The organism is Neobacillus piezotolerans, from assembly GCF_003362805.1.
Classification (GTDB): domain Bacteria; phylum Bacillota; class Bacilli; order Bacillales; family Cytobacillaceae; genus Bacillus_D; species Bacillus_D piezotolerans.
Window position 1 is genome coordinate 113005 of the sequence record NZ_QNQT01000009.1, and the last position, 56713, is coordinate 169717.

The following is a 56713-nucleotide window of genomic DNA, read 5'->3' on the forward strand; positions in this document are numbered from 1 at the left end:
AGCATTTTGGGCATGGAATCGAGGAAAACACCGAGGATGATGAATTGCTTGATTTCCTTCTATCCTTCAATGATTTCGAGGACCTGATCCAGCTTTCCAAGCGTGGCGGACTTGATGGGATAGCGACAAGGCTGTTCCATTTTGAAAATAAATATTATCTTTATACCGAGTTTCCTGAAGAAGAATTCAATGAAGATCAAGTCGATGATTTGCTTAGCATCCTTCTTGAATATGGAAATGAAAGCCAGGTTACCATCCATCGCCTGGAGGAATACGGAAAGGAAATCCTTTCACATGATGTCTTTTCCGAGCTCAGGAAACATTTTTAATAAAGAAGCCGATTTCAATCATTCACGATTTTGAAATCGGCTTTTTGTTTCTTAAAGAACAATGGCAAAAGGCTTATTTTCTGTAAAAATGGCTTTTTATATGTCATGATGGAGGGGAAACTTTATCATTCTGGCACGGAAGCCTGGAAACGGGAAAAATGGCTGTCCGCACTTTTGGCGTATTGGGATAATGGCAGGTGAACTTGTTGAAGAACACAGTGAGGGTTTTATTTTTTTTATTGATTTTGGGAGGAGTCATTTTCCTCTTCCGGGAAAACCTAGAGTCGGATTTATTCCGAATTTTCAGCTTGCTGATTACGTTTTCCGTATTTTTTATCGGGCTCGTCATCTTCCTTGAAAACCGGCATCCAACCCAGACGATTACCTGGCTTGTTGTGCTTGGAAGTTTTCCGCTGCTTGGATTTATTTTTTATATTTTATTCGGCCGCAATTATAAAAAAGAGCGGATTTTCCGGAAAAAGTATTTCCTTGATAAGCAGACGTTTTTGAACATCGAGGGTGACGGAAGCGAGCTGCCGCGAAACTTTGAAGGGAAACATAAACTTGTCACGCTGGCCCAAAGGCTTGGAAATAGCCCGGTTTCGTTTTCGACTGAAACAAAAACACTGACGAATGGGTCGGAAACGTTCGAATATATTCTCCGCGAATTAAAGAAAGCAAAACATCATATCCACCTCGAATACTACATTGTCAGAGATGACGGGATCGGAAGGGAAATAAAAACAATCCTGGCGAACAAAGCGCGCGAAGGGGTAAAGGTCCGGTTTCTGTATGATGCGGTCGGATCGTGGCAGCTATCCAAAAAGTACATTACGGACTTAAGGAAAGCGGGAGTGGAGGCGGTGCCATTCGGGCCAGTGAAACTTCCTTTCCTGAATAATAAATTTAACTTCCGAACCCATAGGAAAATTATCGTGATTGATGGAACTACAGGATTTGTCGGTGGCTTGAATATCGGGGATGAATATCTGGGAAGGGTCAAGAAAATCGGTTTTTGGCGCGATACCCACCTGATGCTGAAGGGTGAAGCTGTCCGTTCGCTTCAGCTTATTTTCCTGCAGGATTGGTATTATGCTGCCAATGACAGCCTTTTGACCGAGGAGTACTTGCCGCAGCCGCAGCCCGGGAGGTATCAGGGCGGTGTGCACCTGGTCGCGGGGGGCCCGGATAATGAATGGACGGCAATTAAAAACATCTTTTTCGCGATGATTACCTCGGCTGAACAGTCAGTCTGGATTGCGTCTCCGTACTTCATTCCAGATGAGGACATTTTCTCCGCGATCAAGGTGGCGGCGTTAAGTGGCATCGATGTGAGGCTGCTGGTTCCAAACAAGCCGGACAAACGGATTGTTTTCCATGCGTCACGGTCGTACTTTCCCGACCTGCTTGAGGCCGGAGTAAAAATATATGAGTACCAGCAAGGGTTCATGCACAGTAAAATCGTCATTGTTGATGGGCAGCTCGCCTCTATTGGAACGTCCAATATGGATATGCGAAGTTTCCACCTTAACTTCGAGGTGAATGCGTTCCTTTACCGCACCGAAAGCACCAGGAAACTCGTGAATGAATATGTAAATGACTTAAAACATTCCCAAAAGCTTGAGCTGGAAAGCTTTCAGAAACGCCATATTGGCTATCGTCTGCTTGAATCCACCTCGCGTCTCATGTCCCCGCTCCTTTAAATCGAACCGGCCTTGACTCCCAGGCCGGTTTTTTTGCGAGAAAAGTACAACCGAAAATAATATTGTAAGCAAGTTGAATTTCGATGATAAAAATTTGGAATAAGTGAAGGAGTTCCACTCCCTTTGCGAGAATGTATCTCTATGAAAAGGGTGAGTTTTTTAAAAGCTCCTCAATCATAAGAAATGGAGGAAATTGCATGTGTTGACCGCCAAAACGAAAAATGGCGCCAAAGTTTGCCTTGCGGACGGTTATAGCCGGCAAACGCTGCAAACCTGGAGGAGCAGCGAAGAATTCTTTTGCCCGGTTTGCGGGGGAAAGATGATGCTTAAACTTGGCGAGAGGAAAATTTTTCACTTCGCCCACCTGAAGGACGCCTGTGAAGAAAGCAGTTTCGAGCGGGAATCCGAATCCCACTTGTCCGGAAAGCTGGCTCTGTTTGATTGGCTGAAGACCCAGGGAATCCAGCCCGCGATGGAATACTACGACCCCGTTATCCGACAGCGCCCCGACATAGCCTTCCACTTTAATGGCTTCCGTTACGCCATTGAATTTCAGTGCAGCGCCATTCCCGAAGATTTATTCATGAAAAGGACAAATACGTACCTCTCAGCCGGTTACATTCCGCTATGGATTCCCGAGGGAAGCCATCTTTCCCGGAAACAGGAAAACACAGTCGCGTTATCCGGATTTGAATACCTTTTTCTGCGAACTTCGCCGGGAAACCCCGGATACATCCCTTATTTTTGCTCCAGCCAAGGTTTATTCCACATCGTCCAATCCATTTTCCCTTATTCACCTTCAAAAGCATTCGCCCGGATCGAAACGAAGAAATTGAATGGCCTAACTATAGACAGGCTTATTGACCCAGGGCCGCCGGCTTTGGCCGTTCTCCCTTTTTGGCATGACAAGCTCGCCCGCAGCAAGCTTTCCATCGGAGCAAATCCTAAAACCCCGTACATGCGCTTTTTAAAGGAACTTTACAGGGCCGGCATGAATATTTTTCTTCTTCCACCCGAAATCGGCCTTCCGGGTACTAAAGCGGCGGCTATCTCGACGTATCCAGTCATATGGCAGTCATATGTTGTTCTTGATGTTCTTTTAGGAAAGGGAGAGGGAAGTGTTGTGACAGAAAGTGAGGCAGCCGCGTGCCTTTCCTTGCGGGCAGGGAAGGGGGACATCCGGACAAGGCCCGTTCCACTGGCGGCTGGATTCTCACTGCAAGAGGCGGCGGCAGAATACTTGTCCTTGCTTTCATTGGCAGGAGTGCTTGTCCAAAAGGGGGACGGTGTATACGAAATCAGGAGGAAACTGGACTTTCCCAAAACAGCATCCGAACAGATTGAAAACGAGTCTGCTTTCCGTAAAGCTTTTCCGGCATCGCGATGATTAAATTAATTTTCCTTGTTAAATGACATTTTCACGTGGAAAAGGGAACGATAAATTGAAAAGGTTTTTGTGAAAATGGCAGGAATTTTCAAACAGAAGGAGAATAGTATTAAAGTATTGCTTCGTAAAACGAAATGTCGAATGGAGGATGAACATGGCGAACGAAACTGCAGTAAAAAAATTGCCTGCGAGAAGCGAGGTGCCTGTAGAAGATACATGGCGCCTGGAAGATATTTTTGCAACAGATGATGAGTGGGAGAAGGAATTCCAGGAAGTAAAGGAACTGATCCCGGGGATTGGCAGCCACCGCGGGAAGCTGGGCGAAAGCGCCGACAGCCTGTACATCTGCCTTCAGGAACAAGACCGGCTGCTTGAGCGGATTGGAAAGTTGTATACATATTCCCACATGAAATATGACCAGGATACAGGGAATTCCTTTTATCAGGGGCTTGACGGCAGGATGAAGGCACTTTATTCCCAGGCCGCCAGCCAGCTCGCCTTTATCGTGCCGGAAATCCTTTCGATTGATGAGCAGAAGATTAAAGGATTTTTGGAGGAAAAGCCGGAGCTTAAACTTTATGAGCACGCCCTTGATGAAATCAACCTGCAACGGCCGCACGTTTTGTCAGCCGAGCAGGAGGCCCTGCTCGCCGAAGCTGGCGAAGTTATGGCCGCTTCCTCAACCACATTTGGGATGCTGAATAACGCCGACCTTGAGTTCCCTTCCATCAAGGATGAAAACGGAGAGGAAGTCGAGGTTACCCACGGCCGTTATTCCAGGTTCCTGGAGAGCTCGGATCCAAGGGTTCGCCACGATGCGTTCAAGGCAGTCTATGACAAGTATGGCAAGTTCAAAAATACATTTGCCAGCACACTGGGCGGCCAGGTGAAAAAAGACAACTTCAACGCCCGCGTCCGGAACTACAAATCAGCCCGCGCGGCTGCGCTCGCGGGAAACAACATTCCGGAGAGCGTTTATGACAACCTTGTCAATACGATCAACGATAACCTTGGTTTGCTGCACCGTTACGTAAAGCTGCGCAAGAAGGTGCTTGGCGTTAATGAGCTTCATATGTACGACCTGTATGCACCGCTAATTAAGGATGTCAAAATGGAAGTAACGTATGACGAAGCGCGTGAGCTTGTCCTGAAAGGCCTTGCGCCGCTTGGAGAAGAATATCAGGGCATCCTGAAGGAAGGCTTTGAAAACCGCTGGGTGGATGTGCATGAAAACAAAGGGAAAAGGAGCGGGGCGTACTCTTCCGGCGCGTACGGCACGAATCCGTACATCCTGATGAACTGGCAAAACAATGTGAACAATCTGTTCACGCTTGCCCATGAGTTCGGCCATTCTGTCCATAGCTATTACACACGGAAAACGCAGCCATATCCATACGGCAGCTATAGCATTTTCGTCGCGGAAGTCGCATCGACGTGCAATGAAGCATTGCTGAATGACTATTTGCTCAAAACAATTGACGATGAGCAGAAGCGCCTGTACTTGCTCAACCATTTCCTTGAAGGTTTCAGGGCGACTGTATTCCGCCAGACGATGTTCGCGGAGTTCGAGCACCAAATCCATGTAAAGGGGCAGAATAACGAGCCACTTACGGCGGATTCGCTCACTAAGGATTATTATGAGCTGAACAAGAAGTACTTTGGGGGCAAGGACATCACCATCGATGAGGAAATCGGGTTGGAATGGTCAAGGATCCCTCATTTCTACTACAACTATTATGTATACCAATATGCAACAGGCTACAGCGCCGCTACCGCGCTAAGCAGGCAAATCCTTGAGGAAGGGCAGCCGGCGGTCAGCCGCTACATCGACTTCCTGAAGTCCGGAAGCTCCGATTACCCAATCGAGGTGCTCAAAAAAGCAGGCGTCGACATGACCAGCCCGGAACCAGTCGAGAACGCATGCAAAGCCTTCGAACAGGCGCTAAACGAAATCGAACAAATCCTAAGTTAATATTTGGGCCAGGCACACTTTCCTTTCGGAAGGCGCCTGGCCCTTTTTTTCTATTTAGGATCAGAACCCTTTGAAGCGATTTCGCTGGTTGAGTGAAGTGCAAATAAGAAAAATCGATAGGAATAACAACGGGGAACTGAAAAGGAGAGGAAATAGTTTCATTAAACCAAGTAGGTTCAAAAAGAAAGAAAAAATCAGCAGCAGGGCCAGGATGGGAAAGTGGATACTTTTCATTTCACGCCTCCGGTACAATCAGTCTTTGCAACCAGTATATTTTTTGGGAATTGTTTTCATGAATTCAGATTCATCTTCCCTGTGAATTAGCTTACAACGCCCCCACTTACTATGATCTATGTAGGAATCGAAAAAATATATGACAATAATGTGAAAAAACGCACAAACTAGTTGAAAAGTCATCTTGAATCGTGGTATATTCTATACGTGAAGTTGTTCACAACAAACATATACCCCTTTGTTTGATATCGTGAAAAATTTCTCCCATCCCCTTTGTTCGTAATTATAGAAAAATGCCCCGCCGGAACGGGGCATTTTTCATTTTTACGGAATAATCTTAAACCGCTTTTACAACTCGGCTAAAATACCTCCAAAACCAAACAGAAACATTACCTATCACTACAACTCTTCTATTTCCAAATAATTTTAATATAAGAATTTGTCGATTTTTTTAGCTTGAACAAAATGCAAAAGCCGCCCCGGATATTTCCGGAGCGGCTTAATGATTAATTGATGTATCTCCAAAAGGTCCCGTATTTGCATGGGATCTGTTCGACCTTTTGCTTAAGCAGGAGTTTTTTCATCTCCCGGTTCACCTGGGGGATGGAGAGGTCATAAACGACCGCGATTTCCTTGGATGCCACGAGCTGGAAAAATTTCAGGAAAGCCTCAAGCGAAGGAGGCGCTGATTGCTTCGGTTCCGTCGGAAGCATTTCCTGGAGAACCTGGACATACACTTCATACGGATAGTAGCCGGCAATTTTGATTCCCTCTTCTTCCGCATTCTCGTTGAAAAAAACGAGTGTCGGGATTTCATCCACTTCCATCTCGGCAGTTATTTTCAAATCCTGCTGAAACGCCCTCGCGGCGGTTTCTGAATGGATATCGGTGATGAATTCCTCGACATCGAGTCCGACCGCCCTCGCGCAATTCTTGAGCACTTCAAAGTTCGAGATGTTCTGTTTTTCCAAAAAGAGCATTTCCTGCAGGCGCCTTAGGAAGCGGGTGCCGCGTTTCCTTCCCTGCAATTCCGCCGCTTTTACGGCAATTGAGGCGATGTAAGGGGAGATGACAGGGTTCTCTTCCCAAAGAGTCGCATCGCATGACATGCCCGATCGGCTGGCTGTCTTTTCCCACATTTCCGCGATATTTTCAAACCGCTTCTTTTTTCCCATATTCAGCATGGTAAGCTTGCCGCTTAATACCGGCTTCATTGAAAAATAGCGCCCATATTCAATCTGGAGCTTTTTCATGATCGGCTCGAGCGCCCAGCATTCCGGACAAAGCGGGTCAATGAAAATGTAAATTTCGATCGGTTTTTTCTCCGGGCCGTGGCAATGATGCGCAAACAGCCTTTTTTCCTGCTCCATCATTCCTCTTCACCCGTTATTTCGCCGTCTTCCGGCGTATTGATCATGTGCTGGGCGGTCAGGTGCAGCCTTGCGAAAAATTCGTCCCGGAGCGGCCCCTCAAGACCGACAATATCCATCGCCTGGCTCATGCAGGAAAGCCATGCCCTCGCCCTGGAAGGCGTGATTGGAAAAGGAAGATGCCTCGCTCGCATCATCGGGTGGCCATGCTCCTCTGTATAGAGGGGAGGGCCGCCAAGATATTGGGTAAGAAATTGCTTTTGTTTTCTGGCAATTTCGGAAAGATCATCTGGAAAAAGAGGAGAAAGTTCAGGATGCTGTCCAACCAGTCCATAAAACGCATCGACAATGCGATGCAATGTGTCTTTCCCGAGGGCCTCATAAGGCGTAGGCAAATTCCCGGTCATGTTGACAACTCCTTTGAGTGTGTTTGTTTTATTTTAGCAATGCACTATTTATATCTCAAATAAATCGCCTTGTAAAAGGAAACGCCTCCAGCCGGGAATAACCAACCGCCATCGTGGATATTTTACTCAAAAAATCGCCTGCCATACTATTCGGCATCCCCTTGGGGGGAAGTCCGTCCCAACTGGAGCTTCCGCCCGTAAAAACGATGGATCTTGCTAAGGGTTTTCCTTTCCGGAATGCCCAGCTTTTCCAGCAATGATCGGAATGCCTCAAGCCCTTCATGGAAATCCAAAACCTCATATTCCAGTTCGAAATCCTCTGTATCAAGATAGCTGCTTTGGTCGAGCACAATAAGGCCATTGTTAAAATTGGTCTCTGCCCTCTGGGTGGCAAGCGTTCCAAAATAGACAAGTTCCTCGAATTCGATTCCCATTTTCTCGACCTCACCCGCGACTACGCCAATGGGCAGCGGGCCATTGCCGATCGCGGTTTCAGCGTCTTTTGCTGTTAGCTTCTGGTCCGTCTCAAGCAGGCCGACATACTGGGGCTGCTTCAAGGTAAGGATATACGAACCGCCCTTTTCCCGGATGCGGAGGGCCGCTCCTTGTTCCTTCAGGGAAAACGACGGGGTATCAAAATAGTGGTTCACCTGGCGCCGGAACTTCTCCGGCCCGAGGCTGAACTCCTTTGCGACACGATCAAATTCTTCTTTTTTTAAAAGGTTCTTAAATTCAATTTCAAGGTTCTGCTCCAATGATGCACCAACTTCCGGTTTTTTCTGATGGATCCATTATCCCATTGATTCGTTTCACGTTGCAATTTTTGGGGGAAGTGGCTCCTATATGCTAAAATAGGTAAGTGAATGCTGGAGGTTGATTTGATGAAAAAGAAACTAATTGTAATAGGGTCGAACATAGAGGATGGCAGGCTTGTTTTAAAAACACGGGAACCGGTTGCCGGGTTGGCGCCAAAGGGCCAAATGCTTGTAGACTCTGACAATCTTTCATTTGTGTACTTGATGGAGAAGGATGATGAATATACTTATGTGCTAATGCCCGTAGCAGTGTGGGAAGACTTGAAAAAGGGGCTTGATAAAAGCCTGCCGGTGTATTTGGAAGATGGCGGATCCACAGTGGAGCTTTACGGCATCTATGAAGAACTCAGCTACCTCGCCGAAAACATCAAAGGCAACGGCAACTATGGTGAAGCCATGGTTTCGAAAGTTGAAAGCATTTTCTGAAAAATACATAATAAAGTTAGATTTGTTTAGCTGTGGCGCCCAGTACCTAAAGCAAAGTTGGCCTGAAGAAGGGAATCATCATCTTTCCCGATTTAAAAAGGCAATCCTGGGGCTGGAAAAAACGCCTATGCTTCTCCAATTGGCCGGGGGTGTACAAATACAATGAAGAATTGGGATCAATTTCTCGCGCCTTATAAACAGGCGGTTGAAGAATTGAAAGTAAAACTAAAAGGGATGAGGGGCCAGTTTGAACTGGATTCCAGTCCATCCCCGATTGAATTTGTAACAGGAAGGGTTAAGCCGATTCCTAGTATTTTGGACAAAGCCCAGCAAAAAGGAATCCCGCTTGACAGGCTTGAGGAAGAAATGCAGGATATCGCCGGGCTAAGGCTCATGTGCCAGTTTGTCGATGATATCAGGAAAGTCGTCAAGCTGCTGAGGATCCGGAATGATTTCGAAATCGTGGAAGAGCGCGATTACATTTCGCATAAAAAAACAAGCGGATACCGATCGTACCATGTTGTAATCCGTTACCCAGTCCAAACGATCCACGGAGAGAAGAAGATTCTCGCCGAAATCCAAATCAGGACGCTGGCAATGAATTTCTGGGCAACGATCGAGCATTCGCTTAACTACAAATATAAGGGCCAGTTCCCGGAAACAATCAACACACGCCTGCAGCGCGCCGCCGAAGCCGCTTTCCGCCTGGATGAGGAGATGTCGACAATCAGGCATGAAATCCAGGAAGCACAGGCCTTTTTTACAAGAAAGAAGGAAACGAAACAGAACCGTGACAACGACGCGCATTGAGCGGCACGTGAGAACAAGCGAAGGAGCGTGGCCAATGAAATTTTCGATTACAACAAAAGGTGACCAGAAATCGAATACGCTGATGCACAAGATGAGGACGTACCTCCTGGATTTTGATCTTGTTTATGACGAGGACCGCCCGGATATCGTCATTTCGATTGGCGGGGACGGGACGCTGCTGTATGCGTTCCACAGGTACAGCAGCCGGCTTGATAAGACGGCGTTTGTAGGCGTCCATACAGGCCACCTCGGCTTTTATGCTGATTGGGTACCGGAAGAAATCGAAAAGCTGGTGATCGCGATTGCGAAAACGCCTTACCAGGTTATTGAATACCCGCTTCTTGAAGTCATTATCCGTTACCAGCATGCGGGGAAGGAATCACGTTACCTTGCACTTAACGAGTCAACCGTTAAGGGGCTCGAGGGAACCCTTGTCATGGACGTCGATATCCGTGGCCAGCATTTCGAACGATTCCGCGGCGATGGGCTGTGCGTCTCGACTCCATCTGGAAGCACCGCGTACAACAAGGCGCTGGGCGGGGCGATCATTCATCCATCGATCGAGGCGATTCAACTCGCGGAAATGGCGTCAATCAACAACCGTGTATTCAGGACGGTAGGCTCGCCGCTAATCCTTCCAGCGCATCACACCTGTATGCTGAAGCCGGTCAACCGGAACGACTTCCAGGTGACCATCGACCATTTGACTATGCTGCATAAGGACGTGAAATCCATTCAGTTCAGGGTGCCGGAGGAAAAAGTCCGATTTGCCCGGTTCAGGCCATTCCCTTTCTGGAAAAGGGTCCATGATTCCTTCATTTCAGATTCTGATTGACTTTTGGCGGACTTTTTCAGTATTAAATTTTCTAGGAACGGACGAAAGAAAAAGAGGGTATCAACATGGCATCAAGTCGTTTTAAATTGAAATGGGAAGCCGGCAAGAGCGATACCGGAAAAATACTCCGGGAATTCCTTAAGGAGAAGGAAATCAGCTCAACCGCGCTGACCGATATAAAATTCAAAGGCGGGAGCATCGGGGTCAATGGCCGGGAAGTAACCGTCCGCTATGTCCTCTCGGAAGGAGACCTCGTCTCGGTGGCTTTTCCGCAAGAGAAACCCGCGGATGCAGTGAGAGCGGAGGATATTCCGCTCAATATTGTTTACGAGGATGACTATTTGATTGTAGTAAACAAACCGGCCGCGATGAACACCATCCCGTCTCGCGAGCATCCATCGGGAAGCCTCGCCAATGGGCTTATCGGTTATTATGAAAAAATCGGCCTTCAGGCAACCTCCCACGTCGTCACCCGCCTGGATCGGGACACATCAGGCCTGGTGCTGGTCGCCAAACACCGCCATGTCCACCATTTGTTAAGCAAACAGCAAAAAAGCGGCGGGGTAAAGCGGGAATACGAGGCGTTTGCCGAAGGGGAGTTCACGGAGCGATTGGGCAGGGTCGAACAGCCAATCGGCCGAAAATCGGACAGCATCATCGAGCGGGAGGTTCGGGCTGATGGACAGTATGCGTGCACCAACTACCATGTGATTGGTACATATGGAAATTTGTTTTCCCATGTCAGGCTCCGCCTGGAAACGGGAAGGACCCATCAAATTCGGGTCCATATGGCCTGGATTGGCCATCCTTTGATTGGGGATGATTTGTATGGAGGGGATGTTACCCTCATTCCCCGCCAGGCGCTGCATTGCCGGAAAGTCAGCTTCTGCCATCCTTTCCTTGGGAAGGAAATGTCTTTCGAGGCGCCACTCCCGGCGGATATGGCCGCTCTATTGGATTTGAATTTGCTATAACCACGTCACTTACGGAAACGTTCGGAATTTTTCTTCAACATACGGCATCGAGGACGGGACGGATACGAGTTCCATTTCGGGGTATCGAAGAGCGGTGCCTACCGCCAAAGACGGCGCCTGTATCAATATTGTAGGTATTATTCACGATCCTTGGCTCCGTGACAGGAGTGTGCCCATAGACGATGATTGGAGACCCGGGGTGTTTCAGTGACCAATCCCTTCTGACTGGTGTACCGTCCGGATTCATCTTGCCTGTGATATCCCCGTAGAGGACGAAGGTTTTTACCTTGGAAGAATTCCTTCCGATATAATCCCTCCTGATCCCCGCATGGGCAATGACAAGGTTGCCGCGATCATGCACCTGATAGAGGGGAGCCCGCTCATATAGATCGACAAATTGTTTTTTTACAAACCGTTTTCCGGCCTCGCCGAGGGCTTCGTACTCCGCCACTGTCGTTTCAAGGCCATGCGAAATTTGCACTTTATTGCCGAGGAAATATCTGTATAGCTTATTGCAATGGTTCCCCGGAGAATAAAAGGCCAGCTCCCTTTTTACGACCAGTTCCCAAACGATATTGATTGTCCTCAAGGATTCAGGCCCGCGGTCGGTCAAATCTCCCAGAAAGGCAAGTTTCCTGCCATTCGTGTGCATTGGCACGCCCTGTTCCCATCCATAGCCGAGCTCGATTGTGAGGTTCTCAAATTCACTATAGCAACCATGAATATCACCAATGATATCAAGTTTCATTTTGGGCCTCCAAGAATGTTAATTTTCAAAAGCGACCAAGAAAAAGACGTGGGAAGGCTTGGGACAGTCTTTAAACCACACTCTTTTTTTACCCTGCTCCCATTTATTTTAGCTTAATTTGGTTCATCAAATCCTTAAATGGGCAAAATAAGCATGCCTTGTTTTACACTATAGCTGTGGTATATATGACACTTGTCATGTACAACGCTTTTCATTTAAAATGAAATAGTGTACAATTAGTACCAACTACTAATAACTTGTATCAAACAGGGGGGATCTCGATAATGGGTTTTTCTTTAAAAGGTAAAACATATGTTGTCATGGGAGTTGCAAATAAACGGAGCATTGCCTGGGGGATTGCAAGGTCGCTCCATACAGCAGGCGCGCGCCTTATTTTTACATACGCGGGCGAACGTTTGGGCGATTCAGTCCGTGAATTGGCCGGCTCGCTTGAAGCGGAAGGCACAATCGTGCTTCCTTGTGACATCTCTTCCGATGAAGAAATCAAAGAGTGCTTCTCCAAAATTAAAGAAGCAGTCGGCACCATCCATGGAGTAGCGCACTGCATCGCATTTGCCAATAAGGAAGAGCTGAGCGGCGAATACCTGAACACAACACGTGACGGCTTCCTGCTTGCACACAACATCTCTTCGTATTCACTGACCGCGGTCGTTAAAGAAGCACGCGGCTTGATGACGGAAGGCGGCAGCATTGTCACCATGACGTATCTTGGCGGCGAGCGCGCAATCCAGAACTACAATGTTATGGGAGTTGCAAAAGCTTCACTTGACGCAAGCGTCCGTTACCTTGCGGCAGACCTTGGCAAGGATAACATCCGTGTCAATTCCATCTCTGCCGGTCCAATCCGCACGCTTTCCGCGAAAGGTGTCAGCGATTTCAACGACATTCTTAAGGTTATTGAGGAAAAAGCTCCGCTCCGCCGCGCCACAACGACCGAAGAAGTCGGCGATACAGCGGTATTCCTGTTCAGTGACATGTCCCGTGGAATCACTGGGGAAAACATCCATGTTGACTCCGGATATCACATTCTTTAATAAACTCTTATCCCGCTTTCCAAGGAAGGCGGGTTTTTTTGCCAAAATTCCTTCCGTCCGGTTCCGTCACTTGTTCATAATGAGTTGCCCTGCCATCCAGCAAGACCGTCACTCCTTTAAAATAAGTCGCTTAACCACTTCTTCAGCACATGCATATTAATAATAAATATAGATTGCCTAAAAAGTGAAATGAGGGAAGAGGATGGATAAACAAAAAAATGCCCCAAAACCGACACTCTACATCGATCAGCCTGATGCGAACGTCGGCCCGCCCATGCAGGAATATTTTATATGGAGAAAGAAAAAGGATGCAGCCCTGGCGAACAAAGACAGCAGTGAATTGATTGTTGGAAAAGAAGAGGAAATGAAAGAAAATTCCCCACAAAGTAAGATGGACTTACAGGGTAGCGGCACTGTTAAAACGGAACCCATTGTTGATCCTGTTAAAGAAACCGAACCTCCCGAAGATAGTAGAGGGATGGAAATTGAAATGGCAGCCGAACAGCAGACCATAAAAGAGGAAGGCGGTACAGAGAATGAAGTACCTGTCATGGCTCTAAAAACCGGCTACGGCGATGTGGAAGCGGGATCCCTACAGGAAGAATCAGCCTATGGATCACCGAATAGAAGGGACTCATCAAAACAGTCCGCACTGGTCCAATACTTTCTTCAACAAATGAAGGAAAAAGAAATCGAGACGGCTAAACCTGTCGTAAACATGGCAGGGAAATCCACGGATATAATACCCGAACCAACGGAACGGCAGGAAATCGATGAAAACACAAAAAATATATGGCGTACGATTACGACACTTGCCCGTTACCCAAAATTTCTTGAACAGCCTCTTGTAACCGCTGTGGTGAAGGGCGAGCAGCTCACCTTCCAAATTGACAGCAAAAGGGGAGAAAAACTCCGGGTCAGGATTGGAGATAAAATGAAAATCATCAAGATTGGGGAAATTTCCGAAATCAAAATTCACTAAGAATGCAAAAAGGAGCTCCTTACCGGCAGGAGGCTTCTTTTCTTTTGTCCGGGGAATTTTATCCCTGCCAGGCATGAAATAATTTATTGGAAAAATAGTTCGTCTGATTGCATATGTATGGAACGGGAGGCAGAGACAAAGAAAATACGTGGAAAAACCTCGCAAAAGGCGAGGTCAAGGGAATTTAGAGAGGAACAAAAAAAGACTGTTTCATCCTAAGTGAAACAGTCTGGATGGATTAAAGCAAGTTTTGGGGGAATATGCAGGAAACGCCGCAGAAGCAGTTTAGGTCGACCGTAATGCATACGCCGGAGCGGACGAGAGCTTTAGCATTATTCAGGTTCTCTACACAGCCAAAGCCGCTGTTATGTTTTGCGTCTTCACAAAGGGTGAAATCAGTATTTCCCCCTTCTTTCTTAATACCCAGAATTTCCAAAGTGGCGCAGCATGTTTCCGGATCCACATCCACTACCCGGAATACGCAGCCGCAAACGACTTCAAAAGGTGTGTGATGGGAATGGGTATCCCTTCTTACTCCAACCGCTTGGAATGGTGAGCACGTGCTCTTGCAGATAAGGATGACCGGGATTGTATCAGCACCCGAAGTGTTGACGCCGCCAACTAGCTCTTGAATTGCTCTGCTGCAGCCAAATTCGCATTCATCTGTAATCGGGTTTATCTTATCTTGGGCTTCCACGATTGCGAGCAAAGTATCACATACGCAGTTGCTCGTGAAGAATTCAGAACCACAACTCATGGATTCTCCTCCTTTTTAGGTAAATAGTATTTGCATTATCAGACTATGTTTGAAAACAGAGGGTGGGATGGGTAAACCGCCCATTTTTAGTTATTTTCATCAGAATACAAGCCCTCTTTTTTAAAAGAGACAGGAGTTGAGCAAATGGAAAATTTATCAATTGGGCTGTTTGCGTTACTCGGCCTCGCTTCTTTCAGGCTGACCCGGGTCATCGTATATGACAAAATCGCCGAGTTTATCAGGGCCCCTTTTCTCGATGAAATAATCGAAAACGGGGAAGTATACATCGCACCGAAGGGAAAGGGAATTCGAAAATGGATCGGTGAATTGATCAGCTGCTACTGGTGTACAGGCGTTTGGGTCAGCGGCTGCCTGCTTGGCTCCTATTTTTTCTTTCCGAAAATCGGCATTCCGATTATCCTCGTTTTCGCGGTAGCCGGAGTAGCCGGAATCATTGAAACAATAATCGGGCGGCTTCTGGGCGACTGAAGTGAACATGCTCTTCCCCTCCTCATATACTAAAGGGCAGGGACTCGAAAGAAAGGAGCATGGAAATGGAGAAAAAGTATAAACGGCCAATTTACAAAGTCAGGCCCGAGACACTCCCCCAGGCCCAGCATGACACAAAGCCCGAAGCACCAAAGAAGAAAAAGGGCTGCGGCTGCGGCGGGCACAAGAAACGCATAAATAACGACTGAAAGCTGCCTTCCCGGAGACAGCTTTTTTATTTTTGGGGCCATAAGAGAGGTAAGTTCTGATAATTAGCTGCGTGGATTTTAGTGGAGCGCACGGAGCTAGGCGCTGGCTGGACAAGCAGGCGCCTCCCATCCATACACACTGCCCAACAAACAGATTTTCAACATAAGAGGCATAAAATCACCAGCCCTGCAGAAAATAAAAAACAAATGGAAACATGCAGGAAGGGTTGGAGTATGAAGAAAACGTTAGTAGTGACAACAGCAATTTTCACAATTCTGGCGGGTACCGGCTGCCAGGGCAGGGATGACACGGCCAGGTCAAGGCTGGCACTTATGAAAACAACCAATCCCGAGCCTGTACAAACACAGCACAGCAACTCCAATGTATCGGAGGAGGCTGTCAAAAAGGCTGTCGCCAAGATGCCCGAACTCTATGATGTTGCCGTCGTAAAAGGAAAAAAGGATATCCTGGTCGCATACAAGGTTCGGCATATGCACCGGTTCAGGATGAAGGCTATTGAGAAAAAGGTGACAAAAAAGCTGGAGAAAAAATATCCGGATGCGAACTTTATGGTTTCAAGTGACTATAAAATTTTCCTGGAAGCGACAAGGCTCAGAGATGAGGTGAAGCGGGGCAAAATGTCCGGTAAGGAAGCGGAGGGCCGCCTTCAGCAAATTATCAAACTGCAACAGGAGAAAACATAAGGAGGCATGGACAATGGGCGGCTCAAATCAAAAGACTGTTGAGCAGGAAAAATATGAACAGCTTCAGAAAAAGCATGAATTGAAGCGGCCTGTGGCAAAGAACTGCCTGAGGGCCTTTTGGGTTGGCGGCGTGATTTGCCTCGTGGGGCAGGCGCTCAGCTACTTTTACATTTACTTTTTTAATTTTACGGAACAAACAGCGGGGAATCCGACTGTCGCGACGCTGGTGTTTATATCCATGCTGCTGACAGGCTTCGGCGTTTACGACCATCTAGGGCAATACTCCGGTGCCGGGAGCGCAGTTCCTGTTACGGGTTTCGGGAACGCGGTCATATCGGCGGCTATCGAACACAGGACGGAAGGGTTCGTCCTCGGGGTGGGCGGAAATATGTTCAAGCTGGCCGGTTCGGTCATTCTTTTTGGGGTGTTTTCGGCGTTTGTCGTCGCCCTTATTAAAACATTGCTGATCATGTGGGGGGTTATATAATGCTGAAGGGCAGCCAGACATGGATATTCGACAGCCGGCCGGAAATCCTGTCCACCGGCGTAACGGGCGGCCCGTTTGAGGCGGCGGGAAATCTTGCGGGCGATTTTGACATCCTCCATGATGATTTATGGATGGGGGAGGAGACGTATGAGAAGGCGCATAGCCTGCTTATTGAAAAGGCGGTCGATACGGCTTTAAAAAAGGGAGGCGTCACCGGAAAGGACATCCAATTTTTTTTGGCGGGCGACCTGATCAACCAGATCACCCCGACAAGCTTCGCGGCGAGAAAGGCGGAAATTCCCTACTTTGGTTTGTTTGGCGCGTGTTCAACGTCAATGGAAGGACTGGCGCTGTCCGCTTTTATACTGAATTACGGCGGCGCGGAGTATATCCTGACCGGTGCGTCAAGCCATAATGCGGCAGTAGAAAAGCAATTCAGGTATCCGACCGAATACGGCGGGCAGAAGCCGCCGACGGCCCAGTGGACCGCGACGGGAGCCGGAGTGGCCCTTTTGCAAAAAAACAGTGGGTTGGGAACCCTTCCTTACATAACGTCGGCGACAATTGGTAAGGTAATCGACATGGGGCTGACCGACCCGTTCAATATGGGAGGAGCCATGGCCCCCGCGGCTGTGGATACCATTTCGGCTCATTTCAGCGATACAGGAAGGGACCCGTCGTATTACGACCTAATTGTAACAGGCGACCTGGCGAAAGTCGGAAACAGCGCTGCCTATGAACTTCTTTCCAATAAGGGGCTGAAAATTGAAAAAGGCCAATTCCGCGATTGCGGGATGATGCTTTTCAAAGAGGACCAGCCCGTCCAGGCTGGCGCGAGCGGGGCAGGCTGCTCAGCCATCGTCCTTTATGGCCACCTGCTGAATGAATTGAAAAAAGGGACGTACAGGCGAATCCTTGCCGTAGCTACCGGGGCGCTCCTATCCCCCCTTACTTTCCAGCAGGGTGAAACAATTCCTTGTATCGCGCATGCGGTGTCAATTGAAATGGACGGGAGGCAATAAGATGCTGGCAATGTTTTTTTGGGCGTTTGTAATCGGTGGATTAATCTGCGTGGCCGGCCAGCTGCTCCTTGATATCGGCAAACTGACGCCGGGCCATATGCTAAGCCTCATGGTTGTTATCGGCGCGGTTCTTGATGGCTTTGGCCTTTATGAACCGTTCATGGATTTCGCGGGGGCGGGAGCTACCGTACCGATTACTAGTTTTGGGAACTCGCTTGTCCACGGGGCTCTCCAGGAGGCGGAACAGCATGGACTTGTGGGTGTCCTGACGGGGATGTTCGAGGTAACCAGCTCGGGTATATCAGCCGCAATCATTTTCGGGTTTATCGGGGCGCTTATTTTCAAGCCGAAAGGATGAAGATCTTTATAGTTTGGACTTTATTTCAAACTAAGAGGGCAGCTTAAAAATTCTCTCATCGGTTGGTTTCCAAAGTTGGCCAACCCCTAGGTAGCCGGGAGAAAATTTTTTCAAAAGGAATCAAAAGGCAGATGGGATGAGGCCTATACACTTTGTCTGTGCTTCACATACTGTAGTAGTGAAAATAGAAAAGTGAGGTGACTATCTATGTGCTGGGGATTCGGTGGCTGCGGATATGGCTACGGCTACGGCGGCGGATATGGTTTCGGAACAAGTTTTGCGCTAATCCTAGTATTGTTTATTCTTTTGGTTATTATTGGCGCAACTATCATTTAAGGTAGTGGGATTGGCCCGGTTGGAAATCCAGCCGGGCTTTTCTTTTTCAGTGGAGACCCTCCAGCTTGAAACGGCTAATTTTCGATAATGAGGATTGCAGTCACATTATTTATTCTCCCTCATACTATAAAGTAGCCTATGGAGGAGCGTGATGACCGATATGGATAACGGCTTTTTCAAGAACATTGAAAAAAAGACCGGCGTAAATATGAAGGATATCTTTGATCTTGCCGCGTCTCTACAAAATGCGAATTTTAAAGACGAAAACACCGTCCGGGGCGTGATTCAGCGGGTGTCCCAGATTGCGCGCAAGCCAGTGACGAAGGATGTCGAAGACAAACTTGTCCAGTCAATCATCAACGATGGCAAATCGCTTGATTTTAACACGATCGCGAATATGCTGAACAAAAAATAACAAAAGTCCGGCCGTTTCAACACTTGGCCGGACTTTTGCTTTGAATGGTGAAAACCGTGCAGCCTTTTGGCGGTTATTCCGCACTGCCTTCAGCTTGAGCTTCCTTTTCATAGGCGATGACCACAAGGTTCTTGTTCGCCTGGCCGCTCAAGGATTGTTCAAATGATTTAATCTTGTTTACCAATTGCTCCGGCAAGTTCGCCGCGGCATAAGTTTTTTCTTCCATCGCTCTCACCTCTCCTTTATCATTGACAGTACAAGAAACGAATATTCAGCGTGAGGAGGATGGGGATGGATATCGATATCAGGAGGCCAAAATACGCGGATGCTCCGGAATTGCACCTTCTTTTTCGGACAGTCATTTCCGATACATACATTAAAGAAGGCATTGGCGAACTCGTGGACGATATGGAGGATGAGATACAAACGAAGGAAGCATACTTGAAAAAGGACTTTTCGAGCAATGGCGAAGAACGGCATTTTTTGGTCGCAAGCAAGGGGGGAAGGATCGTCGGAACCATTGAGTTTGGCCCCGCGAGCAGCCTCATCCTTGAATGCACCCATGGAGCATTAAGCGGCCTAATGGAGGTTGGGACGGTATTTGTCCATCCCGAATTCCAGCAAAGAGGGATTGGCAGCTTGCTCCTGTCGTCGATTTTTCGAGAGCTTGGGAACAGGGGAATTGACGAATGCTGCCTAGACAGCGGGTATCGGACCGCCCAGAAAATCTGGAAGAAGAGATTCGGCGAGCCGGAGTACGTCCTGAAGGATTTTTGGGGCAAAGGGTTTGACCATATGATTTGGAAAATCCATATCAGGTAATCGGAATGAAGAAGGGCACCCTGCCAAAACGGCCGGGGTGCCCTGTTTTTTGTTAAAAATCAACTCGAACAATCGTTACCTCTTTAAATCTTTCCTTACAGGCGTGAGGAAACGGGTCGGGTTTGCCGCGCGGTTGCGGCGCATCGACGGCACGGAAATGTAGAGCCGTTCCATCGCCCTTGTGATGGCGACATAAAACAGCCGACGCTCTTCCTCGATCGGGGCAGGGTCTCCGTTCCGCAGGCTTTCAAGTGCATAATCATGCGGCAATCCGCCGTCAACGGCTCCAAGAATATAAACGGTTTTATATTCAAGCCCTTTTGCCCGGTGGATGGTGCTAAGCGTGATCGCGCTTGGGAAGTGCTTGCCAAGATTCTTGATTTCCCTGTTCATAGCGGCCATATGGGAAGCATGCTCGAGCAATGCGGGAATCGTATCGAACGATTTCGCGGCGACCTTTAAATCTTTTACATCATCAGAGCCTTTTTCAAGCTTGTTCCCTTCACTGCCGCGTTTTTTTAAATAATCAAGGAATCCAAGTTCTTTTTCAATTTTCTCGATTGCCGCATAAGGTGCGAGGCTCCGCATTGTTTTTAGCGCGCTGACAGCCGATTGCAGCTTTTTCTGTTGGAAGGCGTGGGCTGTTTTGACTTTTCCGAGCGCTTCGAGGGCGGTGCAGTCGTCAAGGATTGTTGCCGCCTTAATATCCGAAAGGACTTCCTGTTTTAAAAATAGTGCCGGAAGGATTGCTGCGACGGCCTGTATGTCATCTTCATCAACAGCGAGGCTCAGGAATCCGAGGACAGTTTTAACAGTACGGCGCTCATAAAATGACTCGGCGTCCTGTTCAATCCGGAAGGGCAGGTTCGACGAGGCAAGCCGCTCGAACACAGCTCGCGAGCCTGCATGCGTCCGGTAAAGAATTGCGAAATCGCCGGGGTCGGCGCCTGCGGCAATCTTTTCCTGAAGGTCACTAACGACCATCGTCGCCTCTTCCTCTTCATCGTAAGGGAAGAACACAACAGGGGGAATGCCTGCAGATGAACGTGCAGCCATTTCCTTCCTGCGCCTTTTTTTGTTAAAAGAAATAATCCGGTTCGCGGCGGAAACGATTTCGTTGGAAGAACGGTAATTCTGGCTCAGCAAAACAGTCCTCGCCCCAGGAAAGTCATGTTCAAAATTAAGCAGGAACTCGGGCGAGCTCCCGCGGAATGAATAAATCGTCTGGTCGTCATCGCCGACGGCGCAGACATTTTTTGTTTTAGCCGAAAGCATCTTGATCAATTCGTACTGGACCTTGTTTATATCCTGGAACTCATCAATCAGGAAATAACGGAACCGGTCCTGGTACATTTCCAGAATGCCAGGCGAGGACCGGAACAGTTCATGGCAGCCCGTCAGCATATCGTCAAAATCGAATAGCCCCTGGCGCTGCTTATACGCTTCATAGCGCTCGTAGAGAAGGAGCGCGGTTTCCTCCCATTCGGTATCGGGCCTGGCCTCCGAGGGCGACATGAGGGAATTTTTCCAAAAACCGATTTGCTGGAGGGCGAGGTCAAAAGGAAAATCCTTTTCGGACAGGCCGAGTTCCCTGGCAGCGTCCTTGATGATTCGTTCGCGCTGCCACTCCTTTTTCAACAGCTTGTCCCCATTCCATCTGGCGCGGTCCGCATGCATAAGAATCCGGTAGAAAATACTGTGGAAAGTGCCGGAAACAAGCTTTGAAAGGAGTTCGCTTTTCATGTTCGGATAGCGAAGGAGGCGGGATTTCATTTCCTGCGCAGCTTTGGTCGTAAAGGTAACAAGCATGATGTCGGAAGGCGAAATCCCCCGCACATCAAGCATGTAGGCGGTCCTGGCCGTGAGCACGCGCGTTTTCCCGCTGCCGGCGCCGGCAAGGACAAGGATCGGCCCTTCCGTTTCAGTCACCGCGGCCGCCTGGTTGCCATCGAGTTTAAATCCTTCCGCCTCAAGCAGCTTTAAATAATCGTGCGGGTCTTCAGGTGCCGGAAGCATCGCTGTTGCAGCGCCTCCGCCAATGGCCAGCGCTTGGGCTGCCTGGAACGATTCCCCCACCGGTTTCGCATTCGGCACCCGGAATCCTCCAATAACACGTGTATCCTTGTTTCCATCCGTGGGCCCGGGGCATTCTTTTCCAGGATCATTAAGATGGAAAAAGTGCGGTTCATGCTCAATCCCCAAATAAAGGCGTACGGGTTCGAAGCAGGCTGGGCATGAGAGTTGCCCATTCCTGCCGGCAAGATATATTTTTTGATAGCGTTCCCTGCTCAATGTTTGTAAATGAACGGTCCCGTTTTGAAAGTTTGCTGATTTCATCCTACTATCCCCATATCTGACAGATGTAACACGAACTCTATGATAACAAACATTCACAGTTCCCGAAAGTTTCGATTGTCCCGTTTATTGCTGATTCGGCTAAAGGTGGATGGTTTGAAGCGTTCGAGTTTCGGGTAAAGGAGAGTCGATCTAGATCATGAAGAAACGAGGCGTGGCAATGAAGAAGACCGTCGTTTACAGCCTGGTACTGCTGATGGGTACGGCAATCCTCAGCATTTTGTTTGAATATTACAGGTTGGGATTTATTCTAGGATTTATTTTCATGGCTGCATCCGCCACGGCAGGTCTCATGCACTCCGCGGCAAACCAGGACTTTATGGCGGAAGATATTACCGGTGACTTTCATCTTTAAAACATACAAAAAGCTCTTGCCAGTTTCAGGCAGGAGCTTTTCGGTTTATAAGGATTTCACCATCGTTTTATGCGGGATTCCGGCATCGAGGAATTCATCGGAAACAACTTCGTAGCCGAGGCCGGCATAGAACGGAATCGCGTGGACCTGGGCGTTCAGCTTCAGCTTTTTTGCCCCTTGTTCCTTTGCATAATCCTCGATTTTGTTCATGATGGCTTTACCCGCTCCAGTGCCGCGTGTCTCTTTCAGGACACAGATTCGCTCCACTTTCCCGTATCCGTCGGCAAAGCGGAAGCGGCCCGCGCCCTGAGGCTCCGTCCCATTGTAGAGGACAAAGTGGGCGCAATCATCCTCGTACTGGTCAATCTCTTCTTCTTCCGGCACCTGCTGCTCGTCAACAAATACCGTCCTTCTGACTGAAAAGGCATCCTGTATCTCCTTCTCAGTTGTTGCTAACACAACACCCATAAATTACTCTGCTTCCTTTCCAAGACGGAATGTTTCATAAACCGTCCACTGCCCGTTATCCAGCTGGTATAGGAAGTGGAAACGGTCAATTTCTTCTTCGTGTTCAATGCCTTGCATCTTTAACGTACCATATACATCGAAATGTTCATCGTCGGACAGCTTCTGCCCAACGGTAATATGCGGGACGAATTTGTAGGTTTGTCCGGTGCTGTCAATAATATCATTGAGCTCTTTATGGAGGTCTGTAATCTTGTCATCCGGCTCGACCTTCAGGTAGATGACATTGTTTACTGGATGAAAGGAGCTAATCTTGGATGTCCTGATTTTAAAAGGTTCATGCTGTTGTGCTGCATCACGAAGCTTTCTTGCTAGTGTTTCAGCTTCTTCTTCGGTTGTTTCAAACGCGTTTACAAGCGTGAGGTGCGGGGCGATCAGCGCATAATGCGGATCGTACCGTTTTCGGTAAGAATTCACCCAGTCTTGAAGCTGTTTTGATGGAAAAAGCGCAACTCCGAATCTCATACGACCTACCTCCAAGATTCCAAATTTGCTGTATGGAATCATACAGCATATGGTTTTTTAATCCTTCAAAATATTATAGCAAATTTATTTCAGAAAATATATTCTGGACATAACCAATTTACAAAATAGCCATAAAGTCTGTCGAATTAAGGGATATTAGTACTGTAATAACATAGAAAATAAGGAAAAAAGCTTTAGTAGAAAAGGTTATTCTTAGAAAGAAGGCGATGCCTTTTCCTGAAGGTTCTTAAAACAGTGCTTTAAGAGCCTTCCACAGGTCGGGCTGCCAATAGGTCCATGTGTGGCCGCCTTCAAATTCCGTGTATTCGCAGCTTGTTGATTTTTTTGACAGAAGGGAGTGCAGTTCCCTGTTTGGCGAAAGGAAATCCGCGATTTTTCCATTTGCCAGCTCTGCCGCATCTTCCTCGTCTCCAATTGAATGATACACATGAAGGGGCGGGTTCCCGCTATATTTTTTCACCGCATCAAGAATGGCCTTATTCACAAAGGGGGACTGGGCGATCACTTTCCCGAATGTATGCGGATACGTAAGCGCCGCATGCAGGGAAACCGACGCGGCGAGGGAATCACCGGCAAGCGCGCGGGTCGATCCCATCTGGTATGTCGGATATTCCCGGTCAAGCCACGGAACGAGTTCGTGGGCGAGGAAGCGGAGGTAAGCTCCATGCTTTTCCCCATCAGGGTGGTACTTGCTGCGCCTGTCCTCTATATCTTTATAAGGGATGCCGACAATCAGCAGGTTTTCAATCTCCTTTTTCGCCAGAAGCTCATCCGCGAGCGTCCCAATCCGGCCAAGTCTGAAGTAATCATGGCCATCCTGGGCGATCAGAATCGAATATTTATAAAGAGGCGAGAAAGTTGCGGGAAGATGAATCAATAATTCAACTGCCTCACCCAGGGCAGCGCTTTCAAATTGAGCTTCCTGGATAGTTCCGCGCGGATATTCCATCACTATTTCCTCCGGCTCATTAGTTTATTACGGAAATTTTACCATAAAAAGCTTTGTGTAGAGTAATGGATTGAGTTTTGTTAGACGTTAATGGCCGGTGTTTCCAATTAAGGAGTAGGTTTTTTCGGTAAGGGGTCAAACCGAACTTCAGGATAAACGGGTAAAACCTGACGGTAAGATAGTAAATTACGATTTTGCCTATTGAAATAATTTTCCACCGTGATTATAATAAATCCAACCTAACCGAATACAGGCGTTGAAGAGGGAAAGTAAAATGATGTTGTTTTTCACAGAGAGCTTCGGGTGCTGAAAAGAAGCAAAAATACTCATTTGAAAAATGGCCTCTGAGCCCCGTACCAAAAGCGCGGAATCGCGCGAGTAGGCTGCGGCGAGTGCGGGCCCTCGTTATCAAAGCCACGGTATACGAGCAGTCTTTCTGCTCCGTACTTGCAGAGACTGGCTGCGCGAGCGGCCGGTGAATTAAGGTGGAACCACGGGATAATAGCCTCGTCCTTATCTATTTTTTAGATGAGGGCGGGGCTTTTTTGTTTTTTTAAAAAGGAGGAGTTTAACATGGCAGTTTTTATTGGAGGGGCGTGGCCATATGCGAACGGGTCGCTGCATCTTGGGCACATCGCGAGCCTGCTTCCAGGCGACATATTGGCCAGGTATTACCGGCAAAAAGGGGAAAGGGTGCTCTATGTTTCAGGTAGCGACTGCAACGGGACGCCAATCGCGATAAGGGCGAAACAGGAGGGCATCTCACCGGATGAAGTTGCGGATCGCTACCACAAGGAGTTTCAGGAAACGTTTAAGAAACTTGGCTTTTCCTACGATTCCTACACCAGGACGGACTCACGGCATCACCACGAAACCGTCCAGCAGCTTTTCCAGAAGCTATTGGAGAACGGCCATATTTATAAAAAGGAAATCGAGCAAACGTACTGTGAAACGTGCTCACAGTTTTTGCCCGACCGCTATGTCGAAGGGAAGTGCCCGCATTGCGGAGAGCACTCCCGCGGCGACCAGTGCGACCATTGCTCGGCGATTTTGGATCCGCTCGATTTGGTGGATAGGAAGTGCAAACTATGCGGAAACCCGCCTTCTGTCAGGAGCACCGAACATTTTTATTTTTCCCTGGCGGATTTTCAGGAGCGGCTTGCCGAATATGTGGCTGCGGCGAAAAAGTCATCGGCCTGGCGGGCGAATGCCATCCAGTTAAGCGAGCGGTATTTGCGGGAGGGGCTGCAGGACAGGGCAGTATCAAGGGATATGGACAGGGGCATCAGCATTCCTGTTAAAGGATACGAGGCGAAGAAAATTTACGTCTGGATTGAAGCGGTGTCCGGCTATTATTCAGCGGGGAAATTGTGGGCGGAACAATCTGGCGCCGGCGGTTCGGAGTTTTGGAATGAAGGGACGAAGGCGTACTATGTGCATGGTAAGGACAATATTCCGTTCCATAGCATCATCTGGCCGGCCATCCTGATGGGCACGGAAATTCCCGCCTTGCCAACCCATATTGTTTCGAATGAATACCTTACACTTGAAAAGAAAAAGATTTCCACTAGCCGCAACTGGGCGGTCTGGGTTCCGGAAATCACCGAAAATTACCATCCTGATTCGCTCCGTTATTTTCTCACCATCAACGCTCCCGAAAGCCGGGATACGGATTTTTCGTGGCGGGAGTTCATATACAGCCACAATGCCGAGCTGCTCGGCGGGTATGGGAATCTCGTGAACCGGACATTGAAGTTTATTGAAAAATATTATGGCGGGGGCGTTCCGGAAGCGGAGCTGGACCTGGCGATTGAGCGGGAAGTTACTCGAGTTTACAAGTCTGCGGGGAGGCATATTGAAGAGGGCCATTTTAAAAGGCCATTAGAGGAAATCTTCGAGTTTGTGAGGTTTGGGAACAAATACTTCGATGACCAAAAGCCGTGGAAGCAAGTTGTGGAAGACAAGGATGGTTGTGACCGGACGCTGTTTAACTGTGTTGTTATGCTTATGAATCTTGCGCGGCTTCTTGAACCGTTCCTTCCTTATTCAAGCGGGAAGCTGAACGCGATGCTTGGCGTTGAGAAAGGTCCGTGGGAACCGGTTTTGGCCTTTTCCGGGAGGATAGGGAATGTGGAGCCTCTATTTGAAAGAATCGACCTTAATAAAATTGAGGAAGAGGTGGAGAAGTTGAAAGACAGCGCGAAGTAGGGGGATTTTTCCGCGGGTAACCATGAAACTTCAGGATAAATAGGCTAACATCCGGGTGACAAGCAAACTTCAGGATAAATCGGAAAAATCTCAGGATAAAATTGAAAAACCTCAGGGTAAAATTGAAAAATCTCACGGAAAACCAGAAAATTTCAATGAATCGATAGCAGTGCGCTAGGAAACAGCTAGCAAAATCCGCGAGAAAGGGTGGCTGAGCGATTCAGCCACCTGTTTTTTTATTCTGCGAGAACGTCCTGGTACTCCTCTTTCCGTTCCAACACTTTTTTGGCAAAAGAACATGCGGGGATGATCAGCTTCTGTTCTTCCTTCGCAAAATCCCCAATCCGGTAGACAAGCTTTTTGCCAAGCCCCCGCCCATTCTGATCTTCATCCACGAGTGTGTGGGTGACGGTAATAATTTCTTTGCCATCCTCGCCGGTGCCCCCTGGAACATACTGAATCCGTCCAATTACTTTGCCGTTTTCCTCAATATAAAACTCATTGTTTCCATGCTTTATTTCCGTCATCTAATCAGCTCCCATTCATTTCAAATATCCTCCTCATACATTTTCCCCAAAAAATAGCGATTAATCGATAGGTAAAAATATTAATCACCATGTACAATAGGTAGTAAAAAGGGACAGGGGCTAAAAATGAAGATTAAAAAATTGGAAAATGGCGAACGGCTGCCAATGGAATTGTTGCTTCTGGCAGATCCTTCGGAGGAGCTTGTAAAAGGGTATACATGCAAAGGAATGTCTTATGTTGCGCAACAGGACGGTGAAACGGTTGGGGTTTATGTCCTCATGCCAACCGGAGCCGGAACAGTGGAACTGATGAATATCGCCGTTCCCGAACATTTGCATGGCAGGGGAATTGGAAAGGCGCTCGTGCTCGATGCCATTCGTACGGCAAAATCGTTGGGGTATACACGGATTGAGGTCGGGACCGGCAATTCGAGCATCGGGCAGCTGGCGCTCTATCAAAAATGCGGTTTCCGGATCGAGCGAATTGACAGGGATTTTTTTATTAAAAATTATAAGGAAGAGATTTTCGAAAACGGCATCCGCTGCATGGATATGGTACGCCTGTCCCAGAGGCTATAAAAAGGAAGAAAAGAACCATTCACGGGAATGGTTCTTTTTGCTGTTATATTAGCTTACACGCTTTGGCTTGTCTGGCCTTGCCGAGAGGATGTTTTCCAGCTTGAACGTGCGCATTTTGTTCCGGAGCAGGCAAAACGCATAGACATCGTTTCCCTTCACGCCACGAATAATCATTTTGCGCTGGGAAATCTCATTTTTCTTTGACAGGTAAATGACTTCAAGAGGCATATTTTCTTCCATTGAACGGAGAAGCATTCCATTCATCTCAGCACCTTCTTTCTATTCCTATTATACGCGAACGTTTGTTCTTTATTCATTGTTTTTGCCTGGAAATTAGCGATTTTTTTAATCTGGGACGGATTCTGGTTAGTGGTATCGTGTTTGAAACATGTAATAGCCGGAAGTATTTTAGGTTGGGGATAAGGGGTTTTTATTTAGTGAAGAATTCCCCAAGATTTAAACAATTTTTAAAGGCGAATTTTTATAAAGTCGTATGGTAAGGGGGTTTGGCTGTTGTGAAATGAATATTTTGTGCATATTTTGTCTTATTTTGTAACCGCCTGCTTTTCGTGTGGGCGGTTTTTTTTTTTGCAATAAGAAGGGGGTCCTGTAGGATCCATATAGGGAAAAAATTCAGTCCTTTCATCCTATTGCGTTTAACGACCCCCATAAGGAGAATGGTGGTATACGTATTTTTATTCAGAATATATATTTTTCTATACATATTTAGGAGGGATGTTCCTTTGAAAAGGAGAAGTGTGGTTTCAGGAGTGCTCGCTGTGGGAATGCTTGCGGCGATGCCATGGTCCGCGGCGATGGCGAGTCCGGTGAAGTGGGTGAATGTGAATGTCAACGAGGAGCAGGATGGCAGCCTGTTCAATAGTGAAAACTATGACTTTATGAAGTTTTCACAGATTGGCAAAAAGCTTGAGGAGATCAGCAAGCAGTCAAATCGGGTGAAGGTGGAGGTAAAAGGAACTTCTTCCAAGGGGTATCCGCTTTATGTGGTGACGATCGCCGATCCGGATGCGCAGGGGAAGTTCGGGAAAATCCAGTCTGTGAGAAAGCAGATGTTCAAGAATCCTCAAAAGGCGCAGGATTTTATCGAAGCGAATCCTGATTTCAAGGTTCCGGTGATGATTAACGGATCCATCCACGGAACCGAGTTTGTGGGAAGTGACGCGGTCATGCAGCTGATCGAGCGGTTTGCGACAGGGAATGACGGAGCGACAAAGGAAATTTTGAAAAACAATATTCTTATCTTCAACGTCGTCCAGAATCCAGATGGGCGTGTCGATGCGACTCGTTTCAACGGCGAGGGAATCGACTTGAACCGGGATTTCATCACCCAGTCCCAGCCGGAAACACGGGAAACTGTGGCGCTTTTGAAAGAGTGGAACCCGATGGTGTTCCTTGATACGCATGGCTATGTGAAAAACTACGGGCCGAACCTGCAAGGGCTGATTGAGCCGTGTACGCCTCCGCATAATCCGAACTATGAGTATGACTTGTACAATAAGTGGGCTTTTGCGCAGGCGGAAGCGATGGAAGCGGAAATCATGGGCAACAAGTCCGCTTATGAAGGGAAGCTTTATCAGGATATGAAGGGAACGTATATCCCGCAGCGGAATGATGCTGCCGGCTGGGATGACTATCCGCCAATTTTCACGCCGATGTACGCGATGTACCATGGCGCCTACGGGCACACGCTTGAAGCCCCGACAAACAACGAGGACGGGGTGCGCTGGATGTATGATGCGATTATGGGGGCCTTGAAGTTCGCGACTGATAATAAGGAAGCGATGATTAAGGATCAGATCGAGATTTTCAAGCGCGGCATTAATTTTGATCATCCGACCCATAAGGAAGGGCATTTCCCTCAGGCATATATTTTACCAGTGGATGAAAAGGATCCGACTGTCGTTGAGAAGGCTGTCAATCATTTGATTAACAACGACATCGAGGTCGTGCAGTCATCCAAGCCATTTACCGCGGGCGGCAAGTCCTACGGGAAAGGGACGTATATTGTAAAAATGGACCAGGCGAAAGCCGGACTCGCCAATACAATGCTTTGGGATGGGGAAGACATCTCGAATGATACCCCGGCGATGTATGACATCTCGGCTTGGAGCCTGCCGGAACTTTGGGGCTTTGAAGCAAATCCGGTTCATGAAACTGTCGATGTTGTCGCTTCAAAGGTGAACAATGTCAGCGGCCAGGGGGCTGTTTCCGGCAAAGGGCCTTTCCTCATCCCGAATAGCTCCGTTAAAGCGGTGCAACTGGTAAATGACCTGTTGGCAAAAGGCGTTTCTGTAAAGCGTGACGGTTCGGGGAACTTCTACGCTGAAGCGGCTGCGAATGAAATTTTTGCGGCGGTGAAGGAGAGCGGACTGCAAATTGGCACAGCCAAAGTTCCGGCTGGCGCCGAGTCTGTTAAAAACCTGAAGGTCGCGATTTTGAAGGATGGCGGTATGGGCAAAGCCCAGTCACACGCGGGAACAAAGCTTGCTCTTAAGCGCCTCGGATTTAATGTAACAGAAGTGACACCTGTTGATGTTGCGGTGAATGGGCTTGGCGGGTTTGATGTGTTTGTATACAGCGGGACGGAAAGTCTCATTTCCACGAATCTGAGCGCGGCCAACAAGGAATTCGGTTTCCAGAACGCTGGCCAGCTGGATGCGTTTAAGGCGAACTTGAATAGCTTCCTTGGCAATGGCGGTAAGTACATCGCTGTCGGTGCGGGTGCATCAAGGGCGACGAAGACATTGGGGCTTACGGATAATGTTGTTAACACGGGCGGCGGCAATAGCAACGGCATCGTGAAGGTTGATTATAACGGAACCGGGCTCGGTGCCGGATATGGCCAGGACGACATCGGCTTCGTTTACCGCCCGGCATGGTACACGGTCGTTGGCAACGACACGGTTGCCGCGGCGTTTGACAACAGCCAGGATTATTTCCTTGCCGGCCACTGGAGAGGGCGCCCGGACGTGGCTTCCCAGCCGGTGATTGTAAAAGAAGACAGCAAGGATGTAACATTGATTGGGCTTGAAGCCGGTTTCCGCGACCATACGGATTACCTATTCAGGCTTCTGTCGAACGCGATTTTTACGAAATAAGAATGTCCAAAGGTGTCACCTTATAAATAAACATGAGAACGCATTGAATTCACTGCAGAATTCAATGCGTTTTTTTGTGTGGAAAAGATTAATTGGAATATTTGGGGAATTTTCCACTGTTTTTATTTTTGTCAAGCATGCTGAGTACCCAAATGAAATATTAAAAAAATCGGAACTAGGACTTTGTACGGAGTCCCTCTAGAGTGTATTTCTTCCTATATTTCTTCATATCTTTTTTACATTTGAATTTTTATTCAAAACAGCCTTTATAAAAGACCTATTTTAACTTTTGGCCCCCATTATAAACTTCTCGGAAATTTTCCTTTTCTTTTCTTTTAACTAGTTATTTTTTCATTCTTTTCTTTGTTTTTTTTTAAAAAGCGGACCTTTATACCTGGGGGTGTAAAGAAAGTAACATAATTTTAATGTTTATCTCCCACTTTGTCCCCGAATCTCAACTGTGGTGAAATTCGAGGGGCAGGAAATAATCCGTTATTCACTTTTAACTGATAAAAAATTAGGTTTCAATTAAGAGGTGGACAAAAATCGCCAAAATTCAGCAAATTTATCATTTACCAAAATGTCGGAATAAGTGGAGGAATTATGGAAGAAACAATCAGCTTAAAACAATTGATACAGACGTTAAAGAAACATCTTGTCCTGATTTTATCACTGGCCATTTTGGCTGTTGGGATAACTGGGGTTGTAAGTTACTTCTTTTTAACTCCAGTGTATCAGTCATCTACACAAATCCTTGTAAACCAGGCAAAAGATGAGAAGGCGAGTTACAGTACCGCGGATGTTCAAACCAATCTTCAGCTCATTAATACATACAATGTGATTATTAAAAGTCCGGCGATTCTCGATCTGGTAATAAGGGATCTAGATTTGGAGTTATCCTTTCAGGAGTTGAATGAAAAAATCCGGGTGGCGAGCGAAAAAGATTCCCAAGTTGTAACAATTTCCGTGCAGGATGAGGATCCTGAAATGTCAGCAAAGATTGCCAATACGACCGCCGCGGTTTTCCAACAGGAAATCGCAGCAATCATGAATGTCGATAATGTCAGCATTTTGGCCACAGCACAAGCGTCAGAAGGGCAGGCACCGGTTAAACCGAGGCCTCTCTTGAATATGATGGTCGCACTTCTAGCCGGCTTGATGGCAGGAGTTGGTTTGGCATTTCTGATTGAGTATTTTGACAATACCATTAAGACTGAAAAAGATGTTGAAAGGGTTCTGGGCCTGCCTGTCCTTGGCATCATTCCTGTGATTGAAGATACAAAATTGCAGGCGAAAAATGCGCCACGCCCAGTAAAGACCTTGGAAACGAGGGGTGAAACTGTTGGTTCTTAAGAAGAAAAGGGAAAACAGCCTTTCGAATAGGAGGAAACTTGTCGCATCACTTGATCCAAAATCCATCGTTTCGGAGCAGTACCGGACTATCAGGACAAATATTCAGTTTTCCTCGGTAGACGAAGAGATTCAGGCGCTTATGGTGACTTCCGCCGGGCCAGGCGAAGGAAAATCCACAACAGCGGCAAATCTCGCGGTTGTTATGGCCCAACAGGAAAAGAAGGTGCTTCTTGTCGATGCGGATCTCCGAAAACCGACGGTACACTATACGTTTGATTTAGTAAATCAGTTTGGACTAACAAGTGTATTAGCCAAAAGCAAATCTTTGGAACAGGTGATACGGTCAACCGATATCCCTTTTCTATCTGTTTTAACAAGCGGTCCAATTCCTCCGAATCCAGCTGAACTTCTAGGTTCAAAATCAATGAAGGAAATGCTGGAGGAAGCAAAAAAACAGTTTGATGTGATTATTTTTGATACGCCGCCAACACTCGCGGTGACAGATGCCCAAATACTTGCGAACCTTTGTGACGGTGTTCTCCTCGTCCTATACAGTGGAAAATCCGAGATTGAACAGGCAACGAAAACAAAAGACTTGTTAATTGCCGCAAATGGAAAGATACTTGGCGTCGTTCTTAACCAGAAAAAAATAAAGAAAGACAACTATTCTTATTATTATGGGACTTAGTCGATAGTTTGGTTGAGTTGAAAGGAGGGATTTTTACGATGATTGATATTCATTGTCATATTCTTCCCGGCGTTGATGATGGGGCAAAAACGGTGGAGGAAAGCGTGGAAATGGCGCGGGAAGCTGTAAAGGAAGGCATCCATGCAATCATCGCAACGCCCCATCATAATCGTTTTTACGAAAATCCAAAAGAGGCTGTCATTCAGAAGGCAGCAGAATTGAACAGCCGGCTAAAGGAGGAAAATGTCCCTCTTTCCATCTTGCCGGGGCAGGAGCCGGCTATCAGCGGGGACTTTCTCAAAGACTATCATAAAGGAAATATCCTTACGTTGAATAACACCCATTATGCTTTTGTGGAACTTCCGTCTGGCCATGTGCCGAGATACACCTCACAGATATTGTACGAGCTGCAAAATTTCGGGGTCATTCCAATAATTGTTCATCCCGAACGGAATCAAGGAATTATCGAGCGCCCGGCCATCCTGAATGAGCTTATTAGAAATGGCGCATTAGCGCAGCTTACTGCCTCCAGCCTTTGTGGGGTGTTCGGAAAGAATATAAAGAATTTTTCCAGGCAGTTAATTGAAGCCAACCTTGTCCATTTTATCGCTTCGGATGCGCATAATACCAACAGGCGGACTTTTCATATGCTGAGGGCTTTTGAAGAAATTGAAACGAGATACGGTCCCGATTTTGCCCTCTTCTTTAGGGAGAATGCCGAACGGCTGATTGAAGGAAAAAACGTCCATAAAGACGAGCCGCAAAAGGTAAAAAGGAAAAAACTGCTCGGCATATTCTGAAGAGCGTATTGCCATTGGCATTTCTTCATTTATAAATCTTAGTTAATCAATTGGTTTAGTCAATTTTGTGAATCCCCCAAAATTCACTTTGCCGCTTTTTTGACCCTTTTGTTGGAAGTAACGATATCGTGGGCAATGCTTAGCTTTTAGGATCTTTTGAAAAGGAGGATTTTGATGAGTTACCAAAAACGTTTTCTGTTGTTGGCAGTTCTGGACTCGGTACTGGTGCTGGCCGCCGCGGTTATCAGCTATATCCAATTTCATCCGCTACTGAGATCCGTCCCTGATAAGGAGCTCTTGCTAAATTCTCTTATCCTGCTAATTAGCTATTATATTTTCGCAAATAGTTTCCTTTTGTATAACAAATCCTGGGAATATGCAAGTGTGATGGAGCTGAAAAGCATTTTCAAGGCTGTCACGCTTACGATCATTGCCACTGCGGCTTTCCAGTTGTTCACCTCATTGAATTTTTATCCAAGGATGCTGCTTTCGGTATGGATGATGACAATGTTTTTTGTAGGAGGCTCGCGGTTTTCATGGCGGTTGTATTTGGATCATTGCCTTAAGCCGAAACAGGACATGAAAAAGGTCCTTATCATAGGCGCCGGCCAGGCGGGAACCCTGGTGGCCAGGCAGCTCCTTAACAACCCTGAATTGCGCCTTGTCCCCGCCGCTTTCATTGATGATGATCCAGGAAAATTGAAATTGCATATTCTGGGCATCCCTGTGGCAGGGGCAACGGCTGATATTGTCGAGACTGTAGAAAAATACCAAATTAATAATATCGTCATTGCAATCCCATCATTAAAAAAATTTGAGATGAATAAGATTTTTCTCGAATGTTCAAAGACGAAAGTGAAGACGCAAGTGATGCCGAAGATTGAAGATGTCATGCTCGGTAAAGTCGCCGTAAACCAGTTTCGCGAGGTGGGAGTTGAGGATTTGCTGGGCCGGGAACCAGTGGAGCTTGATATTGAAAGCATTTCTGAGTATATATCGTGCAAAACAGTCCTTGTAACAGGGGCGGGAGGTTCGATTGGCTCGGAAATTTGCCGGCAAATTTGCAAATTTTCACCCAAAAAAATTGTTTTGCTTGGCCATGGAGAAAACAGTATTTATCAGATTGACATGGAGCTTCGCAACAAGTATGGGCAGACGGTTGAAATTGTACCGGCAATTGGCGATATCCAGGACCGTGATCGGATGATGGAGGTTATGGCTGAGCATCATCCCGATGTCGTTTACCATGCAGCCGCCCACAAGCATGTTCCGCTTATGGAATACAATCCAAGGGAAGCTGTGAAAAACAATGTCCTCGGTACAAAAAATGTTGCTGAAGCAGCCCATCAACATAAAGTTGGCACGTTTGTTCTCATTTCATCCGATAAAGCGGTCAACCCAACGAATGTAATGGGTGCGACGAAAAGAATCGCCGAAATGGTCATCCAGCATTTTAACCAGCAAAGCGGGACCAAGTTTGTTGCCGTCCGCTTTGGGAACGTTCTTGGCAGCAGGGGAAGTGTTATTCCTCTTTTTAAAAAGCAAATCAAGGCTGGTGGGCCAGTGACAGTGACCCATCCAGAAATGACACGATATTTCATGACCATACCCGAGGCATCGCGCCTGGTAATCCAGGCCGGTTCCCTCGCCAAGGGCGGGGAAGTGTTTGTCCTTGACATGGGTGAGCCGGTCAAGATTGTCGATTTGGCCAAAAACCTTATAGAGTTATCAGGGTTTTCACTTGATGAAATTACGATCAAATACTCCGGGATTCGTCCTGGGGAAAAAATGTTCGAAGAGCTTCTAAATGAAAACGAAGTGAATGATGTGCCAATCTATCCGAAGATTCTTGTTGGCAAGTCTTCACCAAGCAATTATGAGATGATATCGAATCTCATCCAAAATTTCTATTCGTTTAATGAACGAGATCTTAAAGACTATGTTTTGAATCTCGTAAACAAAAAAGAAAAGAAATTGTCCGCGATCAGCAAGTAAAGATTGAAAAAATCCAACCACGGCAGCATTCGCGGCTTAAGGAGGCATTTCTTTTCATGAATTTCGCAATTGTTGGCTGCGGCTTCACCGCAAAGAAACATGCGGCGGCCATTAACCGAATCCCGGAAGCAAAAATGGCCGCCGTCTGCGATATGGACGAATCAGCCATGGAGCAGTACAAAGAGTACGGAGCGAAGGCTTATACAAATTACAATGAGATGCTTGCGGATGATGATATTGATGCAGTTTGCATCTGTACCCCTGCCTGTTCTCACACAATGCTTGTGGAGCAGGCCGCCGCGTCTAAAAAGCATATCGTCCTTGAACAGCCGATGGCGCTGACACTTGATGAAACGGAGCGTATCGTTGAGGTTTGCAGGAATAATGATGTAAAGCTTACGGTTGTCCAGCCAGTCCGATTCCGCCCAGTAGTTATGGAGCTAAGAAAAATCATCGATGCTGGACTGCTAGGAAACATCAGCCATGCGAGCGCCAGGATCAACTTGAACCGAAATATGGATTTCTGCAAAGAGTCCCTGAGTCGGGGTGCGAAACAACATGAAGCCGGAGGGGTAATGGGACAGGCAATTGATTACCTTGATCTGCTCCTTTGGTTCATGGGGCAGCCTGATGAGGTGTTCAGCATGGCGGCGACGGGGTTCATGAACATGGAAGCTGAGCAGGTTGCGGCCGGGCTGATTCGGTTTGAATCGGGGGCGATTGGCACAATCGAAACTTCCACCGCCGTTTATTACCGTAATTTCGAGGAATCCATCACGATCTTTGGAGAAAAAGGGACAGTTAAAATTGGCGGCCCAAAGGCCCTCTCATTTGAGCATTTTAATATTAAAGGTTTGTCTGAAACGGAAACAGAAACGATTATGGAAAAAGTTAAATCGGACCCTTGGGGTATACCGGGCCATGAGCAAACAATTTCCGATTTAATTCAATCCATTAAAGAAAACCGAGAGCCACTTGTTACAGGTGAGGATGGCAAGAGTGCGCTCGAACTCGTCCAGGCATTCTACGAATCAGCAAGAACCAACTCACCAATCGGAATGAAAAGAGGAGTTTTAATATGAGTACCCAAGTAAAAGAAAGTAAATTGGCTGACCAACTAATTGACAAGCTTCGAATGAAAACAGCAACCATCGGTGTTGTAGGGCTTGGCTATGTCGGTTTGCCCCTCGCGGTTGAAAAAGCGAAGGCCGGTTTCAATGTTATTGGTTTTGACGTTCAGGAGGAAAAAGTCCAGGCGGTCAACAGAGGGGAAAATTATATCGGGGATGTCATTCCCGCTGACCTGGAGGCGCTCGTTGCGGAAGGGAAGCTAATGGCGACATCCGATTACAATTTTATTGGAGAGGTAGACGCGGTTGCGATTTGTGTGCCAACACCATTGGACATTTATAAGCAGCCAAATATGAAATATGTAGAAAGTTCAGCCAAGGCGATCGCCCAGCACTTAACAAAAGGGACGCTCGTGGTCCTCGAAAGTACGACATATCCGGGTACGACTGAAGAATTGATTAAGCCAATCCTGGAGCAAACGGGCCGAGTCTGCGGCGAAGACTTCTTCCTGGCTTATTCACCGGAGAGGGTGGATCCGGGAAACAAACATTTTAAAACAAAAAATACACCAAAAGTAGTCGGAGGCATGACGCCCGCCTGTACAAAGGTAGCGGCTGCCATGTACCGCTCCGTGTTGGAAGGTGAAGTCCATGAGGTTTCCAGCCCGGCCGTAGCCGAAATGGAAAAAATCCTTGAAAACACATTCCGCAATATCAATATCGCTCTTGCAAACGAAATGGCGATTCTTTGCAATAAAATGAACATCGATGTGTGGGAAGTAATCGATGCGGCGGCAACGAAACCTTACGGATTCATGCCATTCTATCCAGGGCCGGGCCTTGGCGGGCACTGCATACCAATCGATCCCTGGTACCTGACATGGAAAGCGCGCGAGTATAACTACCATACGCGGCTGATCGAAACAGCTGGCGAAATCAACGATAGCATGCCTGATTTTGTCGTACAGCGCTGCGCTGAAATGCTGAATGTTAAAGGAAAAGCAATCCACGGTTCCAAAATTGTTGTACTTGGTGTTGCCTATAAAAAAGACATCGAAGACTACCGCGAATCTCCAGCACTGCCAATAATGGAAAAGCTGACGAAAGCCGGAGCGGATTGGGTGGCAGTCGATCCACACGTCAAGGAGTTTACCTTGAATGGGGAGCAAGTTGTTTGCGCGGAGCTAAACAAGGACCTGTTGATGGAAGCGGACCTTGTATTAATTACGACGAATCATAGCTGCTTTGACCTGAAAATGCTGAAAAACAATGCAAAGATGATTCTGGACACACGAAATACATTTGAAACAAGGGAACAATTCCCGGGAATCTACGAAAAAATCTAATACAGAAACAGTGATGGAGTGCCAAGCTTGTCAACTAAAAAACAATCATTTAACCGGTCGGTGTTCATCGTACTTGGCGGGAACGTACTGTCACAGGGGCTGATTTTCGCATCATCCCCTTTTCTAACCAGGCTGTATTCTCCAGAGGTCTTTGGCCAGCTGGCTGTATTCATCTCCATCGTGGCGATGATCAATGTTTTTACAAGCCTGAAATATGAACTTGCCTTGCCCATTGAACGGGACCAAAAGAAGTTTTTAAACCTGGTTGTGCTGTGCCTGGGTATTTTGGGCATCACAACAATTATTTGCACGGCGGCGGTTTTGATACTGGGTACCTTTTTCTTTGAGAAACAATTTGCCGAGTTTCTGCTTTGGCTGCTGCCGCTCGCTTTTTTAGGAGAAGGCATTACAGCAATAACAAATTATTACGGGATTCATAAAAGCAAGTACAAGGATTTGGCTATACTGAAAGTCAACAAAGCACTTTTTACGGTCGGGGGGCAAGCAGGATTGCATTCCCTTCAATCGTTGGGTATGGTTGCCGGGGATGTAATGGGCCGGATTCTTGGCGGCTTTAAGCTGATGTTGAAAATGTTCATGGAAATCCGCAAATCCTCCAGCGTGATCAGCCTAAATGAAATAAGGGAAGTAGCAAGTAAGTACAGGAAATTCCCGCTTATTTCAAGCTATTCATCATTCATAAACAGTGCCGGCCTTCAGTTGGCCCCAATCCTGCTCAGTGCGATGTACAGCCAGGCGGAGGTTGGACTGTTCGCGCTTGCCCAGAGGGTCATTGTTTCCCCTCTGTCCATCATTGGGCGGGCGGTGGCGGATGTATTCTACGGGACAGCAGCGAAAATCGACGCTCCAGGTGATCTAAAACAGATGTTTATAAAGACATCCCTTAAGCTGCTATTAGTCGGGATGATTCCAATCAGCATTCTTTATTTCGCCGGAGAGAGCCTGTTCGGGCTGATATTCGGCCATGCATGGAAGGAAACGGGTACAATCATCCAGATCTTGTCCCTGATGTATCTTGCCCAGTTTATTGTCAGCCCTCTATCACAGACATTGAATATCTTAAACAGGCAGGACTTGCAGCTTGTCTGGGATATTTTAAGGCTCATCCTTACAGTCCTGCCATTTTTGGCCGGCTTCTTATCCGGATATGACTTTTATGAGCTGATCAAGCTTTTGGGAATATGCTCAGTCGCAAGCTATGTCCTATTGTATGCGATGATCTTCAGGGTGCTGAAAAAACAAATTTAGGAGCAGTTAAACAGCATGGGCAATAAAAACAATTATATTCTCATTCTCTTTTTAGCATTTCTATACAAGTTGATTCTTGATTACGCATACACGACCTTTCTAGTGGGGAACTTTTCCTATTCGGGCTTTGTAATCAAGGAAAATTACATTAAATATTTTGAGTCATGGGTCTTATTATTCCTGCTGATTACTGGCGTTGTTATTTACACAAAAGGAATGGAGAAGCCGAGCAAAGTAATTCTGTACATTATTTTGCTCAACCTTTTGGTCCCGCTATTAACCTTTTATTCAATGCAGGATGGAGCCAGGATTTATTTGTACAGTATTCTGTTGGGATTCATGCTCACCGTTTGGATTGTCAAAAGATTGAAGGATTTTCGCGTCCTCATGATTGAAGACAGTGTCAAGCCGGTCTTTTTCCTCCTGGCCGTGATTACCCTGTATGTCTATGGCTATTTAATCGCGACAGGCGGGCTTTCGCGGCTAAGCTTCAACCTGCTTGCCGTTTATGAAGTCAGGAGTGTTTACCAGCAAAATAATTCCGGGTTGATGAATTATCTTGTCACATGGCAGGCGTACGCCATTAATATGTCGATGCTTATTTATGCGCTAGAGGGCAGGAAGAAGCAATTGTTTTTCCTTTTCCTGTTCCTGCAGCTTCTGCTTTTTGGCATGACAGGGTTAAAAAGCTTCCTGTTCGCGCCAGTCGTCGTGATTGGATTGTACTATGTCTTGAAAAATGTCAGATTAAAGAACCTTGTTCTCGAAATGATGACGGTCGGCGTGCTTTTCATCGTTTCGTTATCGGTGCTGCTTTACAGCGTCTTTGACAATATCAACGCGGCGTCTATTTTTGTCAGGCGATTGCTGCTTGTTCCCGCTCAGCTGCATTTTGTCTATTTCGATTTTTTTTCCACCCATGAAACGATGAAACTGTCACATTCTTTTTTATCTTTTTTATATGAAAATCCCTATAATAGCCCAAGCCCGGTAGATGTTATTGCAAGTGTCGTTTTTAACAATGATAACTTCAACCCGAATGTTGGGTATTTGGGTGATGCCTTTTCCAACTTCGGGATTATGGGGATAATCGTCTACTCAATTATGCTCGGAGTGGTGTTGAAAATGCTGGACAGTGTCGCAAGGAATGTGCCGATTTACTTTTCGGCGCCATTAATCGTCATACCGTCAATGGCCCTTATCAATTCCGCGCTCCCCACAAGCTTGGTGACGCATGGCATCTTGTTTGAGATAACGGCTATTTGGCTGTTTTCACAAATATTCAAGAAAACTAAAGCAGAAGGAGTACCATCGTGAAAATCTGTCATTTGACATCTGTTCATCCCTACACCGATATCAGAATCAATCTAAAGCAATGTGTATCCCTTGCCGGTGCTGGGCATGAAGTTTATTTACTCGCGCCGAATGCCCCAGAGAAAACGATAAATGGAGTCCATCTCCGGCCGCTTAGGGTACGCAATAAAAACCGATTTGAACGGATTTTTAAAAATAAACGCTTTATTTTGGCCCAGGTAAACGAGATCGAAGCGGATGTGTATCATTTTCATGATCCTGAATTGATCTTTGTTGGCAGGGAGCTTAAAAAGCAGGGCAAGAAAGTGGTCTACGATGTCCATGAGGATTTGCCGATGCAGATTTACCGCAAACCTTATATCCCGGCATTCCTGAAAAAGCCAATGTCGCTCGGGGTTCAATTGGTGGAGAAGAATGCTTCAAGGAATTTCGATCTCATATGCGCGGCGACTCCGCATATTAGTGGGAAGTTTGAAAAATACAACCCGCAAAGGATTGATGTAAAGAACTATCCGAAACTGGGAAAACAGCAGGCGGTTTTAAACAACCAGCCCATGGAAGAAAAGTATGTTTGCTATATAGGCGGTTTAGCGGGGGACAGGGGCTTATATGTAATGGAAGAAGCCATCCGCATGTCCACCTGCAGCCTGTACCTGGCTGGCAATTTCCATAATCCAGCGGACAAAGCCAGGTTTGAAAAGATGGAAAATGACAAAGTGGCATACCTGGGCTTTTTGGATAAGGAGGGCGTTGCGGCTTTACTTGGAAATTCATTGGCGGGCCTTGTTGTCCTTGAAGAAAATGAACCTTTTAAATATTCACTTCCTGTCAAAATGTTTGAATATATGTCCGCGGGCATTCCAGTTATTTGCTCCGATTTTCCGTTATGGCGAGAAATCGTGGAGAAACATAACTGCGGTGTTTGCGTCAACCCGGCAGATCCTAAGGAAATCAGCGCCGCAATTAACTTCCTTCATGATAATCCCACTTTAGCTAAGAAGATGGGTGAGAACGGGCGCAGGGCGGTGGAATCCGAGTATAACTGGGAAACGGAAAGCAAGAAGCTTATTGAAGCCTACGAACAACTGATTAACCAAAACTTTTCAGAAGAGGTATATGTCCATGAAAATTCAAATGCTCGATCTATCTGAACAATATCTATCAATGAGAGAAGAAGTCCTTCAGAAGATTGATGAAGTCATGTCTTCCTCCCGGTTTATTTTGGGGGAAAATGTTAAGAAACTTGAGGCGGATGTAGCCAGGTACAGTGGCGCGGGCTATGGAATCGGAGTCGGCAATGGCAGTGATGCAATCCATATTGCTCTCCAGGCTGCTGGAATCAAAGAAGGGGACGAGGTCATCACAACCGCGTTTACGTTCTTTGCGACAGGTGGGGCAATTGTCCGGGCGGGAGCAACCCCGGTTTATGTAGATATCGACCCGGTAACCTTTAATATCGACCCTTCAAAAATTGAAGAGGCAGTCACCGATAAGACGAAAGCAATCATTCCAGTTCACTTATATGGACAAATGGCCGATATGGACAAGATCAAAGAAATAGCCGACAGGCATCAATTGGCCGTAATTGAAGATGCAGCCCAGGCAATTGGAGCGAAATACAAAGGCCATAACGTTGGCGAACTTGGGACTGCCGCTACCTACAGCTTTTTCCCGACAAAAAACCTCGGAGCATACGGGGACGGTGGCATGATTATCACGAGCGATGGGGACCTTGCCGAGAAAGCGCGTGTCATCCGTGTCCATGGAAGCAAGCCGAAATATTACCACCATGTGCTCGGCTACAATAGCCGGCTTGATGAAATGCAGGCGGCAATCCTGAATGTGAAATTCCCGCATCTTGATAACTGGTCGGAAGCCCGCCGTTTAAAGGCTGCCTATTATACCGAAAAGCTGAATGAACAATTGGCCGACGTCATCCAGACTCCGATTGAGAAGGAAGGAAATTACCACGTTTTCCACCAATACACTCTAAGGGTTCCGCATAGAAATGAACTGCAGAACTACTTGAAGGAAGCAGGCATTGCGACAATGATTTATTATCCGCTGCCATTGCATGTCCAGCCTGTATTTGAAAATCTTGGCTACAAGAAAGGCGACCTGCCTGAAACAGAAAAAGCCGCAAATGAAGCCTTATCGCTCCCGATGTATCCTGAATTGGAGCGTGGAGCACAAGATTATGTGATTGAAAAAATCGTAGAATTCTATTCAAATTACCAGAACGATAACATGCAAGAAACGAGTGTTCATGAGGAACTTAAAGCGATTGGTTAGTAGAGGGAAAAGAAGAAATGAGGTGCCTGAGTGAATATCTGGATATTTAACCATTATGCAACCGCTCCAACTCATGTAGGTGGAACGAGGCACTACGATTTAGCCAAGCATCTCACCGATAAAGGATACACTGTTACAATCTTTGCCTCCTCATTTAACCATTTTTCAAAAAAAGAAATGGTTTTCCAAGGGGAGAAAAGTGAATACAAATCTGAAATGATTGATGGAGTAAAGTATGTGTGGATTCATACTCCTCCTTATGAAAGTATCGTGGGAAGAGTCAAAAACATCATTAGCTACACGTGGAAAAGCCATAAAACCGGGAGAGCGGCTTGCGGCAGAGGCAAGCCCGACATTGTGGTCGGCTCGAGCGTCCACCCACTGGCGGCAATCGTGGGATATTTGATCGCCAGGAAAGCAGGGTGCAAATTCTATTTTGAAGAGAGGGACTTATGGCCACAAACCTTTGTCGACTTTGGAAAGCTGTCGCCGGGAAATCCTGTGGCGTTCGCCCTGTACAGGCTTGAAAGCTTTTTATATAAAAAGGCTGACCGCATCATCGTCCTTTTCGATAAAGCAAAGTACTACATACAAGCGAGAGGGATAAATCCGAACAAGGTCATCTACTTGCCGAATGGAGTGGACCTCTCAAAATACGGTCAATTGGAGAAGTCAGTAGAAATAGACCGGCTGTTCAGCGGATTAAAAAACAAATTTGTCATTGTCTATGCCGGCTCCCACGGCGTGGCCAACCACCTCGAACCGATTATTGAACTGTTTGCCAAGTTAAAACACAACCCGGACTTGCATTTGCTCCTTGTCGGCAACGGGCCGGAAAAAAGCAGGCTGATGGAAAGAGCTGAACAGGAAGGAATTCACAATATTACGTTTCACGATGCCATTCCCAAAACGGAAATCCCATACTTGTTGAGCAAGGCACGGATGGCAATCCTCTCCATCATGGATTCGCCTCTCTATTATTGGGGATTCAGCATGAACAAGATGTATGACTATATGGCTGCGGGCCTTCCAATCATCATGATCACGGACCCGGATTTAATAGGATCGTTAAGCGGACAAGCAGGTATCTATGCGAACAATGATATAGAGGAAACGGCGCTCTGGCTTGAGGAGCATTACCGGGACCCTAAGCTATTGGAGTGGGAAGGAAGCCAACTTAAAAAGTACGCAGAACAGAATTATTGCTGGGGGAAGCTCGCTGACAGCCTGGAAACGTTTATCGTACATGATGTAAGTGGTGTGAAAAAAAATGAAGCGATTAGTTGATTTTACAAGCGCACTCATTGGGTTAGGGATCCTTTGGCCGATTATATTGCTGACAGCTATCCTGGTAAGGGTAAGGCTTGGTTCCCCTGTGCTCTTCAAACAGCAGCGTCCGGGCCTGCATGGCAAGCCGTTTTATGTGTATAAGTTCCGGACGATGACAGATGAGCGTGGGGAAGAAGGGGAACTGCTCCCTGATGATGTGCGGCTAACGGGATTTGGAAAGATGCTGCGAAAATGGAGCCTTGATGAGTTGCCGCAGCTGCTGAATGTATTGAAGGGCGATTTAAGCCTTGTAGGGCCTCGTCCATTATTGATGGAATACCTCGAACTTTATACGGACGACCAGGCGCGCCGCCATGAAGTACGCCCGGGAATCACAGGCTGGGCCCAGGTGAACGGACGAAATAATATTTCCTGGGAGGAAAAGTTCGCCCTTGATGTCTGGTATGTGGACAACCAATCCTTTTGGCTGGATATGAAAATTTTATTCATGACGTTTTACAAGGTCGTTAAATCGGAAGGGATTAGCCAGAAGGGCATTGCTACCGTAGAAAAATTCACGGGGTCATCGGAAACGGGGGTAAAACAATGATAAAACTATGCATAATTGGCCAGGGCGGCCACAGCAAAGTGGTTGAAGATATTGCTCTCTCGTTGGATGAATATACAATTGCGGCACGCCTTGACGACAAGTTCAAGTATGTGGAAGAAAAAAATGGGGTGGTGTATGGCCCGATTTCCCTGGCGAAGGAACTTTCCCTAAGTGACAAGAGCATGAAGTTTGTCCTTGCAATCGGTGGTAATGAAGCCCGGAAAAAGATTTCCCGGGAACTTTCATTGCCCCTTGACCGTTATGCTGTCCTGGCGCATCCAACGGCGGTGGTCAGCATGTCAGCAAGCATTGGCAACGGGACGGTCATCATGCCCAATTGCATTGTGAACGCAGCTGCTAAAGTTGGCAATCATGCCATTTTAAATACAGGTTCCGTGATTGAACACGACACAATTTTGGGAGATTTTACCCATGTAAGCCCGAATGCTGCTTTAACAGGCGGGGTTGGAGTTGGGGAAGGGACGCAGATTGGCGTCGGGGCAACTGTGATTCCCGGCATCCAGATTGGTGAGTGGTGCATGGTAGGTGCCGGGGCAACTGTCATCAACGCTGTGAACAACTTTGAAACCGTAGCAGGAACACCGGCAAAACCAATCACGAAAGTAAGGGTGTGAATCTGAATGATCGTTAAACAAAAACAAAAAAGGATTTATCTATCTTCCCCTCACATGAGCGGCCGGGAGCAAACCTATATCCGGGAGGCCTTTGAAACGAACTGGATTGCGCCGTTGGGTCCAAATGTCAATGCATTCGAAGAGGATATTGCCGCATATGCGGGCGTGAATGGAGCTGCGGCGGTCAGTTCGGGAACTGCGGCAATCCACCTGGCACTGGAACTTTTGGAGATTGGCAGGGGTGACCGGGTATTTTGTTCGTCACTGACCTTTATGGCCAGCGCAAACCCGATCCTGTATCAGGGTGCAGAGCCTGTTTTCATTGACTCGGAGCCCGATACATGGAATATGTCCCCACTGGCATTGAAGCGGGCTTTTAAAGAAGCCGCCAAAGCAAATAAACTTCCAAAAGCAGTCATCGTCGTCAACCTTTATGGGCAAAGCGCCAAGATTGATGAAATTTCGGCAATCTGCAATGAATACGAAGTGCCGTTCATTGAAGATGCCGCTGAATCGCTTGGATCCGAATATAAAGGAAGAAAGAGCGGCAGCTTTGGGAAATTTGGCATCTATTCGTTTAATGGAAATAAAATCATCACTACGTCAGGTGGGGGCATGCTTATTTCCGATGATATAGCGGCCTTGGAAAAAGCCAGGTTTTTGGCTACCCAGGCGCGTGACCCCGCTCCCCACTACCAGCATAGCACGGTAGGGTTTAACTATCGGATGAGCAATATCCTCGCCGGGGTCGGACGTGCCCAGCTCGAGGTCCTTGATTCGCGCGTTGAAGCAAGAAGGGCGGTTTTTGACAGGTATGCTGAAGCACTCGGCGGCATCCCCGGAATCAATTTTATGCCTGAGCTGGAATTGACCCGGTCAAATCGCTGGCTGACGACATTTACAATTGACCAAGGCGTGACTGGCGTTTCACCGATGAGTCTTATCAATAGTCTTGCAGAAGAAAATATTGAAGCTCGTCCAGTTTGGAAACCGCTCCATTTGCAGCCTGTTTTCGAAGGTGTCGAGTATTACCCGCATATGCCAGGGAAATGTGTGGCATCGGCTTTATTTAAGAACGGTGTTTGCCTGCCTTCTGGCTCGAATATGACATTGGATGAACAGGAACAGGTCATAGAGAACGTAAAAAAAAGTTTTGCTGTTCCATTTAAATATAAGGAGGCCTAGATTGGCCTCCTCTTGTAATTCCGGACTAAACCTCTACCTCTAAAAGGCCTGTTCGCGATGATTTTTGGGTGAAGGCTAACACTTTGGAGTGATTTTTGATAACAGTCAATGTGGCCGGGAGCCTTAAATCTTTTTCTTGCCTTTATGGTGTAAGGACTCTGTTCTGCGGCAAAGAAAAAGCCTTGCACCATAGAGTCCAGGGCAAGGCCATTTTTACAATTCAGGTTTTCGGTTTACCCGCGCGATTCAATTAGAACTGGCTTTTGCGCTTTTCATGCTCTGCTGCTTATTTCCCAAATGTTCATTAAGCATCAGTGAGAGCTTTTCCCGTTCTTCGTCAGGAACATTGTAATAATAGGTCCCGTTTTTTTTCATATCGTTCCCGCTTATCTGGATACGTTCAAGATCTTTTCTCGCCTTGGAATAGTTTGCTTGGATATTCTTCATTTCATTGAATGTTAAATTCGTTTTCAGGTTATTTCCAATAACCTCTAAAATGCTGCGGTAGTTTGCTAGTGTTTTTACGTTTGCAGCTTCCTTAATAATTGCCTGCATGACTTTTTGCTGCCGTTCCTGGCGTCCGAAATCGCTTTTTGGATCGAGATGGCGCATTTGTGTGAATTTGAGGGCTTCCTCTCCATTCAAATGCAATTTGCCAACAGGAAAGTGAAATTTACCGTATGAAAAGTCAAGTGTGTTATTCACTGTAACGCCGCCTACAGCATCGACAAGTTCCTGGAAACCATTTGTGTTAACCGCGATGAAGTAATCGATCGGGATATCGAGGAATTCTTCAATTGTTTTAATACTCATATCCACTCCGCCGTATGTATAGGCATGATTGATCTTATCCTCGATGCCTTTTCCGATTATTGGAGCATATGTATCACGCGGAATGCTCAACATTTTAATCGATTCCTCATCGGGGTTAATCGTTAGCAGCATAAGGGAATCGGGGCGTCCACGGTCTCCTTCACGTTGGTCGACGCCGAATAATAGGACCGAGATGGGATCGCCTTTTGCCAAATCAATTTCCCGGTTAACGTTTTTCGTCCTATCCAATGGTTCATGTGTATTTTTTAACGTTGTCGCGATTGATTGATAGACAGAATAACCATACACGGCTGCCCCAGCGAATAGAAGCAGGATGATTGTGATTGTAATCCAAAAACCCTTTTTTCGTTTGTTCGATTTTTGCGATTTGTTTTCTTTTTCCATTCTTCCACTTCCTTTGATGCACTCTAGGTTCATTGTATCATCGGAACCAACTTAACGTTATTCGACGAAATGACTAGTTAAACCCGTAAAATCCAGAAAAACCAACGTCACTAGGGAAATATCCCTGGGAGAGAGGTCCTTTTTATCGTTAAAAACTTTTCCGCTATATTAATTGCTTGTTAACTAAATGTTACGAAAGAATGATTCTTTTTGAAAAAGTGGCCTTTGGAACGAGGAAATGGTGTTTTTAGGTAATGGAATGCTTACGGAATAAGGGATTTCAAAGACTGCGCGACCTAAGTACCAGGAGTGTGATTTCAATCGAAAAACGTTGCTCGTTTTTAGGTCCTTTTGCTGAGGCGTATAACGGTGGTTTTTAAAAATGAATAAATCAGCATATATCAAAGGATTAAAGGCCAGTGGTACGGTTGATATGGCTATTGGATAAGTGAACTATCAAGCAAATCCGTTGAATTTTGGGTAACCTTTGTTGATTCGCATGCCGCAAATCTTCCTTTTTTGAAGAGCAGAATGGGAAAATTATTAAATCCAAAAACCCCATGATAGTATCTTCCATCAGTGGGTCCCCAAAGAGTGGGGAAAAATGACTTGAGGCAGGTAAATAAATGAAGAAAAGATTTCGATTCAAAAAGGATAAAAATCGCAACATGGATTTTAAGGGTGAAAGTGGCGACAACGATTTCATTTTTGAAAGTGAATCAAGTAAACGCTGGAATGTAATGGTATTTTTCTGCGCTTCCTTTGCAGCCCTGCTCGGTCTTGCAATCTTTTTTTCGGGCCTTGGTCTTTATTTCAATCCAGTAATGCCAGAGCTGAAAATGAATGTAGCAGATGAATTTAAGGTTATTGAGCCATCGGGAACGATGACGGCCACAAATCCTGGTTCAGCCAAAGAAGATGTCAGTTTTTATCAAAAAAAAGTGACGTATAACAAGGATGTTTACGCCTTTTATGTAAATTGGGACAGCAACAGTGAACAATCACTAAAGAATCATAGTGATGAAATTGATGTGTTGGTCCCGCAATGGCTTAGCCTGAATGAAGATCTTAAGGTGGAGAGCGATATCGATCCGGACATCGTGAAGCTTGCCACCGAAAAGGGGATGAAGATTACCCCTTTGTTACATAACATACAGGATGGCAAATGGAACCGGGAAACGGTTACTACCTTGTTGAATTCGCCAGCGGAACGGGCAAAGTTGATAAAAAATCTGCATCGCCTTATAACCAAAAATGGCTTTGACGGAATCAACATAGACTTTGAGAATCTGGACAGGAAAACCCGTGATCAATTGACAGAGTTTATGAAGGAACTGTACGCGGAATTCCATGCGGACGGGCTTTCGGTTTCGATGGATGTTCCTGCCGCGAATCCAGCGTATGATTATCAGCAGCTGGAAAACCATGTGGACCAGCTAATTGTGATGGCTTACGATGAGAATGTCGACTCGCCAGGCCCAATTGCATCCACATCATGGTTTCAAAACGTTCTAGTAAAATTGCCTAAGGACAAGCTTATCGTAGCCCTGGGCAATTACGGCTATGACTGGAAGTGGGAAAGCCAGGAGCCTGGCGAAGCAGTTTCCTTCGATGATATTACGAGGCTCGCCGGAAAAGTCGGCTTGAACATCCAGTGGGATGATATAAGCCAAAACCCATATGTGAAATATACCAAGAACGGCAGCGTCCATGAAATATGGTTTCTTGACAGCGCGACTTTTTACAATCAGCTGAAACTTTCCGAAAAGGCCGGCGCAAAAGGAATCGCCCTTTGGAGGCTTGGGGCGGAGGATCCTTCAGTGTGGGATATCCTTAGAGGGAATAAACTTGAGGAAATGCAAACAATCAAAAATGGCGGGAATATTTATAGCAAGGGAGAAGGGAATATTTACAGGGCGTCGGAGAGCAGGGAGGAAGGCAAGCGCAGCTTTTCATTCAATGAAGCAGGCTTCATCACGAATGAATCGTATATTTCCAATCCAAAGGCATACGAGTTTGAACGTTTAAGCAAAACGGATGGAAAGGAAATCGTGTTGACGTTTGATGATGGCCCTACTCCTGAATATACGGAAAAAATCCTGGAAATCCTGAAGGATCAAGGAATCCCCGCTACGTTCTTTTTGATTGGCAAAAATGCGGCAATCCATCAGGACATCGTGAAACGGATGGTAAAGGATGGCCATGAGATTGGAAGCCATACGTTCACACATCCAAACACGAAGGATTTATCCGATGAAAAGTTAAAATTCGAATTGAACAGTACCCAGCGAGTGATCCAGGGGATTACCGGCCATACAAGCAAGTTCTATCGTTCTCCGTTGGGAGATGAAGAAGCTAAATATTTTCCTGATCATTTTGAGCAGATGAAGAAAGTGACAGAAATGGGCTATATTACTGTAAACTATGATGTTGATTCAAGGGACTGGGAGCTTCGTGACCGGGACGCGATTGTCGAGAATGTCCTGAAGCAGGCGTCCGGCGGTGACATCATTTTGCTTCATGACGGTGGCGGGGATAGGCAGGGAACCGTCGAAGCCCTTCCGATCATCATTGAACAATTGAAGGGCAAAGGATATACTTTTACAACTGTCAGTGAGTTGATGGGCCAAAATCAGAACAAGGTCATGCCCGGTGTTGCGGAGGTGGAAAAACCGATTGTCCATAGCTCAAAACTCATCCTTTGGGGGGCAGCTCATTTTAAAACAATAACAGTTGTGTTGCTAATCGGTATAATGCTTGTTCTCGCTCTTCGGCTGTTGATCCTCGGATTTTTGGCTATAAAACATAAAAGGAAAGTACGGCCGGTCCGCAAGGGAGAATCTATCTCTCCTTTAGTGAGCGTCGTCATTCCCGCTTTTAATGAAGAAAGAGTGATTAGGAAGACGATTGAGTCCATTTTGAAAAGCGACTATCCAAATCTTGAAATTATCGTAGTCGATGATGGCTCAAAGGATAAGACATCCCTTACAGTAAAGGAGAATTTCTCCGAAAAACAAAATGTTCATTTAGTGCATAAAAGTAATGGTGGAAAAGCATCGGCTCTCAATGAAGGAGCGAAGAAGGCGAAGGGGGATATCCTGATTGTCGTGGATGCTGATACAAGTGTCTCAACTGAAGCAATTTCCTCCCTGGTGCGCCACTTTGAGGATGGACAGATAGCGGCGGTATCAGGAAATGTTCGGGTCGGCAACAGGCGGAATTTGCTAACCACCTGGCAGCACATTGAGTATGTCACAGGTTTTAATCTCGAAAAGCGTGCTTTTGCCACGCAAAATTGTCTCACGGTTGTGCCAGGAGCCATTGGTGCCTGGAGAAAACAGGTAGTTGAAAAACTCGGCTTTTTTTCTGATGATACACTTGCTGAAGATACGGATATGACCTTAAAAATCCTCCGCAATGGCTATAAAGTCACAATTGAAGAAAACGCGCTGGCCTATACCGAGGCGCCTAAAACCATCCGTGATTTCCTCAAGCAGCGTTTCAGGTGGACCTTCGGGACATTGCAATGCTTCTGGAAGCATAAAAAAGCTTTTGCGGGTAGGGAACATAAATCACTCGGATTCCTGGCAATGCCGAATATGCTGCTTTTCCAGTTTATCGTTCCATTCTTTGCCCCAGTTATTGACGTGTTGTTTATCTGGAAACTCGCAACTGGCGAAGTAGGGACGTCCCTTCTTATTTTTGGGACATATTTCTTAATCGACTTGATTGTGAGCATTATTGCCTTTAGGCTCGAGAAATTAAGTCCGAAACCGTTACTAAGCATGATTCTTCAAAGAATTGTTTATCGCTACCTTCTGCTGTGGGTTACATGGAAATCGTTGATGGTTGCGCTTAGGGGAACCCGGGTTGGCTGGGGAAAATTAAAGCGGAACGGGGATTTGGCTCCGGATCGAGGCATTATTGGGTGAGAATAGACATCAAACGGGCGCAATCCCTTTAAACACGTAAGCTTACTCATATGAGCCATAGCCCCATAACCAACAAAAAATCAAGACCGTTTCGCTTGAGGAATTAAGTGAAACGGTCTTGATGCCGTTGTAAAGACCTATTGCATTGGGATTGTTGTTGAATCAGTCAAAAGAACCTTGGAAAAGACGGATGCCTTGTGGTTTGATTCTGAATTGATCAAAAGGACCTTCCAAGGACTAATTGGCGAACAGGTCTTTAGAAATTACGATTCTTTTTTTGTAAACGGGTGGTTGTATTTTGTGAGCAGCTTGGCGAATACTTCTATTTCGTCATCGGCCCAAGCCTCCAGATTTTCATCGAGGGCGGCAAAGCGCAGCTTTTGGTGTTCGTAAAATTCTTTTTTGCCCAGTTCTGTGATCTGAAGGGTGTAGGCCCGGCGGTCAACTGGATCGGGAATTCTTTCAACGTAGCCTTTTTGCTCAAGTGACGCGGTCTGTCTGCTTAGCGTGGAGATATCGAGATGTGCTTCTTCAGCGAGCACCTTCACCCCGGCTGGGCCTTCAGAAAGAATCCGATTAAGAATGAGATAGGCGGAGCGATCAAGATGGCCGATTTTTCTGCTTGCCGATGTAACGCGGCGAATCAAACGGGCTAGCTCCAAATCGATAATTTTTATATTCATATCCTTCATCGTTTTTCCTCACCTTTACTTTTTCCTCCCAATATCGTACCATACCGGTTTCATTTTTAATATTTACCTTCCCGTGAAACAAATCTGTGAAACAAGATTTTTCGGGTGGTGACAGGCACTGTTCGTATTTTTGCAGCACTGTTCGCAAGTTAAGGTATTGACATACCGGAATATAGTTGTATAATACAATAATATGGTTTCGTTATACAACTATTATTTAAAAATAGATAGAGGGGGAAATTGAATGTCTACATTTAAAGAATGGGTGGCGGCTGAAACTGAGCATACAATAGAAACGGTAGAGGTGGCAGAAGGGGAGCCGGCAGCGGAATCTGTGGATGCACCGATGCCGAAAGCAAACCGCGGCCTATTGAGCCAGCCGAAAGCTGTTTGGGCAGTCTTTTTTGCTTGTATCATCGCGTTCATGGGCCTTGGGCTTGTGGATCCGATCCTTGTGGCGATCGGCCATCAGCTTCAAGCGACGCCAAGCCAGGTATCGCTTCTTTTTACAAGCTATAATGCGGTTATGGCTTTGGCGATGCTTGTAACCGGTATGATTTCGTCAAGACTTGGGATTAAATGGACCCTTCTTTCCGGAATCGTGATCATCGCGGTGTTTTCCGGACTTGGAGGCCTTTCGAATAATATATGGGCGCTCGTCGGCCTTCGCGGCGGGTGGGGGCTTGGCAATGCATTATTTGTCGCGACCGCGCTTGCGGCGATTGTTTCACTGTCAAAAGGGGGCACCGCCAAAGCGATCATCCTTTATGAAGCTGCGATAGGGCTTGGCATTTCCGTCGGCCCACTGCTTGGCGGATGGCTCGGAAGCATGTCCTGGAGGGGCCCGTTCTTTGGCGTGGCGGCCCTTATGGTCATTGCGTTCATTGGACTTATCGTTTTAATGCCTGGCGCGAAGAAACAGCAGGGCGCACCGAGGGTGAAGTCGTCAATCAAGGACCCTTTCCTCGCGCTTAAACACCGTTCGCTGCTCGTTTTCGGGATTGGGGCGGCTTTGTACAACTTTGGGTTCTTTACGCTTCTTGCATTTGCACCGTTTGTGATGGGGCTAGACGAGCATGGCATAGGCTACGTATTCCTTGGCTGGGGCCTGCTGCTTGCGGTAACCTCCGTGTTTACCGCGCCATATTTGCAAAAATGGTTCGGCACGGTCAAGGCGATGTGCGCGATGCTGACGCTCTTTGCGCTTGTCCTCGCTGCGATGGGGATTTGGACTTCCACCCAATGGGTGACTATCGTGTGCGTCATTATAGCGGGCGCGCTTCTTGGCAACAACAATACGCTCATTACAACGGCTGTCATGAATTCAGCGCCGGTTGAACGCGCCACTGCGTCTGCGGCATACAGCTTCCTTCGCTTTATTGGCGGGGCGATCGCTCCTTTCTTTGCCGGAAAACTTGCGGAGTGGTTCAATCCAAGTGTGCCGTTCTTCGTTGGCGCGGCGTTTGTGATGCTGTCGGTAGTGTTTATTGCGCTGAACCATGCGCATGTGAAACACGTCGATGATGCCTATGCCGGCCACTGATGTGGGCAAGGGTCTGCGGAAGCAGGCCATTTTTTAAAAAAGTGGGTTTAAAAAGGGGTTGGCCATTGTAAAGGGAAGTGGCGGTTCCTGCTAAACCGGAGAGCAGTTTTTTATAAAAGCCCCAAGTTTCATTTGTGTTTTGGGGAATGGATGTGCAAAAATAAGAGGAAGAGATTGATTGTTTTAGGAGCTGAACGAATGGACAAACATACTGCCGAATACTGGGTTTCCAGGTTGGGGCTTGAGCCGCATGCTGAGGGCGGTTATTTTAAACAGACGTACCGGTCGGGGGAAGATGTCCCTGGAAAGGATCGGGCGCTTTATACGAGCATTTATTTTTTGCTCCGTTCAGGCGAGGTGTCGCATTTCCATCGGCTGAAGTCGGATGAGCTGTGGTATTTCCATGCGGGCGATTCGCTTTCGGTGCATATGATCCATGAGAATGGCGAGTATGAGGAAGTGCCGCTCGGGCTTGATTTGGAGAATGGCGAGGTTCCCCAGATTCTGGTGCCGAAAAATACGATTTTCGGTTCTTCGGTTTCGGGGGATGGAAAGTTTGCGCTGGTTGGCTGCATGGTTGCCCCTGGTTTTGAATATGTGGATTTCGAGCTATTCACGCAGGAAGAGCTGCTGAGGGATTATCCGCAGCATGGGGAGATTATTGGGAAAATGGCGTATGAAACGCTTCATGAATAGGAATCTGCTTGCGTTTTTGGACTTGAATTATTGCGCATGTTGTGCCATCGGTGTTTATTAAAAAAACTGCTCTAACAATGGTGGGAGGATGAAAAGAATGGAGAATAGCAGGGAAGAAATTCTTGGATGGGGAAAAGCCATTTTAATAGCCATACTGTTAGCTTTTTTGACTCGTACTTTTCTCCTGACGCCGATTGAGGTTGAAGGTGCTTCGATGGAACCGACTTTGCAAACCCACGAGCGGATGATTGTAACAAAGATTGGTGAGCTGCAGCGCTTTGATATTGTCGTTTTTCATGCGAATGAGCGCGAGGATTATATAAAGCGGATCATCGGGCTGCCGGGGGACCGGATTGAGTATAAGGATGATACGTTATATGTGAATGGGAAGGCTTATGAAGAGCCGTACCTTGACGAATTTAAAAAAGAGATTCCGGGAGGCACGCTGACCGATTCGTTCACGCTGGAGGAAACGGAAGTCGGCGAGACGGTCGTTCCAAAGGGACATTTGTTCGTCATGGGCGATAATAGGAGGAACAGTAAGGACAGCCGTCATATCGGAGCGATTCCGATTGAAAATGTAGTCGGGACGACGAAGGTTGTATACTGGCCGTTAAATGAAATCAGGATTATCAAGGAATAAAGTTAGTTGGAAAAGCCGCCGATTGGCGGCTTTTTGCGTTCGGTTGGAGATTCGTTACATACTTAATTGGTTTTCCTGGCGTGCGGAGGGATGGAATCCTACACTGCTTCATCTTTTGAGTGACGGTTGGGGCTCGTCTCCCCGGCTTAGTTTTTTGTAATGAAGCATGCGGATATATCCCCTGTTTCACTTTTTGAGAAAAGTGCAGGCCCCTTCCCAGCTTCACTTTTCAAGGTTGGGAAAATTTTTGGCAAGGGGCTGTGGATGGTTAATGATCGTTTCAGAAATGGTTTTATAAATATTCAGAAAAGTGGTATTATGGGGGAAATTGGAAAGAAAAGGGTGAGCAAATGGGTTCTTGGAAAAACCCGATTCTGTTGCTGACTGGGATTGGAATTTCGTATTTGGGCAGCTGGCTGTATTTGGTTGCGCTCAATATCTCCATCCTTGACTTAACGGGATCGGCCGCAGCAGTCGCTGGCCTGTATATAATCAGGCCAATCGCGGTATTGATTACGAATACCTGGTCGGGAAGCGTCATTGACCGGGCAAATAAACGAAAGCTTATGATAGCGACCGATGTCATTCGGGGCTTACTTGTCTTTATTATTCCTTTTACAAATTCACTATGGCTGATTTATTTTATCATGCTGCTAATCAATATCGCCGGGGCGTTCTTCGGGCCGAGCTCAACAGTGTACATAACGAAATTGGTTCCTGAAGAAAATCGGAAACGGTTCAATTCAATAATGAGCATGACGGCGTCGGGGGCTTTTTTGCTTGGCCCGGCCATTGCGGGCGCGCTCATTATGGTAGCGGGGACAGACATCTGTATCATCATAAATGCGATTTCATTCATTATTTGCGCGTTCTTCATCTATCTCCTTCCGAATGTCGATGAAGCAAAAGCGGAGGGCAGGGAGCCAATCCGCCTGAAAACACTGGTGGAGGATTGGAAGGCTGTCCGCAACTTTGTTGTCGGCGCCAAGTTTTTCATTGTCGTGTATTTGCTTTACCAGAGCGCGACATTGATAGGGTTTGCACTTGACCCGCAGGAAGTGACGTTTATTAAAAAGTTCCTGGGCCTCTCTACCCGGGATTACGGATTGATTGTGAGTATTACGGGAATCGGGGCGCTGGCGGGTTCGTCTGTCGCCGCAATGGTATCAAAGAAAATCCCTCTGAAATTATATCTTGGCGGTGGAATGCTGCTATCGTCAGTGGGATACCTAGCGTTTTACTCGTCGTTTAATTTCCTGACGGCTACCGCGGCCTTCGTCTTTCTAGGTTTTTTTATGGCATTCGCGACAACCGGCTATGCAACATTCTTCCAGAACAAGGTGCCGGTCGAACTGATGGGGAGGTTTGCGAGCGTAGCGGAAATGGCGCAGGGGGGCATCCAGATTGGCCTGA

General features: G+C 46.8%; 57 protein-coding genes, 1 pseudogene and 1 other annotated feature (2 of these 59 running past the window's edge). Of the genes and pseudogenes, 43 read left to right on the forward strand and 15 right to left on the reverse strand.

Annotated elements, in window-relative coordinates:
• The 4 genes from mecA to pepF all read left to right on the forward strand — a co-directional run.
• A protein-coding gene (gene mecA, locus DRW41_RS17770; protein ID WP_115453366.1) for an adaptor protein MecA crosses the window boundary here: on the forward strand, positions 1-329 show its 3' portion. The gene continues 331 nt to the left of window position 1, outside the view; the window shows 329 of its 660 coding nt (coding positions 332-660); its start codon lies off the left edge, out of view; the stop codon is at positions 327-329.
• Positions 330-535: 206 nt separating this feature from the next.
• A complete protein-coding gene (cls, locus tag DRW41_RS17775) occupies positions 536-2032 on the forward strand; it encodes a cardiolipin synthase (protein ID WP_115453367.1) in 1497 nt (498 codons plus the stop codon).
• A gap of 199 nt (positions 2033-2231) precedes the next feature.
• Positions 2232-3419 (forward strand): competence protein CoiA, encoded by a 1188-nt coding sequence (locus DRW41_RS17780; RefSeq protein ID WP_181884627.1) that lies wholly within the window; start codon positions 2232-2234, stop codon positions 3417-3419.
• A 154-nt stretch (positions 3420-3573) separates the two neighbouring features.
• Positions 3574-5391: an oligoendopeptidase F gene (pepF, locus tag DRW41_RS17785; RefSeq protein ID WP_115453369.1), complete on the forward strand. Its 1818-nt coding sequence runs from the start codon at positions 3574-3576 to the stop codon at positions 5389-5391.
• Between the two features lie 60 nt (positions 5392-5451).
• Here pepF and DRW41_RS23935 read toward each other — a convergent pair whose 3' ends face one another.
• The 4 genes from DRW41_RS23935 to DRW41_RS17800 form a co-directional block, all read right to left on the reverse strand.
• The gene (locus DRW41_RS23935) at positions 5452-5625 is read right to left on the reverse strand and encodes a hypothetical protein (RefSeq protein ID WP_500684488.1); all 174 of its coding nucleotides are present in this window, start codon (positions 5623-5625) and stop codon (positions 5452-5454) included.
• Between the two features lie 506 nt (positions 5626-6131).
• The gene (locus tag DRW41_RS17790) at positions 6132-6995 is read right to left on the reverse strand and encodes a ClpXP adapter SpxH family protein (RefSeq protein WP_439330881.1); all 864 of its coding nucleotides are present in this window, start codon (positions 6993-6995) and stop codon (positions 6132-6134) included.
• The gene (locus DRW41_RS17795; RefSeq protein WP_115453371.1) at positions 6995-7402 is read right to left on the reverse strand and encodes a globin domain-containing protein; all 408 of its coding nucleotides are present in this window, start codon (positions 7400-7402) and stop codon (positions 6995-6997) included. Before DRW41_RS17795 ends, DRW41_RS17790 begins: the two co-directional genes overlap by 1 nt.
• A gap of 146 nt (positions 7403-7548) precedes the next feature.
• A complete protein-coding gene (locus DRW41_RS17800) occupies positions 7549-8157 on the reverse strand; it encodes a CYTH domain-containing protein (RefSeq protein ID WP_115453372.1) in 609 nt (202 codons plus the stop codon).
• Positions 8158-8283: 126 nt separating this feature from the next.
• Here DRW41_RS17800 and DRW41_RS17805 point away from each other — a divergent pair, with 126 nt between their 5' ends.
• From DRW41_RS17805 to DRW41_RS17820, 4 genes are all read left to right on the forward strand, one after another.
• Positions 8284-8643 (forward strand): UPF0738 family protein, encoded by a 360-nt coding sequence (locus DRW41_RS17805; protein WP_115453373.1) that lies wholly within the window; start codon positions 8284-8286, stop codon positions 8641-8643.
• Positions 8644-8805: 162 nt separating this feature from the next.
• Complete coding sequence (yjbM, locus tag DRW41_RS17810) at positions 8806-9453, forward strand: GTP diphosphokinase (protein WP_115453374.1); 648 nt, start codon at positions 8806-8808, stop codon at positions 9451-9453.
• Positions 9454-9487: 34 nt separating this feature from the next.
• Positions 9488-10288 carry an NAD kinase gene (locus DRW41_RS17815; protein ID WP_115453375.1) on the forward strand — a complete coding sequence of 267 codons (801 nt, stop codon included), beginning with the start codon at positions 9488-9490 and terminating at the stop codon, positions 10286-10288.
• Between the two features lie 65 nt (positions 10289-10353).
• A complete protein-coding gene (locus DRW41_RS17820; protein WP_115453376.1) occupies positions 10354-11262 on the forward strand; it encodes an RluA family pseudouridine synthase in 909 nt (302 codons plus the stop codon).
• Between the two features lie 9 nt (positions 11263-11271).
• Here DRW41_RS17820 and prpE read toward each other — a convergent pair.
• Positions 11272-12010, reverse strand: a pseudogene (gene prpE, locus DRW41_RS17825) (bis(5'-nucleosyl)-tetraphosphatase PrpE).
• 284 nt (positions 12011-12294) lie between these two features.
• Between prpE and fabI the strand changes: the two are divergent.
• Together fabI and DRW41_RS17835 are read left to right on the forward strand one after the other, a co-directional pair.
• On the forward strand, positions 12295-13065 hold the full coding sequence (gene fabI / locus DRW41_RS17830) for an enoyl-ACP reductase FabI (RefSeq protein WP_115453377.1): 771 nt from the start codon (positions 12295-12297) through the stop codon (positions 13063-13065).
• Positions 13066-13267: 202 nt separating this feature from the next.
• Positions 13268-14047, forward strand: coding sequence for a hypothetical protein (locus DRW41_RS17835; protein WP_115453378.1), 780 nt, complete (start codon positions 13268-13270; stop codon positions 14045-14047).
• 238 nt (positions 14048-14285) lie between these two features.
• Here DRW41_RS17835 and DRW41_RS17840 read toward each other — a convergent pair whose 3' ends face one another.
• Complete coding sequence (locus DRW41_RS17840; protein WP_115453379.1) at positions 14286-14804, reverse strand: CotY/CotZ family spore coat protein; 519 nt, start codon at positions 14802-14804, stop codon at positions 14286-14288.
• Positions 14805-14948: 144 nt separating this feature from the next.
• On the opposite strand from DRW41_RS17840, the gene DRW41_RS17845 reads away from it, so the two are divergent.
• From DRW41_RS17845 to spoVIF, 8 genes are all read left to right on the forward strand, one after another.
• The gene (locus DRW41_RS17845; RefSeq protein WP_115453380.1) at positions 14949-15293 is read left to right on the forward strand and encodes a DUF1360 domain-containing protein; all 345 of its coding nucleotides are present in this window, start codon (positions 14949-14951) and stop codon (positions 15291-15293) included.
• A gap of 65 nt (positions 15294-15358) precedes the next feature.
• On the forward strand, positions 15359-15502 hold the full coding sequence (locus tag DRW41_RS23120; RefSeq protein WP_181884628.1) for a hypothetical protein: 144 nt from the start codon (positions 15359-15361) through the stop codon (positions 15500-15502).
• Positions 15503-15736: 234 nt separating this feature from the next.
• Positions 15737-16207, forward strand: coding sequence for a YhcN/YlaJ family sporulation lipoprotein (locus tag DRW41_RS17850; RefSeq protein ID WP_115453381.1), 471 nt, complete (start codon positions 15737-15739; stop codon positions 16205-16207).
• A gap of 13 nt (positions 16208-16220) precedes the next feature.
• Positions 16221-16694, forward strand: a complete 474-nt coding sequence (spoVAC, locus tag DRW41_RS17855) for a stage V sporulation protein AC (RefSeq protein ID WP_115453382.1) — start codon at positions 16221-16223, stop codon at positions 16692-16694.
• A complete protein-coding gene (spoVAD, locus tag DRW41_RS17860) occupies positions 16694-17716 on the forward strand; it encodes a stage V sporulation protein AD (protein WP_115453383.1) in 1023 nt (340 codons plus the stop codon). The genes spoVAC and spoVAD overlap by 1 nt, the downstream gene beginning before the upstream one ends.
• 1 nt (position 17717) lies before the next feature.
• A complete protein-coding gene (spoVAE, locus tag DRW41_RS17865) occupies positions 17718-18074 on the forward strand; it encodes a stage V sporulation protein AE (protein ID WP_115453384.1) in 357 nt (118 codons plus the stop codon).
• Between the two features lie 207 nt (positions 18075-18281).
• Positions 18282-18410: a YjcZ family sporulation protein gene (locus tag DRW41_RS17870; RefSeq protein WP_115453385.1), complete on the forward strand. Its 129-nt coding sequence runs from the start codon at positions 18282-18284 to the stop codon at positions 18408-18410.
• 160 nt (positions 18411-18570) lie between these two features.
• Entirely contained in the window at positions 18571-18825 is a 255-nt protein-coding gene (spoVIF, locus tag DRW41_RS17875; RefSeq protein WP_115453436.1) for a sporulation-specific transcription regulator SpoVIF, read from the forward strand.
• Positions 18826-18898: 73 nt separating this feature from the next.
• Here the strand turns inward: spoVIF and DRW41_RS23125 are convergent, their stop codons facing one another.
• A complete protein-coding gene (locus DRW41_RS23125; protein WP_181884629.1) occupies positions 18899-19051 on the reverse strand; it encodes a hypothetical protein in 153 nt (50 codons plus the stop codon).
• A 65-nt stretch (positions 19052-19116) separates the two neighbouring features.
• On the opposite strand from DRW41_RS23125, the gene DRW41_RS17880 reads away from it, so the two are divergent.
• Entirely contained in the window at positions 19117-19647 is a 531-nt protein-coding gene (locus tag DRW41_RS17880; RefSeq protein ID WP_115453386.1) for a GNAT family N-acetyltransferase, read from the forward strand.
• Between the two features lie 75 nt (positions 19648-19722).
• Here the strand turns inward: DRW41_RS17880 and DRW41_RS17885 are convergent, their stop codons facing one another.
• Positions 19723-21984 (reverse strand): ATP-dependent helicase, encoded by a 2262-nt coding sequence (locus tag DRW41_RS17885; protein WP_115453387.1) that lies wholly within the window; start codon positions 21982-21984, stop codon positions 19723-19725.
• Between the two features lie 157 nt (positions 21985-22141).
• Here DRW41_RS17885 and DRW41_RS17890 point away from each other — a divergent pair, with 157 nt between their 5' ends.
• Positions 22142-22357, forward strand: a complete 216-nt coding sequence (locus DRW41_RS17890; RefSeq protein WP_115453388.1) for a hypothetical protein — start codon at positions 22142-22144, stop codon at positions 22355-22357.
• 45 nt (positions 22358-22402) lie between these two features.
• Here the strand turns inward: DRW41_RS17890 and DRW41_RS17895 are convergent, their stop codons facing one another.
• From DRW41_RS17895 to DRW41_RS17905, 3 genes are all read right to left on the reverse strand, one after another.
• Positions 22403-22825 carry a GNAT family N-acetyltransferase gene (locus tag DRW41_RS17895; RefSeq protein ID WP_115453389.1) on the reverse strand — a complete coding sequence of 141 codons (423 nt, stop codon included), beginning with the start codon at positions 22823-22825 and terminating at the stop codon, positions 22403-22405.
• A 3-nt stretch (positions 22826-22828) separates the two neighbouring features.
• Positions 22829-23347, reverse strand: a complete 519-nt coding sequence (locus tag DRW41_RS17900; RefSeq protein WP_115453390.1) for a 2'-5' RNA ligase family protein — start codon at positions 23345-23347, stop codon at positions 22829-22831.
• A gap of 247 nt (positions 23348-23594) precedes the next feature.
• The gene (locus DRW41_RS17905; RefSeq protein ID WP_181884630.1) at positions 23595-24317 is read right to left on the reverse strand and encodes an alpha/beta hydrolase; all 723 of its coding nucleotides are present in this window, start codon (positions 24315-24317) and stop codon (positions 23595-23597) included.
• 247 nt (positions 24318-24564) lie between these two features.
• Positions 24565-24835, forward strand: a binding site (T-box leader).
• 55 nt (positions 24836-24890) lie between these two features.
• Between DRW41_RS17905 and metG the strand changes: the two genes are divergently transcribed.
• Positions 24891-26525, forward strand: a complete 1635-nt coding sequence (gene metG, locus DRW41_RS17910) for a methionine--tRNA ligase (RefSeq protein ID WP_115453392.1) — start codon at positions 24891-24893, stop codon at positions 26523-26525.
• 236 nt (positions 26526-26761) lie between these two features.
• Here metG and DRW41_RS17915 read toward each other — a convergent pair whose 3' ends face one another.
• Complete coding sequence (locus tag DRW41_RS17915; RefSeq protein WP_115453393.1) at positions 26762-27052, reverse strand: GNAT family N-acetyltransferase; 291 nt, start codon at positions 27050-27052, stop codon at positions 26762-26764.
• Between the two features lie 126 nt (positions 27053-27178).
• On the opposite strand from DRW41_RS17915, the gene DRW41_RS17920 reads away from it, so the two are divergent.
• A complete protein-coding gene (locus DRW41_RS17920) occupies positions 27179-27631 on the forward strand; it encodes a GNAT family N-acetyltransferase (protein WP_115453394.1) in 453 nt (150 codons plus the stop codon).
• Between the two features lie 48 nt (positions 27632-27679).
• On the opposite strand, the gene DRW41_RS17925 is transcribed toward DRW41_RS17920, so the two are convergent.
• Complete coding sequence (locus DRW41_RS17925) at positions 27680-27895, reverse strand: hypothetical protein (RefSeq protein ID WP_115453395.1); 216 nt, start codon at positions 27893-27895, stop codon at positions 27680-27682.
• A gap of 479 nt (positions 27896-28374) precedes the next feature.
• On the opposite strand from DRW41_RS17925, the gene DRW41_RS17935 reads away from it, so the two are divergent.
• From DRW41_RS17935 to DRW41_RS18005, 15 genes are all read left to right on the forward strand, one after another.
• Positions 28375-30750, forward strand: coding sequence for a M14 family zinc carboxypeptidase (locus DRW41_RS17935; protein ID WP_115453397.1), 2376 nt, complete (start codon positions 28375-28377; stop codon positions 30748-30750).
• Between the two features lie 603 nt (positions 30751-31353).
• Positions 31354-32103, forward strand: a complete 750-nt coding sequence (locus DRW41_RS17940) for a YveK family protein (protein WP_115453398.1) — start codon at positions 31354-31356, stop codon at positions 32101-32103.
• Positions 32093-32791, forward strand: a complete 699-nt coding sequence (locus tag DRW41_RS17945; protein ID WP_115453399.1) for a CpsD/CapB family tyrosine-protein kinase — start codon at positions 32093-32095, stop codon at positions 32789-32791. Before DRW41_RS17940 ends, DRW41_RS17945 begins: the two co-directional genes overlap by 11 nt.
• A gap of 38 nt (positions 32792-32829) precedes the next feature.
• Positions 32830-33591: a tyrosine-protein phosphatase gene (locus tag DRW41_RS17950; protein WP_115453400.1), complete on the forward strand. Its 762-nt coding sequence runs from the start codon at positions 32830-32832 to the stop codon at positions 33589-33591.
• A gap of 174 nt (positions 33592-33765) precedes the next feature.
• The gene (locus DRW41_RS17955; RefSeq protein ID WP_115453401.1) at positions 33766-35586 is read left to right on the forward strand and encodes a polysaccharide biosynthesis protein; all 1821 of its coding nucleotides are present in this window, start codon (positions 33766-33768) and stop codon (positions 35584-35586) included.
• 56 nt (positions 35587-35642) lie between these two features.
• Positions 35643-36668, forward strand: a complete 1026-nt coding sequence (locus DRW41_RS17960; protein WP_115453402.1) for a Gfo/Idh/MocA family protein — start codon at positions 35643-35645, stop codon at positions 36666-36668.
• Positions 36665-38002 (forward strand): nucleotide sugar dehydrogenase, encoded by a 1338-nt coding sequence (locus DRW41_RS17965; protein WP_115453403.1) that lies wholly within the window; start codon positions 36665-36667, stop codon positions 38000-38002. The genes DRW41_RS17960 and DRW41_RS17965 overlap by 4 nt, the downstream gene beginning before the upstream one ends.
• A 27-nt stretch (positions 38003-38029) precedes the next feature.
• On the forward strand, positions 38030-39271 hold the full coding sequence (locus DRW41_RS17970; RefSeq protein ID WP_181884631.1) for a lipopolysaccharide biosynthesis protein: 1242 nt from the start codon (positions 38030-38032) through the stop codon (positions 39269-39271).
• A gap of 15 nt (positions 39272-39286) precedes the next feature.
• Positions 39287-40588 (forward strand): oligosaccharide repeat unit polymerase, encoded by a 1302-nt coding sequence (locus tag DRW41_RS17975; protein WP_115453405.1) that lies wholly within the window; start codon positions 39287-39289, stop codon positions 40586-40588.
• Complete coding sequence (locus DRW41_RS17980; protein ID WP_115453406.1) at positions 40585-41736, forward strand: glycosyltransferase family 4 protein; 1152 nt, start codon at positions 40585-40587, stop codon at positions 41734-41736. The genes DRW41_RS17975 and DRW41_RS17980 overlap by 4 nt, the downstream gene beginning before the upstream one ends.
• Positions 41708-42877, forward strand: coding sequence for a DegT/DnrJ/EryC1/StrS family aminotransferase (locus DRW41_RS17985; RefSeq protein WP_115453407.1), 1170 nt, complete (start codon positions 41708-41710; stop codon positions 42875-42877). The genes DRW41_RS17980 and DRW41_RS17985 overlap by 29 nt, the downstream gene beginning before the upstream one ends.
• Positions 42878-42907: 30 nt before the next feature.
• Positions 42908-44164: a glycosyltransferase family 4 protein gene (locus tag DRW41_RS17990; RefSeq protein WP_115453408.1), complete on the forward strand. Its 1257-nt coding sequence runs from the start codon at positions 42908-42910 to the stop codon at positions 44162-44164.
• Complete coding sequence (locus DRW41_RS17995; RefSeq protein WP_115453409.1) at positions 44148-44756, forward strand: sugar transferase; 609 nt, start codon at positions 44148-44150, stop codon at positions 44754-44756. The genes DRW41_RS17990 and DRW41_RS17995 overlap by 17 nt, the downstream gene beginning before the upstream one ends.
• Positions 44756-45391, forward strand: coding sequence for an acetyltransferase (locus tag DRW41_RS18000; RefSeq protein ID WP_181884634.1), 636 nt, complete (start codon positions 44756-44758; stop codon positions 45389-45391). The genes DRW41_RS17995 and DRW41_RS18000 overlap by 1 nt, the downstream gene beginning before the upstream one ends.
• A gap of 6 nt (positions 45392-45397) precedes the next feature.
• Positions 45398-46576, forward strand: coding sequence for a DegT/DnrJ/EryC1/StrS family aminotransferase (locus DRW41_RS18005; protein ID WP_115453411.1), 1179 nt, complete (start codon positions 45398-45400; stop codon positions 46574-46576).
• 246 nt (positions 46577-46822) lie between these two features.
• On the opposite strand, the gene DRW41_RS18010 is transcribed toward DRW41_RS18005, so the two are convergent.
• The gene (locus tag DRW41_RS18010; RefSeq protein ID WP_115453412.1) at positions 46823-47794 is read right to left on the reverse strand and encodes an LCP family glycopolymer transferase; all 972 of its coding nucleotides are present in this window, start codon (positions 47792-47794) and stop codon (positions 46823-46825) included.
• A 668-nt stretch (positions 47795-48462) separates the two neighbouring features.
• Here DRW41_RS18010 and DRW41_RS18015 point away from each other — a divergent pair.
• Positions 48463-51726 carry a trifunctional glycoside hydrolase family 18/polysaccharide deacetylase/glycosyltransferase family 2 protein gene (locus DRW41_RS18015; protein ID WP_181884632.1) on the forward strand — a complete coding sequence of 1088 codons (3264 nt, stop codon included), beginning with the start codon at positions 48463-48465 and terminating at the stop codon, positions 51724-51726.
• Between the two features lie 263 nt (positions 51727-51989).
• Here the strand turns inward: DRW41_RS18015 and DRW41_RS18020 are convergent, their stop codons facing one another.
• A complete protein-coding gene (locus DRW41_RS18020) occupies positions 51990-52418 on the reverse strand; it encodes a MarR family winged helix-turn-helix transcriptional regulator (protein WP_115453414.1) in 429 nt (142 codons plus the stop codon).
• Between the two features lie 346 nt (positions 52419-52764).
• Between DRW41_RS18020 and DRW41_RS18025 the strand changes: the two genes are divergently transcribed.
• The 5 genes from DRW41_RS18025 to DRW41_RS18040 form a co-directional block, all read left to right on the forward strand.
• Complete coding sequence (locus tag DRW41_RS18025; protein WP_245959487.1) at positions 52765-53961, forward strand: MFS transporter; 1197 nt, start codon at positions 52765-52767, stop codon at positions 53959-53961.
• Between the two features lie 198 nt (positions 53962-54159).
• Positions 54160-54657, forward strand: coding sequence for a cupin domain-containing protein (locus DRW41_RS18030; RefSeq protein WP_115453416.1), 498 nt, complete (start codon positions 54160-54162; stop codon positions 54655-54657).
• A gap of 97 nt (positions 54658-54754) precedes the next feature.
• Complete coding sequence (gene lepB / locus DRW41_RS18035; protein WP_115453417.1) at positions 54755-55300, forward strand: signal peptidase I; 546 nt, start codon at positions 54755-54757, stop codon at positions 55298-55300.
• A 159-nt stretch (positions 55301-55459) separates the two neighbouring features.
• The gene (locus DRW41_RS22700; RefSeq protein ID WP_142752252.1) at positions 55460-55684 is read left to right on the forward strand and encodes a hypothetical protein; all 225 of its coding nucleotides are present in this window, start codon (positions 55460-55462) and stop codon (positions 55682-55684) included.
• Positions 55651-56713, forward strand: partial view of an MFS transporter gene (locus DRW41_RS18040; protein WP_115453418.1) — the 5' portion only. The gene runs 161 nt beyond the window's last position; the window shows 1063 of its 1224 coding nt (coding positions 1-1063); its start codon is at positions 55651-55653; its stop codon lies off the right edge, out of view. The genes DRW41_RS22700 and DRW41_RS18040 overlap by 34 nt, the downstream gene beginning before the upstream one ends.

What these genes read in the sequence shown, in the direction of transcription:
- spoVAE (WP_115453384.1), top strand. Translation starts at nt 17,718, where the DNA reads ATGCTGGCAATGTTTTTTTGGGCGTTTGTAATCGGTGGATTAATCTGC.
- DRW41_RS17840 (WP_115453379.1), bottom strand. Translation starts at nt 14,804, where the DNA reads ATGAGTTGTGGTTCTGAATTCTTCACGAGCAACTGCGTATGTGATACT.
- DRW41_RS17955 (WP_115453401.1), top strand. Translation starts at nt 33,766, where the DNA reads ATGAGTTACCAAAAACGTTTTCTGTTGTTGGCAGTTCTGGACTCGGTA.
- DRW41_RS17965 (WP_115453403.1), top strand. Translation starts at nt 36,665, where the DNA reads ATGAGTACCCAAGTAAAAGAAAGTAAATTGGCTGACCAACTAATTGAC.
- DRW41_RS23120 (WP_181884628.1), top strand. Translation starts at nt 15,359, where the DNA reads ATGGAGAAAAAGTATAAACGGCCAATTTACAAAGTCAGGCCCGAGACA.
- metG (WP_115453392.1), top strand. Translation starts at nt 24,891, where the DNA reads ATGGCAGTTTTTATTGGAGGGGCGTGGCCATATGCGAACGGGTCGCTG.
- DRW41_RS17880 (WP_115453386.1), top strand. Translation starts at nt 19,117, where the DNA reads ATGGATATCGATATCAGGAGGCCAAAATACGCGGATGCTCCGGAATTG.
- fabI (WP_115453377.1), top strand. Translation starts at nt 12,295, where the DNA reads ATGGGTTTTTCTTTAAAAGGTAAAACATATGTTGTCATGGGAGTTGCA.
- yjbM (WP_115453374.1), top strand. Translation starts at nt 8,806, where the DNA reads ATGAAGAATTGGGATCAATTTCTCGCGCCTTATAAACAGGCGGTTGAA.
- DRW41_RS17795 (WP_115453371.1), bottom strand. Translation starts at nt 7,402, where the DNA reads ATGACCGGGAATTTGCCTACGCCTTATGAGGCCCTCGGGAAAGACACA.
- DRW41_RS17870 (WP_115453385.1), top strand. Translation starts at nt 18,282, where the DNA reads ATGTGCTGGGGATTCGGTGGCTGCGGATATGGCTACGGCTACGGCGGC.
- pepF (WP_115453369.1), top strand. Translation starts at nt 3,574, where the DNA reads ATGGCGAACGAAACTGCAGTAAAAAAATTGCCTGCGAGAAGCGAGGTG.
- DRW41_RS17895 (WP_115453389.1), bottom strand. Translation starts at nt 22,825, where the DNA reads ATGGGTGTTGTGTTAGCAACAACTGAGAAGGAGATACAGGATGCCTTT.
- DRW41_RS17815 (WP_115453375.1), top strand. Translation starts at nt 9,488, where the DNA reads ATGAAATTTTCGATTACAACAAAAGGTGACCAGAAATCGAATACGCTG.
- spoVIF (WP_115453436.1), top strand. Translation starts at nt 18,571, where the DNA reads ATGGATAACGGCTTTTTCAAGAACATTGAAAAAAAGACCGGCGTAAAT.
- DRW41_RS17985 (WP_115453407.1), top strand. Translation starts at nt 41,708, where the DNA reads ATGAAAATTCAAATGCTCGATCTATCTGAACAATATCTATCAATGAGA.
- DRW41_RS17995 (WP_115453409.1), top strand. Translation starts at nt 44,148, where the DNA reads ATGAAGCGATTAGTTGATTTTACAAGCGCACTCATTGGGTTAGGGATC.
- DRW41_RS17790 (WP_439330881.1), bottom strand. Translation starts at nt 6,995, where the DNA reads ATGGAGCAGGAAAAAAGGCTGTTTGCGCATCATTGCCACGGCCCGGAG.
- DRW41_RS18005 (WP_115453411.1), top strand. Translation starts at nt 45,398, where the DNA reads ATGATCGTTAAACAAAAACAAAAAAGGATTTATCTATCTTCCCCTCAC.
- DRW41_RS18015 (WP_181884632.1), top strand. Translation starts at nt 48,463, where the DNA reads ATGGATTTTAAGGGTGAAAGTGGCGACAACGATTTCATTTTTGAAAGT.
- DRW41_RS17950 (WP_115453400.1), top strand. Translation starts at nt 32,830, where the DNA reads ATGATTGATATTCATTGTCATATTCTTCCCGGCGTTGATGATGGGGCA.
- DRW41_RS17805 (WP_115453373.1), top strand. Translation starts at nt 8,284, where the DNA reads ATGAAAAAGAAACTAATTGTAATAGGGTCGAACATAGAGGATGGCAGG.
- DRW41_RS17975 (WP_115453405.1), top strand. Translation starts at nt 39,287, where the DNA reads ATGGGCAATAAAAACAATTATATTCTCATTCTCTTTTTAGCATTTCTA.
- DRW41_RS18010 (WP_115453412.1), bottom strand. Translation starts at nt 47,794, where the DNA reads ATGGAAAAAGAAAACAAATCGCAAAAATCGAACAAACGAAAAAAGGGT.
- spoVAC (WP_115453382.1), top strand. Translation starts at nt 16,221, where the DNA reads ATGGGCGGCTCAAATCAAAAGACTGTTGAGCAGGAAAAATATGAACAG.
- DRW41_RS18020 (WP_115453414.1), bottom strand. Translation starts at nt 52,418, where the DNA reads ATGAAGGATATGAATATAAAAATTATCGATTTGGAGCTAGCCCGTTTG.
- DRW41_RS17900 (WP_115453390.1), bottom strand. Translation starts at nt 23,347, where the DNA reads ATGAGATTCGGAGTTGCGCTTTTTCCATCAAAACAGCTTCAAGACTGG.
- DRW41_RS22700 (WP_142752252.1), top strand. Translation starts at nt 55,460, where the DNA reads ATGAAGCATGCGGATATATCCCCTGTTTCACTTTTTGAGAAAAGTGCA.
- DRW41_RS17905 (WP_181884630.1), bottom strand. Translation starts at nt 24,317, where the DNA reads ATGGAATATCCGCGCGGAACTATCCAGGAAGCTCAATTTGAAAGCGCT.
- DRW41_RS23125 (WP_181884629.1), bottom strand. Translation starts at nt 19,051, where the DNA reads ATGGAAGAAAAAACTTATGCCGCGGCGAACTTGCCGGAGCAATTGGTA.
- DRW41_RS17850 (WP_115453381.1), top strand. Translation starts at nt 15,737, where the DNA reads ATGAAGAAAACGTTAGTAGTGACAACAGCAATTTTCACAATTCTGGCG.
- DRW41_RS17885 (WP_115453387.1), bottom strand. Translation starts at nt 21,984, where the DNA reads ATGAAATCAGCAAACTTTCAAAACGGGACCGTTCATTTACAAACATTG.
- DRW41_RS23935 (WP_500684488.1), bottom strand. Translation starts at nt 5,625, where the DNA reads ATGAAAAGTATCCACTTTCCCATCCTGGCCCTGCTGCTGATTTTTTCT.
- DRW41_RS17890 (WP_115453388.1), top strand. Translation starts at nt 22,142, where the DNA reads ATGAAGAAACGAGGCGTGGCAATGAAGAAGACCGTCGTTTACAGCCTG.
- DRW41_RS17820 (WP_115453376.1), top strand. Translation starts at nt 10,354, where the DNA reads ATGGCATCAAGTCGTTTTAAATTGAAATGGGAAGCCGGCAAGAGCGAT.
- DRW41_RS17940 (WP_115453398.1), top strand. Translation starts at nt 31,354, where the DNA reads ATGGAAGAAACAATCAGCTTAAAACAATTGATACAGACGTTAAAGAAA.
- spoVAD (WP_115453383.1), top strand. Translation starts at nt 16,694, where the DNA reads ATGCTGAAGGGCAGCCAGACATGGATATTCGACAGCCGGCCGGAAATC.
- DRW41_RS17920 (WP_115453394.1), top strand. Translation starts at nt 27,179, where the DNA reads ATGAAGATTAAAAAATTGGAAAATGGCGAACGGCTGCCAATGGAATTG.
- DRW41_RS17960 (WP_115453402.1), top strand. Translation starts at nt 35,643, where the DNA reads ATGAATTTCGCAATTGTTGGCTGCGGCTTCACCGCAAAGAAACATGCG.
- lepB (WP_115453417.1), top strand. Translation starts at nt 54,755, where the DNA reads ATGGAGAATAGCAGGGAAGAAATTCTTGGATGGGGAAAAGCCATTTTA.
- DRW41_RS17835 (WP_115453378.1), top strand. Translation starts at nt 13,268, where the DNA reads ATGGATAAACAAAAAAATGCCCCAAAACCGACACTCTACATCGATCAG.
- DRW41_RS17845 (WP_115453380.1), top strand. Translation starts at nt 14,949, where the DNA reads ATGGAAAATTTATCAATTGGGCTGTTTGCGTTACTCGGCCTCGCTTCT.
- DRW41_RS17915 (WP_115453393.1), bottom strand. Translation starts at nt 27,052, where the DNA reads ATGACGGAAATAAAGCATGGAAACAATGAGTTTTATATTGAGGAAAAC.
- DRW41_RS17925 (WP_115453395.1), bottom strand. Translation starts at nt 27,895, where the DNA reads ATGAATGGAATGCTTCTCCGTTCAATGGAAGAAAATATGCCTCTTGAA.
- DRW41_RS18025 (WP_245959487.1), top strand. Translation starts at nt 52,765, where the DNA reads ATGCCGAAAGCAAACCGCGGCCTATTGAGCCAGCCGAAAGCTGTTTGG.
- DRW41_RS18030 (WP_115453416.1), top strand. Translation starts at nt 54,160, where the DNA reads ATGGACAAACATACTGCCGAATACTGGGTTTCCAGGTTGGGGCTTGAG.